At 61.1% G+C, this 51,932-nt stretch carries 67 protein-coding genes (1 of these 67 running past the window's edge); 45 read left to right on the forward strand and 22 right to left on the reverse strand.

What is annotated here, in order from left to right; all coding sequences use genetic code 11:
* Positions 1–247 precede the first annotated feature (247 nt).
* The 6 genes from ACI3KQ_RS14140 (at position 248) to ACI3KQ_RS14165 (ending at position 2,269) form a co-directional block, all read left to right on the forward strand.
* A complete protein-coding gene (locus ACI3KQ_RS14140; protein ID WP_404958680.1) occupies positions 248–790 on the forward strand; it encodes a hypothetical protein in 543 nt (180 codons plus the stop codon).
* A 118-nt stretch (positions 791–908) separates the two neighbouring features.
* Positions 909–1,055 (forward strand): hypothetical protein, encoded by a 147-nt coding sequence (locus ACI3KQ_RS14145; protein WP_404958682.1) that lies wholly within the window; start codon positions 909–911, stop codon positions 1,053–1,055.
* Between the two features lie 30 nt (positions 1,056–1,085).
* On the forward strand, positions 1,086–1,298 hold the full coding sequence (locus tag ACI3KQ_RS14150) for a hypothetical protein (RefSeq protein WP_404958684.1): 213 nt from the start codon (positions 1,086–1,088) through the stop codon (positions 1,296–1,298).
* Complete coding sequence (locus ACI3KQ_RS14155; RefSeq protein WP_404958686.1) at positions 1,282–1,548, forward strand: DUF2442 domain-containing protein; 267 nt, start codon at positions 1,282–1,284, stop codon at positions 1,546–1,548. The genes ACI3KQ_RS14150 and ACI3KQ_RS14155 overlap by 17 nt, the downstream gene beginning before the upstream one ends.
* Positions 1,545–1,772, forward strand: coding sequence for a hypothetical protein (locus ACI3KQ_RS14160; RefSeq protein WP_404958688.1), 228 nt, complete (start codon positions 1,545–1,547; stop codon positions 1,770–1,772). Before ACI3KQ_RS14155 ends, ACI3KQ_RS14160 begins: the two co-directional genes overlap by 4 nt.
* Complete coding sequence (locus ACI3KQ_RS14165) at positions 1,769–2,269, forward strand: terminase small subunit (RefSeq protein ID WP_404958690.1); 501 nt, start codon at positions 1,769–1,771, stop codon at positions 2,267–2,269. The genes ACI3KQ_RS14160 and ACI3KQ_RS14165 overlap by 4 nt, the downstream gene beginning before the upstream one ends.
* A gap of 5 nt (positions 2,270–2,274) precedes the next feature.
* On the opposite strand, the gene ACI3KQ_RS14170 is transcribed toward ACI3KQ_RS14165, so the two are convergent.
* Complete coding sequence (locus tag ACI3KQ_RS14170; RefSeq protein WP_404958692.1) at positions 2,275–2,640, reverse strand: Rap1a/Tai family immunity protein; 366 nt, start codon at positions 2,638–2,640, stop codon at positions 2,275–2,277.
* Between the two features lie 11 nt (positions 2,641–2,651).
* On the opposite strand from ACI3KQ_RS14170, the gene ACI3KQ_RS14175 reads away from it, so the two are divergent.
* Complete coding sequence (locus ACI3KQ_RS14175; RefSeq protein ID WP_404958694.1) at positions 2,652–3,983, forward strand: phage terminase large subunit; 1,332 nt, start codon at positions 2,652–2,654, stop codon at positions 3,981–3,983.
* Here ACI3KQ_RS14175 and ACI3KQ_RS14180 read toward each other — a convergent pair.
* Both ACI3KQ_RS14180 and ACI3KQ_RS14185 read right to left on the reverse strand, forming a co-directional pair.
* Positions 3,980–4,420, reverse strand: a complete 441-nt coding sequence (locus tag ACI3KQ_RS14180) for a hypothetical protein (protein WP_404958696.1) — start codon at positions 4,418–4,420, stop codon at positions 3,980–3,982. The two genes, ACI3KQ_RS14175 and ACI3KQ_RS14180, sit on opposite strands and share 4 nt — an antisense overlap.
* An 88-nt stretch (positions 4,421–4,508) precedes the next feature.
* Positions 4,509–5,063 (reverse strand): hypothetical protein, encoded by a 555-nt coding sequence (locus ACI3KQ_RS14185; RefSeq protein WP_404958698.1) that lies wholly within the window; start codon positions 5,061–5,063, stop codon positions 4,509–4,511.
* Positions 5,064–5,120: 57 nt separating this feature from the next.
* Here ACI3KQ_RS14185 and ACI3KQ_RS14190 point away from each other — a divergent pair, with 57 nt between their 5' ends.
* Genes ACI3KQ_RS14190 through ACI3KQ_RS14220 form a run of 7 tightly spaced genes read left to right on the forward strand, consistent with a single transcriptional unit; the run spans position 5,121 to position 11,084 of the window.
* On the forward strand, positions 5,121–6,620 hold the full coding sequence (locus tag ACI3KQ_RS14190) for a DUF1073 domain-containing protein (RefSeq protein WP_404958699.1): 1,500 nt from the start codon (positions 5,121–5,123) through the stop codon (positions 6,618–6,620).
* A complete protein-coding gene (locus tag ACI3KQ_RS14195; RefSeq protein WP_404958701.1) occupies positions 6,620–7,468 on the forward strand; it encodes a hypothetical protein in 849 nt (282 codons plus the stop codon). The genes ACI3KQ_RS14190 and ACI3KQ_RS14195 overlap by 1 nt, the downstream gene beginning before the upstream one ends.
* Positions 7,469–7,522: 54 nt before the next feature.
* Positions 7,523–7,762 (forward strand): DUF551 domain-containing protein, encoded by a 240-nt coding sequence (locus ACI3KQ_RS14200; RefSeq protein WP_404958703.1) that lies wholly within the window; start codon positions 7,523–7,525, stop codon positions 7,760–7,762.
* Between the two features lie 49 nt (positions 7,763–7,811).
* On the forward strand, positions 7,812–8,954 hold the full coding sequence (locus ACI3KQ_RS14205) for a DUF2213 domain-containing protein (RefSeq protein ID WP_404958705.1): 1,143 nt from the start codon (positions 7,812–7,814) through the stop codon (positions 8,952–8,954).
* 13 nt (positions 8,955–8,967) lie between these two features.
* Entirely contained in the window at positions 8,968–9,714 is a 747-nt protein-coding gene (locus tag ACI3KQ_RS14210; protein WP_404958707.1) for a hypothetical protein, read from the forward strand.
* Between the two features lie 15 nt (positions 9,715–9,729).
* Positions 9,730–10,680: a major capsid family protein gene (locus ACI3KQ_RS14215; protein WP_404958709.1), complete on the forward strand. Its 951-nt coding sequence runs from the start codon at positions 9,730–9,732 to the stop codon at positions 10,678–10,680.
* 11 nt (positions 10,681–10,691) lie between these two features.
* Positions 10,692–11,084: a hypothetical protein gene (locus tag ACI3KQ_RS14220; RefSeq protein WP_404958711.1), complete on the forward strand. Its 393-nt coding sequence runs from the start codon at positions 10,692–10,694 to the stop codon at positions 11,082–11,084.
* Between the two features lie 63 nt (positions 11,085–11,147).
* On the opposite strand, the gene ACI3KQ_RS14225 is transcribed toward ACI3KQ_RS14220, so the two are convergent.
* The gene (locus tag ACI3KQ_RS14225) at positions 11,148–11,375 is read right to left on the reverse strand and encodes a YHYH domain-containing protein (RefSeq protein ID WP_404958713.1); all 228 of its coding nucleotides are present in this window, start codon (positions 11,373–11,375) and stop codon (positions 11,148–11,150) included.
* Positions 11,376–11,514: 139 nt separating this feature from the next.
* Between ACI3KQ_RS14225 and ACI3KQ_RS14230 the strand changes: the two genes are divergently transcribed.
* From ACI3KQ_RS14230 to ACI3KQ_RS14250, 5 genes are read left to right on the forward strand one after another with little or no spacing between them, the layout of a single operon-like run.
* Complete coding sequence (locus ACI3KQ_RS14230) at positions 11,515–11,967, forward strand: DUF4054 domain-containing protein (RefSeq protein WP_404958715.1); 453 nt, start codon at positions 11,515–11,517, stop codon at positions 11,965–11,967.
* On the forward strand, positions 11,967–12,332 hold the full coding sequence (locus ACI3KQ_RS14235; protein WP_404958717.1) for a hypothetical protein: 366 nt from the start codon (positions 11,967–11,969) through the stop codon (positions 12,330–12,332). Before ACI3KQ_RS14230 ends, ACI3KQ_RS14235 begins: the two co-directional genes overlap by 1 nt.
* Entirely contained in the window at positions 12,329–12,742 is a 414-nt protein-coding gene (locus ACI3KQ_RS14240; RefSeq protein ID WP_404958719.1) for an HK97-gp10 family putative phage morphogenesis protein, read from the forward strand. Before ACI3KQ_RS14235 ends, ACI3KQ_RS14240 begins: the two co-directional genes overlap by 4 nt.
* Complete coding sequence (locus tag ACI3KQ_RS14245; RefSeq protein WP_404958721.1) at positions 12,739–13,020, forward strand: hypothetical protein; 282 nt, start codon at positions 12,739–12,741, stop codon at positions 13,018–13,020. The genes ACI3KQ_RS14240 and ACI3KQ_RS14245 overlap by 4 nt, the downstream gene beginning before the upstream one ends.
* Entirely contained in the window at positions 13,017–13,448 is a 432-nt protein-coding gene (locus ACI3KQ_RS14250; protein WP_404958723.1) for a DUF3168 domain-containing protein, read from the forward strand. Before ACI3KQ_RS14245 ends, ACI3KQ_RS14250 begins: the two co-directional genes overlap by 4 nt.
* Here the strand turns inward: ACI3KQ_RS14250 and ACI3KQ_RS14255 are convergent.
* Positions 13,445–13,687 (reverse strand): hypothetical protein, encoded by a 243-nt coding sequence (locus ACI3KQ_RS14255; RefSeq protein ID WP_404958725.1) that lies wholly within the window; start codon positions 13,685–13,687, stop codon positions 13,445–13,447. The genes ACI3KQ_RS14250 and ACI3KQ_RS14255 overlap by 4 nt on opposite strands.
* 77 nt (positions 13,688–13,764) lie before the next feature.
* Here ACI3KQ_RS14255 and ACI3KQ_RS14260 point away from each other — a divergent pair, with 77 nt between their 5' ends.
* Together ACI3KQ_RS14260 and ACI3KQ_RS14265 are read left to right on the forward strand one after the other, a co-directional pair.
* Complete coding sequence (locus ACI3KQ_RS14260) at positions 13,765–14,205, forward strand: phage tail tube protein (RefSeq protein WP_404958727.1); 441 nt, start codon at positions 13,765–13,767, stop codon at positions 14,203–14,205.
* A gap of 100 nt (positions 14,206–14,305) precedes the next feature.
* On the forward strand, positions 14,306–14,803 hold the full coding sequence (locus ACI3KQ_RS14265; protein WP_404958729.1) for a hypothetical protein: 498 nt from the start codon (positions 14,306–14,308) through the stop codon (positions 14,801–14,803).
* Positions 14,804–14,833: 30 nt separating this feature from the next.
* Here ACI3KQ_RS14265 and ACI3KQ_RS14270 read toward each other — a convergent pair whose 3' ends face one another.
* Positions 14,834–15,523 (reverse strand): hypothetical protein, encoded by a 690-nt coding sequence (locus ACI3KQ_RS14270; protein WP_404958833.1) that lies wholly within the window; start codon positions 15,521–15,523, stop codon positions 14,834–14,836.
* Here ACI3KQ_RS14270 and ACI3KQ_RS14275 point away from each other — a divergent pair.
* The 10 genes from ACI3KQ_RS14275 (at position 15,446) to ACI3KQ_RS14320 (ending at position 24,933) form a co-directional block, all read left to right on the forward strand.
* Positions 15,446–15,967: a GTA-gp10 family protein gene (locus ACI3KQ_RS14275; RefSeq protein WP_404958825.1), complete on the forward strand. Its 522-nt coding sequence runs from the start codon at positions 15,446–15,448 to the stop codon at positions 15,965–15,967. The genes ACI3KQ_RS14270 and ACI3KQ_RS14275 overlap by 78 nt on opposite strands.
* Complete coding sequence (locus ACI3KQ_RS14280; RefSeq protein WP_404958731.1) at positions 15,967–18,387, forward strand: tape measure protein; 2,421 nt, start codon at positions 15,967–15,969, stop codon at positions 18,385–18,387. Before ACI3KQ_RS14275 ends, ACI3KQ_RS14280 begins: the two co-directional genes overlap by 1 nt.
* On the forward strand, positions 18,387–18,944 hold the full coding sequence (locus tag ACI3KQ_RS14285; RefSeq protein WP_404958733.1) for a hypothetical protein: 558 nt from the start codon (positions 18,387–18,389) through the stop codon (positions 18,942–18,944). Before ACI3KQ_RS14280 ends, ACI3KQ_RS14285 begins: the two co-directional genes overlap by 1 nt.
* Positions 18,944–19,348 carry a DUF6950 family protein gene (locus ACI3KQ_RS14290; protein ID WP_404958735.1) on the forward strand — a complete coding sequence of 135 codons (405 nt, stop codon included), beginning with the start codon at positions 18,944–18,946 and terminating at the stop codon, positions 19,346–19,348. Before ACI3KQ_RS14285 ends, ACI3KQ_RS14290 begins: the two co-directional genes overlap by 1 nt.
* Positions 19,341–21,239, forward strand: a complete 1,899-nt coding sequence (locus ACI3KQ_RS14295; protein WP_404958737.1) for a hypothetical protein — start codon at positions 19,341–19,343, stop codon at positions 21,237–21,239. The genes ACI3KQ_RS14290 and ACI3KQ_RS14295 overlap by 8 nt, the downstream gene beginning before the upstream one ends.
* A gap of 3 nt (positions 21,240–21,242) precedes the next feature.
* Positions 21,243–22,145, forward strand: coding sequence for a hypothetical protein (locus tag ACI3KQ_RS14300; protein WP_404958738.1), 903 nt, complete (start codon positions 21,243–21,245; stop codon positions 22,143–22,145).
* A 119-nt stretch (positions 22,146–22,264) separates the two neighbouring features.
* A complete protein-coding gene (locus tag ACI3KQ_RS14305; RefSeq protein WP_404958740.1) occupies positions 22,265–22,903 on the forward strand; it encodes a hypothetical protein in 639 nt (212 codons plus the stop codon).
* Positions 22,893–23,240 (forward strand): hypothetical protein, encoded by a 348-nt coding sequence (locus ACI3KQ_RS14310; protein ID WP_404958742.1) that lies wholly within the window; start codon positions 22,893–22,895, stop codon positions 23,238–23,240. Before ACI3KQ_RS14305 ends, ACI3KQ_RS14310 begins: the two co-directional genes overlap by 11 nt.
* Positions 23,237–24,169: a glycerophosphodiester phosphodiesterase gene (locus ACI3KQ_RS14315; protein ID WP_404958744.1), complete on the forward strand. Its 933-nt coding sequence runs from the start codon at positions 23,237–23,239 to the stop codon at positions 24,167–24,169. The genes ACI3KQ_RS14310 and ACI3KQ_RS14315 overlap by 4 nt, the downstream gene beginning before the upstream one ends.
* Positions 24,169–24,933 carry a hypothetical protein gene (locus ACI3KQ_RS14320; protein WP_404958746.1) on the forward strand — a complete coding sequence of 255 codons (765 nt, stop codon included), beginning with the start codon at positions 24,169–24,171 and terminating at the stop codon, positions 24,931–24,933. The genes ACI3KQ_RS14315 and ACI3KQ_RS14320 overlap by 1 nt, the downstream gene beginning before the upstream one ends.
* 4 nt (positions 24,934–24,937) lie before the next feature.
* On the opposite strand, the gene ACI3KQ_RS14325 is transcribed toward ACI3KQ_RS14320, so the two are convergent.
* Positions 24,938–25,747 carry a CatB-related O-acetyltransferase gene (locus ACI3KQ_RS14325; RefSeq protein ID WP_404958748.1) on the reverse strand — a complete coding sequence of 270 codons (810 nt, stop codon included), beginning with the start codon at positions 25,745–25,747 and terminating at the stop codon, positions 24,938–24,940.
* A 109-nt stretch (positions 25,748–25,856) separates the two neighbouring features.
* Here ACI3KQ_RS14325 and ACI3KQ_RS14330 point away from each other — a divergent pair, with 109 nt between their 5' ends.
* From ACI3KQ_RS14330 to ACI3KQ_RS14345, 4 genes are read left to right on the forward strand one after another with little or no spacing between them, the layout of a single operon-like run.
* On the forward strand, positions 25,857–26,126 hold the full coding sequence (locus ACI3KQ_RS14330) for a hypothetical protein (RefSeq protein ID WP_404958750.1): 270 nt from the start codon (positions 25,857–25,859) through the stop codon (positions 26,124–26,126).
* Positions 26,123–26,329 (forward strand): hypothetical protein, encoded by a 207-nt coding sequence (locus ACI3KQ_RS14335; RefSeq protein ID WP_404958751.1) that lies wholly within the window; start codon positions 26,123–26,125, stop codon positions 26,327–26,329. Before ACI3KQ_RS14330 ends, ACI3KQ_RS14335 begins: the two co-directional genes overlap by 4 nt.
* The gene (locus tag ACI3KQ_RS14340; RefSeq protein WP_404958753.1) at positions 26,319–26,786 is read left to right on the forward strand and encodes a lysozyme; all 468 of its coding nucleotides are present in this window, start codon (positions 26,319–26,321) and stop codon (positions 26,784–26,786) included. Before ACI3KQ_RS14335 ends, ACI3KQ_RS14340 begins: the two co-directional genes overlap by 11 nt.
* The gene (locus tag ACI3KQ_RS14345) at positions 26,768–27,337 is read left to right on the forward strand and encodes a hypothetical protein (RefSeq protein ID WP_404958754.1); all 570 of its coding nucleotides are present in this window, start codon (positions 26,768–26,770) and stop codon (positions 27,335–27,337) included. The genes ACI3KQ_RS14340 and ACI3KQ_RS14345 overlap by 19 nt, the downstream gene beginning before the upstream one ends.
* A 40-nt stretch (positions 27,338–27,377) precedes the next feature.
* Here ACI3KQ_RS14345 and ACI3KQ_RS14350 read toward each other — a convergent pair whose 3' ends face one another.
* Positions 27,378–28,397: a family 43 glycosylhydrolase gene (locus ACI3KQ_RS14350; protein WP_404958756.1), complete on the reverse strand. Its 1,020-nt coding sequence runs from the start codon at positions 28,395–28,397 to the stop codon at positions 27,378–27,380.
* Between the two features lie 636 nt (positions 28,398–29,033).
* Between ACI3KQ_RS14350 and ACI3KQ_RS14355 the strand changes: the two genes are divergently transcribed.
* The gene (locus ACI3KQ_RS14355) at positions 29,034–29,603 is read left to right on the forward strand and encodes an SOS response-associated peptidase (RefSeq protein ID WP_404958758.1); all 570 of its coding nucleotides are present in this window, start codon (positions 29,034–29,036) and stop codon (positions 29,601–29,603) included.
* Between the two features lie 262 nt (positions 29,604–29,865).
* On the opposite strand, the gene ACI3KQ_RS14360 is transcribed toward ACI3KQ_RS14355, so the two are convergent.
* Both ACI3KQ_RS14360 and ACI3KQ_RS14365 read right to left on the reverse strand, forming a co-directional pair.
* Positions 29,866–30,033: a hypothetical protein gene (locus ACI3KQ_RS14360; RefSeq protein WP_404958759.1), complete on the reverse strand. Its 168-nt coding sequence runs from the start codon at positions 30,031–30,033 to the stop codon at positions 29,866–29,868.
* Positions 30,030–30,374: a thermonuclease family protein gene (locus tag ACI3KQ_RS14365; protein ID WP_404958827.1), complete on the reverse strand. Its 345-nt coding sequence runs from the start codon at positions 30,372–30,374 to the stop codon at positions 30,030–30,032. Before ACI3KQ_RS14365 ends, ACI3KQ_RS14360 begins: the two co-directional genes overlap by 4 nt.
* A gap of 196 nt (positions 30,375–30,570) precedes the next feature.
* On the opposite strand from ACI3KQ_RS14365, the gene ACI3KQ_RS14370 reads away from it, so the two are divergent.
* Positions 30,571–31,035, forward strand: a complete 465-nt coding sequence (locus ACI3KQ_RS14370; RefSeq protein ID WP_404958761.1) for a hypothetical protein — start codon at positions 30,571–30,573, stop codon at positions 31,033–31,035.
* A 263-nt stretch (positions 31,036–31,298) separates the two neighbouring features.
* On the opposite strand, the gene ACI3KQ_RS14375 is transcribed toward ACI3KQ_RS14370, so the two are convergent.
* The 9 genes from ACI3KQ_RS14375 to ACI3KQ_RS14415 form a co-directional block, all read right to left on the reverse strand.
* Entirely contained in the window at positions 31,299–31,832 is a 534-nt protein-coding gene (locus ACI3KQ_RS14375; protein ID WP_404958763.1) for a winged helix DNA-binding protein, read from the reverse strand.
* Between the two features lie 264 nt (positions 31,833–32,096).
* Positions 32,097–32,783 carry a DNA-methyltransferase gene (locus ACI3KQ_RS14380; protein WP_404958765.1) on the reverse strand — a complete coding sequence of 229 codons (687 nt, stop codon included), beginning with the start codon at positions 32,781–32,783 and terminating at the stop codon, positions 32,097–32,099.
* Positions 32,780–33,190, reverse strand: a complete 411-nt coding sequence (locus ACI3KQ_RS14385) for a hypothetical protein (protein WP_404958767.1) — start codon at positions 33,188–33,190, stop codon at positions 32,780–32,782. Before ACI3KQ_RS14385 ends, ACI3KQ_RS14380 begins: the two co-directional genes overlap by 4 nt.
* Positions 33,187–33,861 carry a hypothetical protein gene (locus tag ACI3KQ_RS14390; protein ID WP_404958769.1) on the reverse strand — a complete coding sequence of 225 codons (675 nt, stop codon included), beginning with the start codon at positions 33,859–33,861 and terminating at the stop codon, positions 33,187–33,189. The genes ACI3KQ_RS14385 and ACI3KQ_RS14390 overlap by 4 nt, the downstream gene beginning before the upstream one ends.
* Positions 33,861–34,985 (reverse strand): hypothetical protein, encoded by a 1,125-nt coding sequence (locus tag ACI3KQ_RS14395; RefSeq protein WP_404958771.1) that lies wholly within the window; start codon positions 34,983–34,985, stop codon positions 33,861–33,863. The genes ACI3KQ_RS14390 and ACI3KQ_RS14395 overlap by 1 nt, the downstream gene beginning before the upstream one ends.
* Positions 34,986–35,216: 231 nt before the next feature.
* Positions 35,217–35,945, reverse strand: a complete 729-nt coding sequence (locus tag ACI3KQ_RS14400; protein WP_404958773.1) for a hypothetical protein — start codon at positions 35,943–35,945, stop codon at positions 35,217–35,219.
* Between the two features lie 174 nt (positions 35,946–36,119).
* Positions 36,120–37,553, reverse strand: a complete 1,434-nt coding sequence (locus tag ACI3KQ_RS14405) for an efflux transporter outer membrane subunit (RefSeq protein ID WP_404958775.1) — start codon at positions 37,551–37,553, stop codon at positions 36,120–36,122.
* 5 nt (positions 37,554–37,558) lie between these two features.
* Complete coding sequence (locus tag ACI3KQ_RS14410) at positions 37,559–40,714, reverse strand: efflux RND transporter permease subunit (RefSeq protein WP_404958777.1); 3,156 nt, start codon at positions 40,712–40,714, stop codon at positions 37,559–37,561.
* 4 nt (positions 40,715–40,718) lie between these two features.
* Positions 40,719–41,867, reverse strand: coding sequence for an efflux RND transporter periplasmic adaptor subunit (locus ACI3KQ_RS14415; protein ID WP_404958779.1), 1,149 nt, complete (start codon positions 41,865–41,867; stop codon positions 40,719–40,721).
* A gap of 31 nt (positions 41,868–41,898) precedes the next feature.
* Here ACI3KQ_RS14415 and ACI3KQ_RS14420 point away from each other — a divergent pair, with 31 nt between their 5' ends.
* Positions 41,899–42,567: a TetR/AcrR family transcriptional regulator gene (locus ACI3KQ_RS14420; RefSeq protein ID WP_404958781.1), complete on the forward strand. Its 669-nt coding sequence runs from the start codon at positions 41,899–41,901 to the stop codon at positions 42,565–42,567.
* A 31-nt stretch (positions 42,568–42,598) separates the two neighbouring features.
* Here ACI3KQ_RS14420 and ACI3KQ_RS14425 read toward each other — a convergent pair whose 3' ends face one another.
* The 3 genes from ACI3KQ_RS14425 to ACI3KQ_RS14435 form a co-directional block, all read right to left on the reverse strand.
* On the reverse strand, positions 42,599–45,496 hold the full coding sequence (locus tag ACI3KQ_RS14425) for a M16 family metallopeptidase (RefSeq protein ID WP_404958783.1): 2,898 nt from the start codon (positions 45,494–45,496) through the stop codon (positions 42,599–42,601).
* Between the two features lie 91 nt (positions 45,497–45,587).
* Complete coding sequence (locus ACI3KQ_RS14430) at positions 45,588–46,961, reverse strand: DEAD/DEAH box helicase (protein ID WP_404958784.1); 1,374 nt, start codon at positions 46,959–46,961, stop codon at positions 45,588–45,590.
* Positions 46,962–47,254: 293 nt separating this feature from the next.
* On the reverse strand, positions 47,255–47,725 hold the full coding sequence (locus tag ACI3KQ_RS14435) for a pyridoxamine 5'-phosphate oxidase family protein (RefSeq protein WP_404958786.1): 471 nt from the start codon (positions 47,723–47,725) through the stop codon (positions 47,255–47,257).
* A 113-nt stretch (positions 47,726–47,838) separates the two neighbouring features.
* Between ACI3KQ_RS14435 and ACI3KQ_RS14440 the strand changes: the two genes are divergently transcribed.
* The 7 genes from ACI3KQ_RS14440 to miaB form a co-directional block, all read left to right on the forward strand.
* On the forward strand, positions 47,839–48,411 hold the full coding sequence (locus tag ACI3KQ_RS14440; RefSeq protein WP_404958788.1) for a NifU family protein: 573 nt from the start codon (positions 47,839–47,841) through the stop codon (positions 48,409–48,411).
* Positions 48,412–48,500: 89 nt separating this feature from the next.
* Entirely contained in the window at positions 48,501–49,127 is a 627-nt protein-coding gene (tsaB, locus tag ACI3KQ_RS14445) for a tRNA (adenosine(37)-N6)-threonylcarbamoyltransferase complex dimerization subunit type 1 TsaB (RefSeq protein ID WP_404958790.1), read from the forward strand.
* Complete coding sequence (rimI, locus tag ACI3KQ_RS14450) at positions 49,124–49,603, forward strand: ribosomal protein S18-alanine N-acetyltransferase (RefSeq protein ID WP_404958792.1); 480 nt, start codon at positions 49,124–49,126, stop codon at positions 49,601–49,603. Before tsaB ends, rimI begins: the two co-directional genes overlap by 4 nt.
* 113 nt (positions 49,604–49,716) lie before the next feature.
* Complete coding sequence (locus ACI3KQ_RS14455) at positions 49,717–50,139, forward strand: MucR family transcriptional regulator (RefSeq protein ID WP_404958794.1); 423 nt, start codon at positions 49,717–49,719, stop codon at positions 50,137–50,139.
* A gap of 120 nt (positions 50,140–50,259) precedes the next feature.
* Positions 50,260–50,682: a Fur family transcriptional regulator gene (locus ACI3KQ_RS14460; protein ID WP_167303471.1), complete on the forward strand. Its 423-nt coding sequence runs from the start codon at positions 50,260–50,262 to the stop codon at positions 50,680–50,682.
* A 5-nt stretch (positions 50,683–50,687) separates the two neighbouring features.
* Entirely contained in the window at positions 50,688–51,446 is a 759-nt protein-coding gene (locus ACI3KQ_RS14465) for a lysophospholipid acyltransferase family protein (protein ID WP_404958795.1), read from the forward strand.
* A gap of 9 nt (positions 51,447–51,455) precedes the next feature.
* Positions 51,456–51,932, forward strand: partial view of a tRNA (N6-isopentenyl adenosine(37)-C2)-methylthiotransferase MiaB gene (miaB, locus tag ACI3KQ_RS14470; RefSeq protein WP_404958796.1) — the beginning only. 873 nt of this gene lie beyond the right edge of the window; 477 of the gene's 1,350 nt are visible here — the first part of the coding sequence; it begins with the start codon at positions 51,456–51,458; its stop codon lies off the right edge, out of view.

The raw sequence follows: 51,932 nt of genomic DNA on the forward strand, positions 1-51,932 counted from the left end.
ACCCACACCCCCGCCCGAGAATCGCGCGCACGTGAAGGAACCCGGCTGCGGGAGGTTTGGAACCCGGCTCCATTGGGCGGGAAAGCGGCGGAAATGGTCGCTCTCTGGCCGCCTGGAGCGCTGGAGCGGGAACTGGCGAAGTTCCGAAACTACTGGCTCGCAAAGCCCGGGAAGGATGCCACGAAAGCCGACTGGCAGCGGACATGGATCAACTGGCTGATCTCAGCCGATGAAAGGATCGCAAAGCATGGAACAGGATCACGGTCAGTTCAGCCGACAGCCCCGGACGGACGGCCCATGGGACGAACCGAAGCCGCGGCCCGAGACGCACTTGCGCGCCTCTCTGGAGGCGGAGGTGGCCAAGTACGAGGCCTTCCTGATGCCGCCAACGCTGGAGCAGATCATGGGCGCGTTGTCGCGCTGCCTCACGCTCACCGCCCCCAGCGGCATGACCGCTGAAGACCGGACCGAATGGTTGACGATCGCCGCGCAGGAACTGGCCGGCACGCCCTCGGCTTATTTCGAGGATGCTTGTTCCGAAGCCCGGAAGACCTGCGACCACCCGGCGAAGATCGTTCCGGCGATCCTTGGCTTCAAGCCGCCGATGTGGATGTCGCGTTCGTTCCTGAGCGAGCGACTGCGCGAGAGCCGGATGAAGCTGGAGAACCTTACCGAGCCGAAGCTGGAGCGGAAAGCGGACGTCCAGGCCGATGAGCGCCGCGACGTCGCCGCATCGATGGGCGAACTGCTGAAGGAATTGCGCGCCGGACCCTTGCCGGAGGGGATTTGATGAGTCGCATCGTGGAAATCGCCTGCCTGTGCGGGGCGCGTGAGCCGGACACCGGCCAGCCCCGCCCGCGCCGGTGCTGGAACTGCAAGAAACCTGATGGAATGGGGGAATTTCCGAAGTGACCGAGCTGTTCTTCGCACTGAACGTGCTGCCAATCGCCGCCTGGGCAGCCTGGAAAGTAGGCACGCGCATCCGCCGCAACCGGACCCGCAAGCGCCACTTCGATCGCTGGCTGGAGGAAGCCGGCCGGGTCAAAGCGCGATAGCTCCACAAACGCCGAAGAGAGGGGGACCGCATGGCTGAAACATCATCACGCAGCAAACCGCCGCCGCCCGGCTTCGCGGAGGTCTTCATCCGTTGGGGATGGCGCGGCATCGAGACCGTCTTCGGCTCGCGCACCAACTGCAACAAGCGCTGGGTGGAGCAATGCGGAGGCGGCGAGCTGCTGCAGCGCCGACGGGAATATCGTTCGAGGCTCAGGGAGGTCATGCATGATCGTGCCGCTTGATCACACGATTTGCGAGGTGCGATTCGAGCGCCGGTCTCTTTGTGTCGAGTTCGGTGATGGACGCAGCCTCTGCGCGCCGCTCGAATGGTTCCCGATCCTCCATGCGGCCCGTGGCGCCCAGTTGGACGACTTCGTCATCGCGGATGATGGCATGTCGGTCGCCTGGCCGGCTCTCGGCGAGGTGGTGAGTTCCGATTTCCTGCTCGGGCGCAGGGTCGGCGGCAATGCGCGTGGGGAGAGGATGCTGTGACCGAGATCAGCGACCATGCCGTCTACCGGTATCTCCAGCGTGCGAAGGGGATCAACATGGAGGCGGTCCGCGCCGAGATGAACACGCCCGCGCTGGCGAAGGCCGACGAGTTCGGTGCGCCGGTGCTGATCGGCAGGAATGGCGAGAGGCTCGTGATCCGCAATGGCGTCGTCGTGACCGTGATCGCCAAGAGCCGGAATGTAGGGAGGACGATTGGACGATGACCCCGAAGCAACATCGCTTTGTTGAAGAATATCTGATCGACCTGAACGCGACCGCCGCATATCGGCGCGCTGGGTACGCCGCGAAGGGTAATGCAGCAGAGGTCAACGCTGCCCGCCTGCTCAGGAATGCTCAGGTGCAGGCCGCCATCGTGGAGGCCAAGGCGGCTCGGTCAGCAGAGACGGGCATCAATGCCGCGTGGGTGCTGAAGCGCCTTGCTGAAGAGGCGTTCGCGGACATGGCCGACCTGTATGACGAGATAGGCCGGGTGAAGCCGGTCAAAGACTGGCCGCTGGTTTGGCGGCAAGGGTTGGTCGCAGGTGTCGAAGTCGAGACGATCGGTGCTGGCGCCGGCCAGGTCACAAAGATCAAGGTCAGCGAACGGATCAAGCGAGTTGAACTGATCGGCAAGCACATCGACGTGCAGGCCTTCAAGGAGAAGGTCGAGCATAGTGGGGTAATGACGCTGACCGTCAGCCAAGAGGATGCTGGGTTGTGAGCTCCTCAATTATTAGGGCAGGGCCAGGCGTCCATAATACTCAGCAGAACAATCCCAGCTGCGCTAAGATTGCGATTTTCCGGATGGTCGCGCATATATTTCAAAGCCACATCACGCATCTGCCCGACGGTCAAACCATCAGGGGTGCAATCTGGCTTTCCATTAACCTGCCGCGCCAGGAGTATGGCGTCGAACGCACCCGAAACATACGCCATGCAAAAAGAGGACTTCTGATAATAGGCGTCGTCAGTTCGGTCGACCAAGCAATCTCTGTATATCTGGTTGCCTGTTTGAAACTGCGCATGCGCCGCCTGAGGCACACCCGCGGACAGACCCAGAGCCGCTGCGAAACCGATAAACTTCTGCATCATCCCCCCATGATATGACCGCAAATCTCACGCCCCGCCAACGCGAAGCCAACCGTCTACTCGCCTCTCCTGCCAGCCACATTATGCTGCGCGGCGGCTCCCGATCCGGTAAGACCTTCCTGCTAATACGCGCAATCTGCCAAAGAGCAGTTAACGCTCCCGGCGGACGACACGCGATATTCCGCTTCCGCTTCAACCACGCCAAGACAAGCATCTGGTCGGACACGCTGCCCAAGGTACTGAAACTGTGCTTCCCCGGCGTGTCCGTCTCCTGGAACAAGACCGACTTCTACGTCGAATTTCCTAATGGCTCGCAGGTCTGGATTGGCGGCCTGGACGATAAGGAGCGCGTCGAGAAGATCCTTGGCGCCGAATATGTGACCCTCTATTTCAACGAGAGCAGTCAGATCGCGTGGAGCAGCGTCGAAATGGCGATGTCCCGCTTGGCGCAAAACGTGCCGCTAGATCCTGTCATTGCTCAGGCGACCGGTCGCACGCATTTGCCGCTCAAAGCCTATTTCGACTGCAATCCGCCGTCGAAGCTGCACTGGTCCTATGTGCTGTTCCGGTCGAAGATGAAGCCGGGCACCAAGGAGAAGCTCACCGATCCGGACGACTATGCGGAAATGCTAGTGAACCCGTCCGACAATGCGGCGAACCTGCCCGCGAAGTATTTCGAGATCCTGGCCAACATGAGTGCGGCTCAGCGGCTGCGTTTCGAGAAGGGCGAATGGGCCAGCGAGGTCAACGGCGCGCTCTGGACCCTGGAGGACCGCGTAACGGAGGGCGGTGAGATACCGGGTATCGATCGCTTCCGCGTTTCGAGGGATCAGCTTCCGACCATGCGCCGTGTCGTGGTCGCCGTCGATCCATCGGGAACCAAGGGCGACGGTGGCGGCGATGACATTGGCATCGTTGTCGCTGGTCTCGGGATCGATGGACGCGGTTACGTCCTGGAGGATGCCACCTGCCAGCTATCGCCTGAAGGTTGGGGTCGGCGTGCCGTCGATATGTTCCGCCGCTGGGATGCCGACAGGATCGTTGCGGAAAAGAACTTCGGTGGCGACATGGTGCGGGCGATCGTCACGACGGCTGACCGCGGCGTGCCGTTCAAGGCGGTGGATGCCACGCGCGGCAAGGTTGTAAGGGCAGAGCCGATCGCCGCGCTCTATGAGCAGGGTAAGGTCAGCCATGCGGGCCACTTTCCCGACCTGGAGGATCAAATGTGCAACTTCACCGCATCAGGTTATGTCGGCGAGGGTTCGCCGGACAGGGCGGACGCAATGGTGTGGGCGCTGACCGAGTTGATGCTTGCTCACAAGGGCAGCGCCTTTGATGTGCTTTAAGATTTGGCGATGTTCTTCGCTATAATGTTGGGTTTCATAGCTCCCAAAACTTCGAACTCACAGATGGGGTCGTCCACCCTGCTTTCATCGTCAGACAAGTTAATCGTGTAGAGATGGCTGCATTCATAGGTGAAGAACCCATCCTTGATTGGAAGGAAGTTCACATCCGTTGACCCTACTGTCTTTTTCCCGATTTTTTGCTTAATGGAGACAAGGAGGATGTGGAACTGCTTGCCAACATCTCCATTCGCAACGATCCGGTAATTTTGCACACGTTCAAACATTTTTTGGTCGGTATATTCGAACTTCTCTTGATTTCTGGTCGTGACGCCGCCCTCTTCGCTGATCTTATAGGTAGCTTCGGACATCGTGGCACCTTCGATCTGGCTACATCCGGTCGTGAGCAGCGTCGCGACCATTGCGATGATAGGCTTCATACTTTCCCTCGTTTTCCTTCGCCAGCCCCCTGCTGGCGTCCGTAGCATCCCTGCCCGACTGATCGAGTCTCAACATGGGAACCATCGCTCACTTCGTGCCACGGCGCCCGAAAGCCGGCTTCATCTCAGCCCATAGCTGATCCTCCAGCGCGACCAGCATCTCGTCCGTTGTCTCGTCGCCGTAGCGGTGGACGCTGAGCAGAATATTACCTTCTAAGCCACGAGCCCACGCTGCGATGTGTAGAGCGTAGGTCTTTACCGGGCCGAAGCCTAAGTGCTGCCTGAGCCTGCTGACAGTGTTGCGGGAACTACCGACATAAAGCGCCGCGCATTCCGCATCATCGCCGTTCAGTCGAGCGTATGCCCTGCCCTCACACCTATTGCCGCGCGCTAGTTCGAAAGCTGAGCGCACCGCAGCCAGTTCGCCGTCAATAAGTTCAAAAGTGTAGAGTGATCTAGTGTTCTTCGGCAGCGCGATGGCTATTTCGTCGATCAGGGAATCCAAACGACCGTCGCTGACGCCCGAGAAGGCGATAGACCAAGATTGTGTAGCTGGAGGAGCCGCTTTCTCCACCCGGTCAGCCGCATCGCGCAGCTGTTTGGCCGCGCGATAATTGAGAGTCTCAAAGGATATATTGGCCATAGTTCCCCCATCTGGCGTCCGTAGCCCTCCTGCCCCAACCGCTTCACCGTCGCAAGCATGGGAAACGTCTCGCCACTCCGCCGCTTCGCCGATGGCCTGGCGAATGTCCTCACCGGTCGCGGCACCACCGTCGACCGCAGCGTCTACAACTTTTGGCAGCGCCGCTTCACCACGCCCGACCAGATCGAAGCCGCCTATCTTGGTAGCTGGTTGCACCGGAAGATCGTCGACATCCCCGCGCAAGACATGTGCCGCGCCGGACGCAATTGGGACGCAGAAGACGACCAGATCGCCGCGATCGAGAAGGAGGAAAAACGCCTCGGCTATTGGGCCAAGCTCTATGAGGCGCTGACACTGGGCCGTCTCGGAGGCGGAGCCATCCTGATCGGGCTGGGCGATGATCCGTCGCAGCCCCTGCCCTCGACCATTCGGCCGCAGCAGATCCAGTACCTAACCGTCCTGTCCCGCTGGCAATTGTCGATCGGCGAATGCGAGATGGACCCGGCCCTGCCCACCTTCGGCCAGCCCAAATATTTCGGCCTGTCCGGTTCTGCGCGCGACATCCGCATCCACCCGTCGCGCGTCGCCTGCTTCAAGGGCCTGCCCATCCCCGCAATCCGCATGGCAACGTGGGAAGAACGGTTCTGGGGCATGTCCGTCGTTGAAGCTGTCGATGAGGCGGTGCAGCACGCCACGACCGCCTGCGCCGGGTTCGCGTCGCTGATCGACGAGGCGAAGATCGATGTGTTCCGCTTCAGCGGTACGGTCGATCAGCTTTCCCAGCCAGGTGGCGAAGCGAAGCTGATGAAGCGCGTCGAACTGACCAACACCGGCAAGAGCGTCCACCGCGCCGTCATTCTCGACAAGGAGGATGAGTGGGAGCAGCGCCAGCTGACATTGGCAGGCGTGCGGGACGTGATCATTACCTATGATGCGCGTGTTGCCGGTGCGGCCGACATTCCGGCGACCCGGCTGTTCAGCAAGGCGCCAGACGGAATGAACGCGACGGGCGAAGGCGACCTCGCCAACTATTTCCAGTCGATCGGCGCGAAACAGGACATGCAACTGCGACCCGCGATGGAGCAGCTGGACGCGGTGATGCTGCCCTCTGCTGGCGTGAAGCCCGATCTGCCGTGGACCTTCTCGACGCTCATGGTGCTGACCGAGCAGCAGGCGGCGGAGATCGAGTTGAAGGAAGCGCAGGCGCTCGAAAAGATCGTCGGCCTCGCGTTGGTGCCGGAAACGGCCCTGGCGAAGACGGTGCAGAACCGCCTGATCGAGAGCGGGCGCTGGCCCGGCCTCAAGAAGCTGATCGAGGAAGCTGAGGCCGCTGGCGAGGAACTGCCGGGTGGCGAGGCTGATCTTGATATTGTCCCTATCCCCAACGGCGAGGAGGTGATCCCTTCATCTGCGGGTGCGGGCGGAGTGAATGGAAGCGCTCTGTCCCGCCGTGCTGCGAATGGTGCGGAGTGGAAGCGCATTCGTGACGCAGCTGAGGCCTCGGGAGCGGGTGAGCTATTCGATGAGTTGTTCGGCGCTCCCCCGAAGGGCGAGTGATGCCCTTCAATTTGCCCGCCATGGTGAAGCGCACAGGTCGCAGGCGCGATGTGACGTTGAGGCCGATCATTCCCCCGGCTGCGATGGCAACCGACCTAGCCACCATCTACGCCCCCGTCTGGCGCATCTGGGCGGACAACATCGACCGCATCCTCGCGGGCTATGATCCGCAGCCGCTGCCAACCGGCGACGCTTTGACCCTCGACACCGCCGACCAGGTGCAAGCCGCGATCAGCGGCGTGGCGAATGAGTTTCTGACGATCCTGACCGCACGGATCACGCCTGCCCTGCGGGACTGGATCGTGCGGGCTGAGCGGGTCCATCGCGACAAATGGTCGGCCGCCGTGCGTGCCGGCGTGGGCGTCGATCTCGACATGATGCTGGGCGCTGGCGAGGTGCAGGAGACGCTATCGACGTTCCTCCAGCGGAATGTCGCGCTATGTCGAAATGTGAGCGATCAGGCGCAGGGCCGCATCTCCGACGCCGTGTACCGCGGCTATGAGCGGCGCGCGCCTGTGGCAGAAGTGGCGAAGGAAATCCGGGAGGCAACCGGCATGGGTCGCGATCGTGCGGTCCGAATCGCCGCCGACCAGAACAGCAAGCTATCGTCCCAGCTCGACCGCGAGCGCCGGGCAGAGGCCGGGCTGACGCAGTTCAAATGGCGGCATTCCGGGAAGGCTCACCCGCGTTCATGGCACCGCGCGCGCGACGGCATCGTCTATGACAGCCGCACCGGCAAGCCCGTTGCTGGCGGCGAGGCCATCCCCAGCGATGATCGTGCGGGGATGGCGCCTTGGTGCGGGTGCCGGGAGCAAGCGTATATTCCGCTGATGGATGAGATCGACTAGCAGCGCCTCCGTTCTTCTGGCATCCACGATCAACCTTATCTCGGAGAAACGGATTTGACCTGGAAGCCGATCGACAGCGCGCCGAAGGATGGCAGCCCGATCCTCCTCTACGAACTTGCGGCAGTAGCTTCAGAGGTGACACCCGTGTTTGTCGGGAAATGGCGCGAAGGCCAGTGGCTCACCAATCCTGGCAACTACAAGAAGCAGCCGACGCATTGGCATCCGCTACCCGATAGGCCCGACGCCGACCACATCGCGTCCACCATCAAAGGGCGTTCAATCAACGACGCCTAACCTCTGGCGTCCGTAGAACCCCCTTCCCGCCATGGGGCAAACCAGCCCCATGCTTTTCGCCGACGCCCTGATGCTCGACGCCCCCCGCCGCACCAGCGACGGCTATATGGCCGTGCGGGCGAAAGCGGCGCGCACCGGCACCTATCAATATCTCGGCTCGGAGATCGACCCGCAGAACCAGCACGGCCTGCGCGACGCTGGCATGGTGAATGTCCTGCGCGACGATGCCGCCGTGTTCGACAACAAGTCGGCCCACAGCTTTATCGGCAAGCCGGTCACGGACAATCATCCGTCGGTCGCGGTCAACGCCGCCAACTGGCGCGACCACGCGCGCGGCGTCGTCATGGGCGCGATGCGCGATGGCGAATATCTCGCCTTCGACCTGCTGCTGACCGACGGCGACACGATCAACGCAGTCGACGCGGGCAAGCGCGAGCTGTCCAACGGCTATGCGGCCGATCTCCAGTTTGGAGATTTCACCGGCCCCGGCGGCGTGAAGTGCGTCGCCAAGCAGGTATCCATCACCGGCAACCATGTCGCGATCGTCGACAAGGGCCGCGCTGGTCCCTCCTGCGCCATCACTGATTCCGTTGCCGTGTGCGACGCGAACCCGGCGGCCGTCGCCGCCTTCACCCCTCCATCGGAGAAACCTGCAATGAAGATCAAGATCGGCGACGCTGATGTCGACCTGAGCGACGGCGCCGCTGTTGCTCTCGCTGTCGGCACTCTGAACGCAAATCTCGCGGACGCACAGGGCAAGGTCGGCGCGCTGACCGCTGAACTGGCAACGGCAACTACCAACCTCCAGGCGAAGGACGGCGAGATCGTCGCCCTGAATGCCAAGCTGGCCGACGCCGTCGTGACGCCCGAAAAGCTCCAGCAGCTTGCCGACGCCCGCGCTGACGTCATCGGTAAGGCGAAGGTGCTGGCGCCGTCCATCGTGACGGACGGCAAGACCGACGCGGAGATCCGCAAGGAAGCAGTGACCGCCAAGCTGGGCGACTCCGCAAAGGATATGGCTGACGCCGCAATCGAGGGCGCTTTCATCGCCTTCGCCAAGGACGTGAAGGCCGCCGATCCGCTGCGCGACACGCTGAAGGATGGTCTGAAAAATGTCGGTGACGCCGATCAGAACGTCGCTGATGCCCGCGCCGAAATGCTGGCCGATCTGACCGGCAAGAAGGCCGCCTGAGGGAGACACGGACATGGGAACGTATCAGACCGATTATTCGACCTCTCCCGCGAAGGGGCTGCCTGGCCAGATCGCCAATGAGGAAAAGTGCAACAAAGTCAGCCGCACGGTGGAATCCGCTGTGGGGATCGCCTTCGGACAGCCAGCCTTCCGGGGGGCAGGCGATCATGGCGTGGTTGTCGGTGCCGCCTTTGCGGCGACGGCGGTTGGTGCTGCGGATGCAGGCAACGCTGGCGCCGGTGCGATCACCGCGTCGCCAGCGGTTGCAGCCGGGGCCAAGCAGGGGGCCTACAAGGTTATCCAGATCGCTGGTGGCGCTACGGGCGCATTCAATGTCTATGATCCGGACGGTGTGTTCATCGGCAACGGCGCAGTCGGTACGGAGTTCGTCGGCGGAGGCTTGACCTTCACCGTCACCGATCCCGGCACCGATCCCGCGATTGGCGACAGCTATACCGTGACGGTCACCTACACTGCGAACGGCAAATTTGTCGGTCTTGCAGTCCTCAGTGAAGCGGTTCCGCCGAGCGCGTCTGCGCCGGATGCCTATCCGCAATACTTCACCGGCGCCTTCATGACGATGGGATCGATGTACGTCACGGCGGGCGCCGGGGGCGTGGTCGATGGCGGGGATGTCTACTGGCAGCCCGCAACTAGCCGATACAACTCGGTCGCCACCGGCGTTCGGATCCCCGACGCCGTTTTCGATACTACCGGAGCAGACGGCGACATTGTCGAAGTCTCGCTGAAGCTGCGCTGACAGGGAGGCAGATAGATGAACCAACCATTCGTGGACGCTCAGGCGGCCTTCCCCTTCGTTATCGCGCAGGGGCGCAACATCGAGACGCGCATCTACCGGAAGCGCTATCCGACCTATAATTACAATCAGGTTATCCCGGTCGTCACCGAGGGCAACCAGTGGTCCATCGGCACCACGTTCTTCAGCATCGACAGCGCGGGCGAGGCGAAGTTCCTGTCCGGTGCCGGCACCGACATGCCCTTCAACAAGTCGACCAAGGGCCAGGCCAGCCACGACTTCGCCATGATCGGCTCAGGCTGGGAATGGACGATCGAGGAGATCAACCAGGCAGTGCTCTATGGCATCGACCTTCTGGGGACCGACGCCATGTCGGCAACCGACAAGATCGAGCGCCTACTGAACAGCATCGCCTTCGTCGGCGCGACCGAGAAGAACTGGACAGGCTTCGCGAATAGCGCTGATGTACCGCGCGCCGACGTGGATACGCCCGGCACCTTCTGGCCCGCAAAGTCGGCGGATCAGATGCTTACCGACGTGAACGAGGTGATCGGTCGGGTCCGCACCCAGACCAACGAGATCGAGTGGGCCGATAGCCTTGCGCTTCCGCCTGCCGCATTCCGCGCCGCCGCCACAAAGCGTCTCGGATCGGGAGACGGCCTGATCACGGTGCTGGAATATATCCGCAAAAACAACATCTACACCGCCGAGACCGATCAGCCGCTCAACATCTATCCGGTGCGTGAACTGGCGACGGCCTCGCAGGATGGCGGCGGCCGCATGGTTGCATACCGCAAGGATGAGGAGGTTCTCCGCTTCCATCTTCCGATGCCGCGCACCGTTCTCCAGCCTCGCCAAAAGTCCATCATGGGCTTTGAGCAGGGCATCATCGCACGCACTGGCGGCACGGAATGGCGCCTGCCCAAGGCTGCGGCCTATGCGGACGAAGTGACCGCGCCGCCGGCCTGAGGAGAATTGCCATGAAGGCGACGATCACGAACAAGTCGAAAGCATTGCAGGGAGTTTGGACGGTCGATGGGCTTCAGTTCATCGAGCCGGGACAGTCCAAGACCTTGGAGATTCATGAGGATCATGTCGAAGCGACGAAGCGCCTCACCTCGCTTCTGTCCTTCGCCGATCCTCTCGATCACGACCAGAATGGCAAAAAAGGTGGCGCGGCAGAGCCGGTGGGCGAAGCGGCTACGGCTGACGAGATAATCTCAGCCCTAGCGCTGCTCGATGGCACCAATGATGATCACTGGACCGCTGCCGGGCTGCCGAAGGTCGAATCAGTCGCTGAACTGATCGGCAAGACCGTGACGCGCAAGGCGATCGAGGAAGCCGCACCGGACGCCAAGCGCCCGACCGAATAACCGGAACGCTCCGGGGGAGTTGGGCCGCCTCGTCACGTGACACGGCGGCCCTTTTTCATGTCATCACTTAGGATTGTGGCAGTGATAATCACCGGTCGAATGGTTGGTATGGCAGCCGTTCGAATCTGTGCCACCGCTGTGGGCCTTGGGCTTGCCCTCACCCTTGGCCGGCGCCTGCACCTTCGCCGCTTCTTCAGCCGGCTTCGGGCGATTGTTCTCCGTCGATTCATGAGCAAGCGCGCCGGTGGCTGCGAACGCGCAGAGAACCATGGTCGCAATCATCTTCTTCATTTTCATTCCCCTATTGGCTGATCGCGACCTTATGTTTTGGGAAGCATATGCGCAGAGAAGTTAAGGATCTTCAACGGTTCGTCGCAAATTCCGATCTGGCGTCCGTAGGGCCTGACCCACCCGGGGATTAGGATTGGGTATGGCCTACTCTGCTCCCGAAAAAGCCGCTTTCACCGCGATCTTTCCCGCCTTCGCGGCTGTCACCGACGAGGCCTATGTCTTCTGGTCTGCCCGCGCCGCGCGCATCGTCGATCCAATCCAATCCTGCCTCGCCGAAGATGCCGAGCTGGCCTGCATGCTGGCGACCGCGCACTACCTGTCACAATCTGGCATCGGCACCGGCGCGGAAAGCGAGATGGCGGCCCAGGGTGCGGGTGGGTTCAAGCGCCTCAAATCCGGCACCATCGAACTGGAGAAGGCCGACAACGCCCGCGCCGCTTCGATGGGTGATTGGGGATCGACCACCTATGGACAGCGCCTGTTTCCCATGCTGAAGGCCTGTTTTGCCGGGCCACGCATTACTGGCACCGGCTATGTCGGCGGCGGGTGCTTCAACGGCTTTGCGGGGCCGCTTCCTTGGGGCCGCTGCTGATGTCGTTGCTCAACGGCGGCATGGCGGCGATCTTCGGTGCGGCGTTCGGCGGACTATACCCGAATGGCGTCCTTCATCGCGACGGCACTGGGCCGATCTATGACGATGAAGGAAACATCGTTGGCTATGACGGCGGCGGCGATGTGCCAATCAAGGTCCAGCGTGACGCCTGCACCTATGCCATGCGCCAGAGCGAGGGCTATGCAGACGGGGATGTGATGTTGATCATCCTTACGTCCGGGCTGGCTCATATGCCGACGACCGACAGCCAGGTCACGGACGGGAACGGCGACAGGTGGATGGTGGCGAGTGTCGATAGGGACGCTGCGAACAGTCATTATGTGTGCCGGGGGCGGAAGGCGTGAAAATTACGGGAGCCAAAGCCCATGCCGCCCGCCTGAAGCGCATCCGTGGCCCTGCGATGGTTCGCGAGGTCGGCAAGGCTGTCGTCGCGGCGGCTGATCTTATCAAGGTGGACGCGCAGATCAGCATCACGGAAGGCGCAGTCAGCGGCAAGAACCATGTGCCCAGCGCCCCCGGCCTGCCGCCAAATCAAGACACGGGCCATCTCGCCAACAACATCACCGCCGCTCGCACCGGCCTGACCACGGCGGAAGTCAGCAGCAACGCGGAATACAGCGCACCGCTGGAGTTTGGCACTTCCAAAATGAGCGCCCGCCCCTTCATGCAGCCCGCCGCCGACAAGAACCGGAAGAAGGCGACCGCGTTGGTAATGGCCGCCGTCAAGCGCGTGGCAAACGGAGGAACGCTATGAAGGTCCGATTTACCGCCGATTATGACCACAAATGGCCCTCGCGCGCCATGACCGCCTTCAAGGCCGGATATGAAGGCACGGTAAAGCGCGAGGTGGGCGAGCGGGCTATCTCGAAAGGGAAAGCGACAGAGGTTCGTAATCCTGATACAGCAGCAGGCGATGCCGCAGCCTCCACAAATGCCGACATGGGAAGAAGTCGAGGAATGGCTGAACCTCACAATGTTGACCATGTGGGGACCAGCGTTCGGCGTGCGCAGTTGGATGGGGCCGGTCAATGACAACGATCGATCCGAGCCTGTCAGTCCGCGGCAAGATCATAGCGAGCCTGAAATCTGACGCCCAGCTAACCGCCATCGTCACCGCCGCCCGCATCTATCCCAGCAAGACGCCTGCCGATCCTGCATGGCCCTTCATCCGTGTTCCGATCCTCACCGGCACGGTCGCGGATTTAGACGGGGGCAGCGGGTCGGAGCAATCTGGCGTGCTGCATTGCTTCACGAAATTGTCCACCGGCAACCTGGACCCCGAAGCGCAGGCCGCGACTATCAACCGGCACATCGTCCGCATCGTCAGCCAGATTGACGACATCGACCTTGGCGACGGGGAATCGCTCGGCGTGCATGTCGTGCAGACGCAGGTGCTGATGGATCCAGCAGAAGCTGATGCGTTCCATGGGATCGTTCAGGTGCGGGCGACGGCGAGCTAGAATTTGCCCGGGAGCTCGTCCAAAAGCATCCTGGCCTGGGGCAACGTCAACGGCGGTTTTTCTCGCGCGAGTCGCCGCCACGCTTTCTCCAGCACATCGAGATCCGCCTCAAGCCGGGAAACTTCTGCCCGCCTTTGCGCTATGGCCAAGCCTGATCGTCTCTCGATGTAGATGATGCGCTCACGAACCTTGTTATGGCGTTCCACGACCATCCTGTATACTTGCTCGCCCAGTTCCATGATCTCTCCGCTGGCGTCCGTAGAGCGATCGCTATCTGATCCATACCGTCTCGGCAAATCCTCGCTGGAGTTGCGGAATGGCATATACGGACAAGCTGAAAAGCACGCAGATCGCAATTATGATGGGCGACGGTGCCGAACCTGAAGTATTTTCGCCCATGTGCGGGCTGAATCAAAAGCAATTCCAGCAAACCCGCGCGACCAGCGACACGGTTGATTGGGACTGCACTGACCCGGACGCTATACCTATCACTGTCCGTGACGTAGGCGCAGCAGACTGGAACCTTACCGGATCAGGCCTCCTGCACCGCCCTCTGCTGCCACTGGTGCAGGCTGCATTCGATAGCGCGGAGCCAACCAATTACCGCTGGGCGTATATGGACACGGTGATTGACGGATACCATCAAGGGCCTGGCATTATCACCGATTTCACAGAGGGCGCGACGAACGGCGAGTATGTGCAGATCAACCTGACGATCAGCGCGGCCGGGCCAAAGACGTTTGTTTCCAATCCCTGATCGCTATAGACGAATCCCGCGCCTTCATCCATCTAACCCCTTGCTATGATTAGCAGGGGGTTTTTCTATGAATAAAATTATGTGTTTGGCCGCAGTGACTATGGCTGTCGCGTTGAGCGGCTGCGCCACCGTGATGAATGGCACCAAGGTTGATTATTCCAGCGACACAAAGCCGGGTGGCGCAACGGTGACGTTCACCGATGGCTCGCAATGCACGACGCCTTGCACGCTGGAATTCAAGCGCAAGAACGATCAGCGCGCCGACATCACGCTTCCCGGTTACAAGCCGACCTATGTTCTGATCCAGTCCAAACTTGGCGGCGGGTCTTTCGGAAACATCCTGCTCGGCGGCGGCATTGGCGCGGTTGTGGATGGCACGAACGGGGCGAGCAATCGCCTCTATCCTCGCCCGCTGATCGTGCAGCTTGCGCCCGAAGGATCTGATCAGGAGCCGATGCTGCTGGACAAAAACGGCAAGGTCGTCATGCCCGTTCGCCAGCACAACGATTCCGTGCGGGTCGATGTGGCAAAGTCGATCGGTGCTGACCTGGCGGGCTTGAACCGGAGCGGTCAGGTTTCCGGCTCTCCTGCCCAGTGATGTAAAGGAAGGGGCGGCCTGCGGGTCGCCCTATCTACAAAGCGCATTCCAAGACTTCTGAAATTCGGCATCGTCCATATTTTCACCTTGGATCGCCACCGGCACTGCTTTGCTAGGGGATGCGATAAATCCCTTGAAGCCAGTCATGCCTCCAAAGCTATTCTTGGAGTTTACTTCGCCGCATAGGTAAGCCTTGCCATAGGGCACAACCTCGTTGCGCACCTTGATGCTGTCAGGGTCCTTTAACTCCCCCTTCAGTCGTCCGATTGAGGCAGCTTTAACCCTAAATGGGTCTGGGCCATTGTCAGCCGGTTTGACTTCCGCAGCATCATCTAGGGGCTTTTTACTGCCTCCTTTTCCAGTGACAGAACCAAAGATCACCAAGAAAAACACAACTCCCCCAATTATGAGGAAGGGGCTAGTGTTGCGAACCGATGGCCTTGGCTGTTCCGCACCGCAATATCTGCAAACCGCCGCTGCGATCTGTATTCTCTCAGCGCATTTTGGACAACGCTTCATCAATCCCCCATCTGGCGTCCGTAGAGCATAGCGCACCTTCCCACATAGCGTTGCCCCATGCAAACCGAGATCACTTTGCCGTTCGCAGATGGGCAATATGCCTTCAAGCTGCCCATCAAGCGCATAGTCGAGATCGAAACCAAATCCGGCCCCATTGACCTTGTAAAGCACCGCCTCATGAGCGGCGGCTGGTCGATCCATGATGTGGTCGAGACGATCCGCCAGGGCCTTATCGGCGGCGGCAAGGGCGAGGTAAACGGCCAGCCCGTCGAAGTCACCGCCCTGCGCGCGAACAGTTTGGTGGAGAACTATATCGACGGCCACGCCATCGCAGAACACCACCTGACCGCGCGCGCCATCATCGCCGCGCTCTATGTCGGTTACGCCCCGATGCAGGAGGCTAAAAAAAAAAGCCCCGGTGAAGCGGAGCCGGAAGCGATCGATTGGGGTGTCGTCCTCCACAACTGCCGAACCCTCGGCCTCAGCCTGAGCGATGCGGAGGCCATCACCATGCCGGAATATGCCGCGCTCCTTCACCATCACAATCTAGCGAACGAGGAAGGCGAGGAATCCCCGCCGTCTGCTGATGATGTGAGCGCCATGTTCCTGCGCATGGAGCGCGCTGGCATCGGGAAGATTCACTGATGGCCGTCACCGCTGATCGCGTCGTCGTTGAACTTGAGGCTCGGCTGGATCGCTACGAGGCCAATGTCGCGCGCGCTGAGAGCAAGTTCAGCAAGGCGATGGGTGGCATCCAGAAAAGCGCCGGGGCTACAGAGGCGATGGTCGCCCGTGCTGCTGGCGTCATGTCTGCCGCGCTGGCTGGCGTTTCGGTCGTCGCGCTGGCCCGGTCGTTCCTGACGCTTGCCGATGAGGCCAAGAAGCTGGACGCGCAGTTGCGGCTTGCGACGGCGGGCTTCGGTTCGTTCGGGCAGGCGCAGAAGGATGTGCAGCGCATTGCGGACGACACGCGTTCCGGGCTGTCTGAGACGGCCTCGCTTTATGGCAATTTCCTAAGAAATGCAAAAGAGATGGGAGCGACGCAAGCGCAAGCTGCCCGCGCCACCGAGACATTCTCCAAGACACTCAAAATCAGCGGCGCGGACGCCAACCAATCCGCAAACGCAATCTTGCAATTTGGGCAGGCTTTGGCGTCTGGAGCCTTCAGGGGCGATGAGTTCAATTCCGTCGCTGAGGCCAGCCCAAGGACATTGCGGCTTCTTGCGGACAGCCTCGGCGTTCCAATCGGCAAACTGCGCGAGATGGCTGCCGAAGGGGAGTTGACCGCCCAAAAGCTTCTTAAAGCCCTCACCGATACGAAATTCACTGCGGGCATAGACGCCGAGTTCAATCAGATGCCGGTCACGTTCGATGACGCGATGACGCGCGTTTACAATGCGGCGATGGTAACGTTTTCCGCCTTTGACCGTGGCGGTGAGTTTTCATCCATGCTGGCCGATTTCGTGGCTGGGGGGGCAGACGGCTTCTCCGACCTGGAGCAGTCGGCGGAACAGTTCGGTATCAATGTTCGTGGAACGCTGGAAGGCCTCGCATCCGCCTTCACACCGATGCTGGAAGCTGGGCAAGAGGCTTTCCGCCTGCTGGGCATCGACCTGAGCAACTTCAGCATGAATGGCCGAAAGGAGATCGCGGGCATTCTCGGCGCGCTGGATGATCTGCTGAATATCGGGCCATCTGTCGCAAACAGGTTTGGTGCTGGCGGCAAATTTGACAGCCGCCTGGCGCAAGACTTCCAGAACCGCTCCGCTGCCTCCGACCAACGGCTGCAAGGCCAAGCCAATGAACGCCGCTTCCGGTCCATGATCGGCGGCTATGACGTGATGGGCAATCCCCTGCCCGGCACGCCCGGTTCGTCTGGCGGATCGCGTCCGGCCGCCGCGTCGTCATCCGGTGGCAAGAAGGGCCGTGCCACCCGTTCGCCGCTCGATCCAGACGCATTCGCGCGCGAGGAAGCGGCGATCAATGACCGCATCCTGCGCCTGAAGAATGACGAGAGCCTGACCGCAGAACAGCGCGCGACCATCGAACTGGAGCGCGTGGAGGCTGCCCGCAATTCCGCCAATCAGGATGTTTCGACCGACAAGAAATATACCGATGCGCAAAAAGCTAAGATCATTGCACTCAACAATCAGGTATCGGCGCTGGAAGCCGCGTCCGTCATCTACGAGCGCGATGCCGAAATAGCCAAGCGCACCTATAAGCTGGAAACAGACGCGAACCAGGGCGCGCAGGATCTTCTCAAGAGCCAAGGCGATTTGGCCGAAACCCGCCGCCAGCAATATGAAGTCGAAAAGCGCATCCTCAAACTGCGTCAGTCGCAGGAGCGCGCAGACTATGAGTTGCTGCTGAAAAGCCGCGATCCCGACGATGTAGCGCGTGGCCGGGCTGGCCTGTCCCGATTGGACGCGCAGCAGCCCAATGAGCGCGCGGCATTGGATCGCCGGTTCGAAAGCCCACTGGAAGCATATTCCCGCAGGCTCGGCGCGGTCGATCCGCAGGACCAGGTTGAAGAACTGGTCACGCAGGAACTGGACCGGGTGCAGGACGGCATATCCAACGCCATCACCAAGCGCCTGGGCATCAAAGACCCCTTCCTTTCCGGCATTCTCGACCTGTTCATTCAGCAGAACATCATGAAGCCGTTGGCGGAAGCACTGGCGGGCGCGGGCGGGGGCGGCGGTGGAGTCATTGGCGCTATCGGCGGCATTCTCGGCTTTGCGTCTGGCGGCTCCATGACGCTGGGCGGGCGTGGCGGCACCGATACCAACCGCCTGAGCCTGAACGGTCGCCCGATCGCCAATGTCAGTCGTGGCGAGACGCTCAGCGTGGGCAGTAAAACGCTGGGCGGAAGGAATGGAGGCGGCTCAGTCGTCCAGCCCATCATCCAGGTCGATGCACGCGGCGCGGTCATGAATGACCAATTCGCGCAGATGATCCTCATGCAAGCCAACCGCACAGCCGGTCAGATGGTCGGCGCGGGGATGTCGGCAATCAACAAAGGCATTCCCTCCCGTATGGCGCAGTTCAGTAGGGATGGCACCTGATGGCCTATCGTGAAAGCGTCGTCGCCCGTATCGCCTGCGATCCGCCGTGCCTGCTCTGGTCGGGCGTCGGTCCCCTGCCACTGCCTTCCGATGCTGTTCTGTCTGAACCGGCGATCGCTTTGGGAGGCTCCGAACTGATCAGCATTCCAGACTTTCAAACCCTCATCAACGGCACCGCTGAACGCCTCGACTTCACCCTCTCCGGTGTGTCGGAAGAGACGGTCCGCCTCGCGCTTGAAGATGCGCCGAGTGTGCGCGGCGCGCGCGTCGATATCGGCATCGTGCAGTTCGATCACGCTTGGCAAGTCGAGGCCGTAGAATGGGAAGGCGTGTTTGAGGCCCGGTCCCTGTCGGTCAGCCGCCCCGCTGAGCAAGGCGGGCAAATCACGCGGTCGATCACGCTGACCATCGTTCAGGGCGATACCACGCGGGCGCGGGCACCACTGGCATTTTTTACGGACGCAGATCAGCGCCGACGCTCACCGGATGACGCGATTTTCTCGCACGTAGCGGGAATCAACGCGGGCACATCGAGAAGATTTGGACCCAAGGGCTGATGGCGGACCTTGGCGAATATCTCCGCAGCCTTGGCGGGCGGAAGCGCGAACCCGGCACCTTCGATTGCGTCACCATCGTAGCTGATTGGGCGATGGTGAACGGCTACCCCGATCCCATGGCGCACAGGCGCGGCGCTTATGACAGCGAGGAAGCGGCGCTGGACCTGATCACTGAAGCGGGCGGGCTGGTTGTACTCTTCGACCAGTTCCTTGGCGCGGTTGGGATCATGGAGCGCGAAGGCAGCCCGCAGCCCGGCGACATCGGTGCGGCCTCGATCCGGGGCGAGGAAGCGGGCGCGATATTCACTGGCCGGCGCTGGGCGCTAGTCGGCGAGCGCGGGCTGATCTTCATCACCCTGCCCGCGGAAAACGTCTTGAAGGCGTGGGCGGTGCACCATGGGTAAGGCGGTCGGCCAAATCCTCACCATCGGCCTTGCTGTCGCTGTCAATGTGGTGCCCGGCATCGGTCAGGCAATCAGCGGCGCTATCGTTGGGCTGGGCGGCGGCACGTTCGCGGCCCTTGGCGTGGCGCAGGCAGTCGTCGGCGCTCTGTCGTTGGGTGCAACCGTCGCGGGCTTGCAGGCGGCGTCTGGCTTGCTCGGCCTTGGCCCCAACATCCCGAAGCCCGAAGCCGCATCCGTAGCGATCAAAACCCCCCGCCCTGTCCGGGTCTCAGCCTACGGGGAAATGCGCCTCTACGGGGCCTACATCCTGTTTGAAAACGCTGACGGCAAGGCGGTGGACGTGTGGGCGGTCCATGACGGCCAACTAACCCAGATCGTCCAGTTCTTCCTTAACGATGACAAGGTGACCGTCGCGCTCGATGGCGACGTGAACCTGTTGTCTGGCGGGGATGGTCGCTACACTGTGGATGGCGAATCCAAGGTCCGCCTCTATTGGACCGATGGCTCACCAACCGGCACGGCAATCAGTGCAGTTGTCAGCGCCCTCCCTGGCATCTGGACGAACGGTCATCGCGGCGACGGCCTTGTCCAGCTTGCCCAAATCGCCCGCCCGGTTGCGGCCGAAAACTTCCTTGAGACCTTCCCCAACGGCGCGCCCATGCCTTCGATGGCGGCCAAATGGCAGAAATGCCCCGACCTTCACGCATCTGACCCAACTGATGAAGGTGAATGGACGTGGACGGAAAACCCGATCCGCCAGCTTGCCCATTACATGCTGGTCCGCGAGCGCGTGGACTATGCGACCAAGATCGCCCCTGCCATCGCTATGTGGCGGGACGCGCAGGACGTTTGCGACGAGCCAGTATCGCTGAAAGCTGGCGGCACGGAAGCCCGCTACCGCTCCTGCCTCGCCCACAAGCACACCGACAGCCACGGCACGGTCAAAGCGGCCCTGCTGTCCCTATGCGATGGCTGGATGGCCACCCGTTCGGATGGGGCATATGCGATCTATGCGGGCAAGTTTGAAACGCCCACAGTCTCCATCGATTCGGAGCATATCGTCTCCTACGACTGGCAGGGTGTCGGCGTCGATGATGACAGCGCGGTCAATGAGATCGTCTGTTCCTACGTCTCGACCAACCACGATTATAATAGCGTCGAGTGCAATGCCTGGCGCGACGAGGACGACATATCCGAGCGCGGAAGCATCCTGTCCGATGTGCTGGACATGCAAACCCCGTCATGGGGACAGGTCCGTCGTCTCGCGAAGCGGAAGATGAGCCGCACGAACGCGCCCTATCGCGGGACGATCACGACCAACATCAAGGGCCGGATCGCGCGGGGGCAGCGGTACATCAACCTGACGCTGGAAGAAGCTGGCTCGACCTTCTTTGACGGCGTGGCCGAAATCACCTCTGTCACCCGCAACATGGCGACGGGCGGGATCACTTTCTCCTGGGTCGCGGCCAATCCGAATATCGATGATTGGAATGCGGCCACGGAGGAAGGTGAACCGGCGGCCAAGGGTGATAGGGTGGCGCTGACGCCGCTCGATGCGCCGACGATCAATACCGCCAACGCTGTGGCCTATGATTATGGCGCGCAGATTGCGCTCGACGTGACCGGCCCGGATCGTGAGGACTTGACCTGGTACACGCGCTGGAAGGTCAGCACGGACACCACATGGTCAGAGCAGCAAACCACGGACACGGACCCCGGCACTCCGGTTGCGCTCATCACCCCTGTTGTCCCGGTGAATGCAGAGATCGACGTGCAGGTGGCATATGGCGTTGGCGACGGACGGACTTCAAGCTGGTCGACCACCGAGACCGTAGACACGACCGGGATTGAGATTGTTTATGACGGCGGCAACGCCTCGACGGAGGCCTAGCCCATGCCGACGGTGAAATTTCAGCTTCGACGGGACACGGCGGCAAACTGGGCCAGCGTCAATCCGACGCTTGGACCGGGTGAACCCGCGCTGGAGACCGACACCGGCAAGGTGAAGTATGGCAATGGGGCCACGGCGTGGAACAGCCTGCCTTACTTCGCTGGGGATCTGGGCACGGCGCTCATGGCGATCAAGGCCCTCACACCGGCTGCTGATCGCTACGTCTATTTCACCTCTGGATCGGCGGCGGCGCTTGGCACAATCACAGCGTTCGGGCGATCACTGCTGGATGACGCGGATGCGGCAACGGCGCGGGGAACGCTGGGCCTCGGCACTATCACCACGCAGGCCGCCAATAATGTCGCGATCACGGGTGGTTCAGCATCGGGCCTGACCGCACTCGGCATTGTGGAGAGCGGCGACAATTTTACGGTCGATCAGTATAGCAACACGTCCGCCGTGGGCGCGAATATGCTGGCGCGTCGTGCGCGGGGCACGTCCGGCTCCCCGACCGGCGTTCTGTCGGGCAATGTCCTGGGCGGCATATATGGCGCAGGCTGGCGCGATACGGCGGTATGGTCGAACTTCACCGCTTCCGTTCGCGCGGTCGCAGCAGAGGATTTTGTCGGCACGGCCAATGGCACGCAACTGGAGTTCGCTACCACCAGCATAGGAGCGTCGTCGCGTTCTACCCGGTTCACCATTTCGCCTGCAGGCAGCCTCTACAGCAACGTCACGCCATCAACCACGATGACGACGGGGTTTGTCTACATTCCTGCGGGCGCTGGCGTTCCTACTGGGGTTCCTGAGGGGGTGGGCACCAATCAGGTCGCGATGTATTATGACCGCACCAACAACCATTTTTATATCTACAACGGCGCGTGGAAGAAGGTGGCGCTGGCATAATGCCTCTGGTGCGACCCCTTGCGCTGGCGTCCGTAGAGTGACGGCACCCTGACAGCCATCGTCCGGGCATGTTCGTGTTCCCAGCGCACCTCTTCAACCCAAGCGGAATCAAAGCCGATGTGGTGCCCAGTGTCATATCCGGCGGCACCGCGCTGGATGGCGAGGAAACGATAATCCAGACCGATGGCGGTGGACGATGGGAAATCAGCCTGTCTGGCATTGCTCTTCGCACGCCGCAGCTAATCAGGAAGTGGGATGCTTGGACGGGGTATATGGCGGGCGGCGGTCAGCCCTTCCTTGTCCCGCTCGTTTCGGTTCAGACAGCGCCGCGCCCCATTGCTGGGGGCGTTCTGGCGCGCCCATCGTCAATCTCCGCCGATGACGAATTTTTCCCGGAGTCAGTTCGCTATGCCGCGCCCTATATTGTCGCAGAGTGCGTCAGCGGCGCGCTCCTGCGCTCCACGTCGATCATTATCAAGGTAACGCAGGGCGCGCGCCTCGAAGGCGGGGAAAAGTTCAGCATCAATGGACGAGCGCACAAGATCGTGCGGGTGACCGCGCGCGACGGCCAGGAGGTGGATTGCGTCATCACGCCACCGACCCGCGAAGCTGTTCCCATTGGCGCTGCCGTGAATTTCGAATGGCCCGTTGTCCAGTGCCGGGCTGCTATCGGCCAGGATTTAGCCGCTAACCTGGCCTTCGGCCGCCGCGCCGAAGTGTCCGTCAGCTTCGTGGAGGACTTCTCCAATGACGGCTAGGATGGACATCGAGGTTCCGCGCAACGGCGACTATTTCATGGGCTGGCAGTTACGCGACTCCGCTGGCGATCCTTTAGACCTGACTGGCGTCGCCTTGGCGCTCCATGTCCGCGCCGTCGCAGGGCAAGGCATCGTCATAGCCGATGCGACAATATCCGACCGGGTGGACAATCAAGGATCGTTCAACGTCCGCATCGCTGGAAGCGACTTCCGATTCATTCCCGGAGACAGCGAGATTGTGCGCCTCGCCTATGATTTTCTCGCCACCGCATCGGACGACATCAAGATCGTTGAAGTCAGGGGCCAAATCATTCTTATGCCTGGGGTAACAACATGACGACCGTTTCATCCAGCGGTGGCGTGTCCATCATTATTTCCGGCGCTCGCGGCCCCAAAGGCGACCAAGGCGAAGCGTCAGGCCCACTTGTCGCGTCCAGTGTTGGTGAGGATGAGATCAACGCCACTGAGGGCGCGGGCATCCGCGACAAGATCGGCGCGGTCGGCTTGCAGGACGTTAATATGCTCCTGCCCCCTTCGCAACCTATCACTATCATCGCCCACAGGGGGTTCGCGCGCCAATACCCGCAGAACACCACGCTTGCATTTACCGGCGCGGCGCAGAGTGGCGCGGACGCGCTCGAAACCGATCTTTCGGTCAGTAGCGACGGTGAGCTTTACTGCTTCCACGACGCTACGGTTGACGCACGGACGGACGGAACGGGCACGTTCACCGCGCTTTCCTCCGCGACGATAGACGGGCTTGTATTCGATGCCACAGTTGGCACCGCCTACGCAAACCTTCGTATCCCGAAATTCTCAGCATTCCTCCAGATTGCCCGCAGGTTCGGCCTCTATGCCTATCCTGAGATCAAGAATTATCGCACCCAGGCGGACATAGACCTGATCATCGCTGCCATCGAGGCAGAGGGCATGGAAAGCCAATGCACGCTTTCCTCCTTTTCGTTCAGCGATCTGGATTACGTGCGCGCGGCGAACAGTGAGATCGGCGTGATGTTCCAGTCGAGCAACATTGCGGCCGCGCCGGGGGATATTGATTATCTCGCGGATTACGGCGGACGGACGGCCTTGCTGATGGAGCCTGCATCCATGTTTGCCGACTTCACAGGGGCCGCGTCGGTGGCAGCTTATGCCCGCTCCAAGAACGTAGATTTCATCAGTTCGACAATCGTGTCGCAGACCTCGCAACAAGTGCTGAGCCAGTGCGGTGTGGCAAAGTTTTTCTCTGACGTTCGGATGGTGAAGTAATGGCAAGCTCGCTCATCAGTGATTGGGAAAGCTGGGCCGACGATTTGAGCGGCGACGGCGCGATGTCCGTTAGTTCCGGCGTTCTCACCGCATCGTCGGCGGCTGGGGCGGGCAGCGCGTATAAGACGCGCCGCTTGACTGTAGAGCCGGGTGATATCGTAACACTGCGCTGCATGGCTCGGCTCGTCTCTACGGCGGGAATTTCCGTTCCGGGCGGCCCGCGCGTAGGGTTCAATATCAACACGACCGGATCTTCCTTCATCAGCCACAGCGAGGTGATAACCGAAGATTGGGCGATGTATGAGTGCAGCGCCCAAATACCATTGCACGCCCCATCACCGAGCTACGCCCGTCCCGCGATCGGCGTTTACACGGATCAAGGTGGAGAGGCGGAGTTCACCAAACCGAGCATCGAGATCAGCAAAGGCCAGTATGGCACGCCGCGCGTCATGGCGTGGGGTCTGCTCAAGTTCGACGCGGGTGTTCCCACGGTTCAAACTGATTACGTGCGCGGCGGGAATATCGCGGGCACTTACAATTCCGGCACCAAAAAAGGTGTGCTGACGGTCCCCAAGTCCGAAGGCTTCGCGCAACCGCTTTTCTTTGAACATCAATACGCGGAATCTGGCAAAAACCTGCGCTTCATGCTGGACGATTACGAGCCGACCGGCACTATCAACTATGGCTTTTACGACAAGGATGGCGCGCTAGTGGACGTTTCCGCCATCAACAGCATCTATGTCGGCCTGATGATGGTGTGCTGATATGTCAGCCGCCCTGCATCCTCTCCACGCTATCATTCTTCCCGATGATCCAAGTCGTCGGGCGGTATGGCTGAATCGTGCCGTCCTTGATGCACTCGGAGAGTGTGGCGGCGAAAGCGACGGGATCGTGCATTCCAATGGCGACCAGGTCGGCGGGGGCATAGTCCCACCATTCAAGCGCCAGCAGGCCGGTGGCTATTTCTTCGGGGAATCGCTGCCGGATATGTTTGGCCGGGTTCCCTCCAACGATGGAATAGGGTGCGACATCCTTGGTCACGACGCTCCCGGCAGCAATGACGGACCCGGTGCCGATGTTGACGCCCAGCGCGATCGTGACATCGCGACCGATCCAGACATCATGCCCGATCGTGGGCCACGGCTTGTTATTGCGCACATGCCAGCCCGACGCCTTGACCATATCCTTGGTGACCAGATCGCGGCTCAAATGGTTGAAGGTGGCGAAGGAGAGCAGCGACGTGCTGACCGTGGTCATCGGGTGGAAGCTGTCGATGAACGCGATTCCGCTCGAAATGGAGCAGTATCGCCCGACCTTCAAAGGCTCCGGCAGCGGCGACCAACTATAAGACATGACGCCCATGGAGCACAGGCCACTATATTTCGTGCCGCCGATGCTGGGCTTGTAGGGGAACTTGTAAAGCCCCGTCCGCTCCTCGATCCGCACAGCCTCCTTCGGCTTGAAGTCGTGGCCGATTTTTACCGTGCCGTATTTCTCGTCGGTCGGCGGCTTGGAGTTCACCTCGAAAAATATCTTGTCGGCGTGAAGCGCTTCGGCGCGTTCTTTCGTGAGGATCATTACGCTCCGCTATCGAGCGCCACGGCTAAGGTCAACAAAACAACGGCGAAAACGCCAAGGGTCGGGGCAACCCGCGATGAATAGCACAACAACAGCGGGAACGAACGGCATGGATCTATTGGGTGCGGACGGGGGGAGCCTCGCCGCTGCCTTCGGGTCGGGGTGTGTGGCGACATGGGGTTTTGTTCAGATGATCCTTATCGGGCCGTTGAAGAAGCAGATGAGCGAACTGAAGGATGAGTGCGAGAAGCGCGACGGACGGCAGGCCCATCGCATCAACCAGCTTGAGACGCTGCTGCTGGTCCATGGGTCAGGCCCGCTGCGGCAGCAGTTGCAGGCGGCGCTTTCTGAGGATCGGGTGATGGGGGACAGGGCGTGAAACTGATCGATGAATGGTGGACCGTCGCCCGTAGATGGTCGGCGCAGATCGTGGCGCTAGGCGTCGTGGCACAGACCGTATGGGCGACCATGCCCGGCGAGGCGCGGCAACTGTTTCCCGCCCCGGAATATATCGGCATCGGCCTGGGCATTTCCGCGCTGATAGCCATGATCCTGAAGCAAGGAAAAGACGATGGCGAGTAAGGCGCAGAAGGTTGCCGGGGGCGGCATCGCGGCTGCTATGCTGCTGGCCGTCCCGTTGATCGCGAAGTGGGAAGGTAAGCGGAACGATCCCTACCGCGATATCGTCGGCGTCAAGACAGTCTGCTACGGCGAAACCCGCGTTCAGATGCGCCGCTATTCCGACGCCGAATGCACGGCCATGCTGCATGAGGCGGTGAAGGGGTTTGCCGAGCCGGTGGCGCGCTGCACGCCGATGATCGCGGACAGGCCCTATCAACTGGCTGCTGCGACCAGCCTCGCCTACAATATCGGCATCAACGCCTATTGCCGGTCCACCGCTGATCGCCGCTTTGATGCGGGCGACTTCAAGGGTGGATGCAAAGCCATCACCCGCTGGACAATGGCAGGCGGGCGCGTCGTGCAGGGATTGGTCAACAGGCGGGCGGATGAATACCGCCTGTGCGTGACCGGGCTATGATCGCCTTCGCCACCCTCCGCGCCCACTGGAAGCTGATCGGCCTCGCCCTGCTGCTCGCGGTGGTCGGCACCCTGCTGCTCAAACTGGAGGCCCGCACCGCTGACCGGGACAAATGGCAGACCCGCGCCATTGCGGAAGAGCAGGCGCATAAGCAGACGGTCGCCAATTACCGCGCCGCCAGTGAAGAAGCTCAGCGCCAGGCACAAGCCAATGTCGCCCGCGTAAAGGCCGATCAGGCTGCAATCACCGAAAGGACCGTGAATGACTACCAGGCTCGCCTTGCCGCTGTTGATGCTCGCTATGACATCGTGCGGCGACAGATCGCCACCCAAGCCCATCTCAGCAGTTCCGACCCGGCTCCAATGTCCATCGCCGCCGACGCCACCTGCCGAGCTTATGCAGGGACAGATTGTGACGGGCTTCTTGCCAAGCTCGCAATAGCTGAGCGGCAGGCGTGGAACCTGGTGGCGCTGCGGGAATGGGTCGAGGATCAGGGGATGGTGAAGGTTGAGCCGGAGCAAACAAGGCTCCAGCCCAGCGGGGGACGCTGACAGGGGCTATCCTTTCCGCGCCCTAGTTCGCGCCACCCGGTTATTGCCCGAACATTCTCTGAAAGAAATCGCTGGATGAGGGCTTCTCGCGCTTTTCCTTCTGCTGCACGACAGGCGCAGAGTCGGAATCTCCATCGGTCATTCTGATGCTATTGATCCGACCATCCGACCCGTAGGTGACGCGTTCTATCGCGATGTTTCGTCTTCCCGCGAAGGTCGACTTGTCATTGGGCCCCTCCCACCGGTGATAGACGATGAGCCATTCGCCCGATCGCGGATCCCTGACGAAACTGTGATGTCCGGGCCCTTGGCGGGTCCCATCGCTGACCAAGACCGCGCCTCGATAGCGCCAGGGCCCAGTCGGGCTTTGCGAGGTGGCATAGTGCACCGAATAGGATGAGCTCTTCCAGCGGCCGTGACTGTACGAGAGATAGTATGTTCCATTGCGTTCATGCATGAACGGCGCCTCTGTAAACGCAGGCAACTGCTTTACGGGCACCTCACGCTTGATTGACACCATGTCTGGGTTCATTTCGAAAATGCGCAGTCGCGCTCCGGCGCTTCCCCCAGCATAGAGATAAGTTCTTTTGGATCGCGGATCCTTGAACACCATCGGGTCGATCGCTTCGAATCCCTTGCCGCCGGTTAGCAGAGGTTTGCCAGTATCGACATATGGACCACCCGGAGCTCTTGCAATCGCAACACCTATGCGGCTGGGGGTCGGATTTTGAGGGCCTACCGAATAATATAAATACCAGCGAGCGCGCGACTGAACGACACTGGGAGCCCACAAAAAATGCCGTTTGGACCCGTCGGCCTCAAACCATTTTACCTGACTACGATTGATGACTTCCCCTCTGCTTTTCCAATTCTGCAGATCGCTAGAGGACCAAGCACCCAACCGATTGCCGCCCCACTGCTTGCCCGGGCCGCCAGTAGGAAACACCCACAATTCGTCACCGATGAAAACAGCGTGAGGATCCGCGCCCTGAAATCCCGTGGCCCGCGCATCTGCGGCGATGCTCATGAGGCTTGCCGCAATCAGGAAACCAAAGCTCACAAGGGGCTTTATCGCCGTTCCTCGTGCCGAACCGCAGATTGAGCGAGGCGTGGGATTAGATTTCTCCGTAGACATTCTCGAAACAGGCTCCCTGAGGCGGGTCGAAACAAACTTGTCCCCCCTTCTGCCGTCGGAACTGTGTCTCTTTGCTTAACCGCCCAATGGTGCCCGCAATCGCGATGCCGGGCCAACGCGATCAGAAACAGGACCGAAGAGCGTAGCCGCACCACCATTGTTCCCTCTATGTTCTCCAGATGGGATCAAAGCGCTTCGATTCGCTGATAGACTGCTGGCGGCACGGCACCGGTGCTTGCATCACATGCAGGCAGTGCGGCCACTTTCAGGTGGTCCGCGGTTTGTTCGAATGGACAATCATGACCAGGCACGTTCGCGGCGAGCGGTTGAACGGCTTTGCGCAGGCCGCACGTAAATGCAAATGTAGTCGCTGCGGCGCCAAGGATGCGGTGATTACGCCGGGGGATACCCCCACTGTCTGGCGTGGGAACAGGTGACATTGACTCTCGTCCCGCTGCTGCTCACCATCCGCCCATGTGCAATCGGGCAGAACGCGGCGACACGCATATGGTGCTGAACCTGTTCAAGGCTCGCCCGGGAGCTCGCTTCAATGAGGGACCATTGCAAACGCACCCCGCCCAGCCCGGCACGGTCATTCGCCTGGAAGATGGCGAGCGCGTGCTGGAGCAAATGACCTGGGGCTTTCCGCTGGCGCAGAAGAGCAAAAAGACGGGTCTACCGCTGAAGCCAAAGCCGGTGAACAACGCTCGGTTTGACAAGCTCGACACATTCTTCTGGAAATGGACGGCAGCCGATCCGAAGCATCGCTGCCTGATCCCGACTGCGCGCTATGCCGAAGCGGTGGGTGAACCGGGGCGCATGACGGAGACCTGGTTGTCGGTGAAGGATCAGCCGATCTTTGCCTGGGCGGGGTTGTGGTCACATTCCGTCGAATGGGGCGACGTCTATACCGGCGTGATGACCGACAATGCGCCAGAGCTGATCGAAATTCACGATCGCTCGCCTGTGATACTTGATCCTGAGCATTGGGACACATGGCTGCATGCGCCGCTGGAAGAGTTGTATCAATTCGATCGGGCCTATCCCGCTGACCGGATGATCGTTGAGCGTACGTCGACGCTATGGTTCCAGCGAAAGGCGTCCGACAGTGTCGATCGGGCTCTACTCTGAGCGGACACAATCGCCAGTCCGGGACGTTCCCTCATCGACTTACCGGAGGTTACCATGCAGAATAACGGAAATCGTGGAGAGTCCACCCAAGAGCCAGCAGAAGGCAGCGACGACATTCCGCCGCCCGAACGCGGTTCGCCAGGTGGCAACGAGAAGCCGACACATGATAAGGCTGCCGAGCGTATCCAAAAGGGGGAGGACACAGACCCCAATCCCCTGGCGCCGCCCGTGAATACTCAGGCTGGCAGTTGAGCCGCATCTATCACCGCCGCCGGAACAGCACCGATCCTAATTTCGCAAATACACCGCAAATCAGCACCGCAATCAGGAAATGCACGGCGATGAAGGGCCAGCCATATCCCTGATCACCTGCGAAAACAGCCACGGCAGCGGCTACGATCGGGATCAGAATGTGGGACGGGCGCATCAACGGCATTCCTTCGCCAATCTGCCGCCGTTGTCCCACTTGGCGACATACTGGGCCTGCCCGCGCCTCAGCTGCTCACAGGCGACATTCCGCTCGCCGACATAGACCTGCGCCAGTGTACGCCCATAGCGGTCCTGCCCGACGCGCTGCACGCTGATCCGACCGCCCATCATGCCCTGAAGGCTGCGCTTGCTGGCATTGCCATCGCCGGGGACGCACACCCTACCCGGTCGGCAACCGTGAATCTCTGGCGCGTCGATACCGAGCAGGCGGATGCGTTCGCCGTCGATGCGGAGGGTGTCGCCGTCAACCACGGTGACGGCTGCTAGGGCAAGTGCAAAAATCACAGCTGTCTTCGATCCTGATCAATCCGCGGCTAAGATAAGGCGGACCCTCATTACCGCACCCGAAATGATTCGACAGCATTTTTGAATCTCCCCAACATGTCTGCATGGCAACGAGATCACGGTCTGCATCGAAGAAGGAGGCGATTTCGGGTGAAAGACGGCCAATAGCGTAATTGCTCCGGGTTGTACGATCATGCTCGCGATTATGGATGCCTTCGCCTATGGGCTGGCGGATCCCGAATGGTTCAATTTCATGGATGCATGCATGATGCAGGCTCGCGAACTTCTTGACCGATTGATCGCTGCGCGAGGTGAGACATATGCACAGCTGTCGTCAGTGCTCGGCAGAAACACCGCTTACGTTCAACAATTCGTGAAGCGTGGCACGCCCCGCACGCTCAGCCGCGGAGAGGCGCACCTACTGGCGCAGCATTTCGATGTGCCTCCCAATTTTCTGCACGCTGCGGAAAAGTGCCCCGACTATGGACCAGCGCTGCTTGCTGCAGTGAAAATTCGGGGAGCGCTCGCCGCTTGTGAGGGCCTGGGGTTGCATCTTGCAGCTTCTCACATTCAGCATGCCCTTGATATCGTGCAGGTAGAGGTCGCGACGCGATCGGAAAGCGGTACTCAGCGCGGCTCGGACATCGCAGCTGCTTGATCCGATTTAGACACAATTCTCTGGACCTGTTCGATATTCCATTAATATTCACCGCATAGTAAGGCTATCTCACATATCTGGGAGCAGGATATAGGGAGAGCGCTGCAATGACTCGCAATGAGGATGGGCCCGTCTCAGAGGCCGAATGCAGCCTGATGCTACAGAAGGTCCTCTCCAGTCTCGACCGGCTTTCTGAAACGGCACCCACAGCCGACGCGCAACGCTATAATTTAGTCTGCTCCCATCTGCAGCATGGGCTCGACTTACTCAATGAGGGACATTCGGCCTAGGCCGATCTTTGTGTCGCTCTCTGCCACCCGATCCAGCACTAGCTCAAGCCTTTCCAGACCCAATGCCGTGAGGCGCAGAAACACCCGCCTCCCATCCTTCCGATCGTCCTGACGATAAATATATCCTCGATCTTCGAGAACCCTGACCCATCGCAAGCCGGTTGTCGATGGAACCCGAGCAGCATGGCCCGCATCGCTGATCGTCACCGGCCTGCCGTCCACTTGGCTGATGTAAAGGTCGATGAGCATTGCCCATGCGGGCGCGCCGGTCAGCCCGGAGCCAAATTCTCGATCCGTCGCGAGCATGGCCGTAGCCCAAGCACGCGCCATTGTGATTCTGAGTGACCGTTTGTCCTCAGGCTCTGCCGACCGGATGGGTGGTTGGGCAGAGATCCTTAACCTATGCCCGCTCTCGAGCCTTAAACCCAATGCCTTTGCCAGGTCGAGCGTTGCCGCCTTGATCGCGGCGAGCTTATTCACTTCCTGGTCGCTCTCCATTTCGGCCATGAGACTCTCCATTCCCTTACGGAAGGCATAGCTTCACGAACCTAACCATCAACGAGAAAAATGTCAGGAAGGGGTAAATTTCTTCATATTTGCAAAACATTGCCTACGAGAGTGCGCGCGCCTTGCAATTTCGGTCCGGCCTCGTAACATTCGAAAGAATCTCGTCCATTTGGCGCACGACTTCCACTGTGACGCTGCGCATCTTTTCCAAGTTGAGATGCACCGGGATGTGAGCGATCTTGCTGATTATGTCCAGCGAGGCGGTCAAGCCGCCATCTCCAGCCCCTGCGCCGCCGCCAACCGCGCGCAAGCCGTAGAAAAATGCGCCGGGTTCTTCTCGATCCCAATAAACTGCCGCCCGGCCTTCACAGCTGCAACGCCGGTCGATCCGGTTCCCATGAAGGGGTCAGCGATCACGCCCGGCGCGACGTTCCTGATGATCTTGTCCATCACCTCGTCGGGCTTCACGGTGGCATGCCCGAACTTCGCTTCCCCGCGCGGCGACATGGCGACGATCATGCGATCGAGGTCATCCAGCGTCCCGCGCGGATGGTGCCCGCGATTCCAGGCGTGGACATAGAATTCCAACACCGGGCGGTAATGCTTGTTCGCCACCGGCTGCGCGTTCTTCTTCCGCCAGATGCAGACCGCCTGCCGCTCGAAGCTGCCGTCCAGATAGGGCAGCAGCTTGGGCAGCTGGTCGTTATGGCAGAAGACCACGACTGATCCGCAGAGCAGCGGGTTGATGATGCTGTGGTCGAAGCCGTCCGCCAGCCCTTCGTCGAGGATCTGATCCATGCCCTGCCGCGCAGCGCGGTACATGCCGCCGCCCTCGGCCCGGAACTCATAGGGCGGGTCCGTGACGATCGCGTCGATCCAGCCCAGCGTCGGCAGGATGTGGTAGCTGTCGCCGCAGTAGAGGGTGGCGTTGCCGATGGTGATTGGGGTCATAAGATCGCCCATCTCTCGGGATCGATCGTCGGCTTCTGATATCCAACGATGCCGCCGCCGATCGCCACGCTCATGATGATGTAATCGCCAAAGCCTTCGCTACCATGGCACAGGAATTTGTCGGGGACATAATGTCCCTTCCACTTCGCCAGGCGCTTGCCGCTGTCGTCGGTCAGCCAATATTCCCCGGCATCGCAGACCTTGTAGTGGATGTCGGCTTCCATGCCTTCGGGCCAGCCCTCGACGATGCCGTCCAAAAGCTCGATCCGGACTTTCCACAGGTCGCCCTCGCGGCCGAAGATCAGCGTGCCGTCTGTGTCTTCCACGCCGTTGACGGCAGCGTCTTCCCAATAGCGGACCTCCGCTTCCACCTCGATGTGCGTTGCTTGCTCGATGATGTTGGTCACGCTGCAATCCTTTCGAACATATCATATTGCGGGTCCGGCAGCAGACGGTGCCACTGGTCGGCCATGGCCTCCGCGATGTTGGGATAGGTCTCCGACCGGCGCCGCGCCCGATCAGGCCCCGGTGGTTCCCGGTGGCAGCGCGACCATGCCTTATGCTCATCCGTGCCGGGCTTCGGCGGGGTCAGCATGTTGGTCGGCTTCAGCTCCGGCAAACCGATCAGCTCCAGCCTGGTATTCTTGAAGAACGGCTCTCCGAAGAAATAGGGATGGACGAACTGCGTCCGACCGCGCCGGGTCAGTTGGATCGCATAGCGGTGCATGACCGGATTCTCGACCACACGGCGCGGGATCTGCTCGGCATCGCGGAGCGCGCGGTAGAAGGCGGCGGCCTGCTCTAGCTCGGCCCAGCGCCGCTCGTTGCGCCCATTCTCTTTCCGGCCGCCGATATAGAGATGCTTCACCCCGCTATTGCAGAGGATCGTGCAAGGCGGATGCATGACGGCGAGCAAGTCCCAGCCCTCGTCCAGATAGTCGAGGACGTTGCCGCGAATGTGGCGGTTGCTGCCATCGTCGGCGGCCTCGATGTCGCACGACCAGGCATCATGCCCGCGCGCTTCGAAGGCCCTGCGGACAACGCCGCTGCGCTCGCAGGCGACTAGGACGCGGCCCATCAGGCCATCTCCTCGAAGAGGTCGCCGATCGCCGGCTCAATGACCATGGCTGGGGTGAGCTTGGGCGCCCCTTCTCGCCACAGACGCTCCATGTAGCTGAGCAGCCATGCCATGGCTTCGTCGTCAGGTTCGGGCTCATCGCTGTCATCAACCGCGCAGGCGGATGTGCAATCGCCGACCGGACGAAGGGAATCGATGTCGGCGATCGGCGGCGTGCGGCTGGCGATGTCGCCTAGCTGGGCATAGCTATATTCCGTAACGAAGCGCGCGCCACTTGCCTTCGCCTTCAGCAGTGTAACCTCTGCCTCTGCCTCTGCCCACCATCCCAACACGCCCGGCTGCTCGCGCTCGGACTGGCACAGGATGTCGTATCCCTTCAGGAAACAACCGTCGCAATTGCCCTCATAACGGCGAAGCCCCAGATCGAAGCCTTGGGGCAGATAATATTCGATCCTGCGCGGGTCGTTGTTGCGGCCCAGCCAGAACCGCCAGACGATCCGCTCCACGACGCCGCACAGGGCGAGCGGGCAATAGCTATTCCACCGCTCCTTGCCGGACTGGTTGCGGAGAACCTGCTTCATGACGCGCTTCCGCTCGTCTGCGCGCAGGCCGACCATGTTGATCCAGGTCTCGAAGCCCATCGACAGCATGAACTGCTTCATCGTGTCGATCTTCAGTTCCGCCGTGCAAAAGCGGGTGACGGCGTTGGGCAGGTAGCCCTTACGGCGGACCAGCGCCAAGAACGGCTCGCCATTGCGCGCTGCCTGGTTGAAGCCGACCACCTCGAAACGATCTCCGGGCTTTACGGCGCTGCTGGCCCGATCGCGCCATTCCAGCCACCAGATGTGAACGCCCCATCGATTTCCGCAATCATAGACGAAGCGCAGCGTCTCGATCCGCTCTTTGCCGGTGTTGCAGAAGACGACGAACACATAGGGCGGAAGAGCGCCGCCGTGTGCGCAAAGCACCTTCCACAGCATATAGGCGCTCGTCCGACCGCCGCTGAACGAGATGAGCGTGGGACCGTGACAGAAGTAGGGATCGTCGGGGTTGGGCGCTGGCCAATAGCCGGTGAGCCCCGGCACGTCGGCCTCCTCCATCGGCGTAGGCGACGGCCGGATCATGCCCGGCCACCTTGGGACCGCACCGGGTCCGCAAACTGCTCGATGTTCGCATAGTGTTCCTGCCGGATGGGCGAGGAAGACCGAGGATTTAGTGCGAAATAATGGGGCTGCGTTGCCCTCCGAAGGCAAAGGCCAGTGGTTCGAATCCACTTGGGTGCACCATTTTCCGTGTAAGATGAACGTTGGGGCCGTCGGTTCAGGCTTTCGCCTTTGCCGAAGCGACCCTTCTCTTCAGATGGACTGAATATTCGCCGCGACAACGTCGCTATTTGGCCGCATGGCCGCGCCTGTCCTGGCCAGACAAATACAGGTTAGCAGCAGGATCGAAATGCTGACCAGTTCGCCCCCGTCTTCGACGAATCCGATGACATTGTCCGACGCTGGAACGAATCTGATCATGAATTCGTGAAACGCGTCCACGATGCTTCCAAACACACCCAGCAGGAGGATCGGCAACAGCACGGCGATGATCTGCACCCGCACGAAGCGTTGGGACAGCATGCATCCAGTGGCAGCCAGCGCCAACGTAGCGCCTCCGACGAGCATCGTGAACAAAGCTTGCCCCGCATTGTCGTGAGCAGGCACAAGGATATCACCCATATATTCGTGGATACGCATATAATCATCGAGGAAGAGGTATAATATCACCAACGCCATGGGCATGATCTGATATATTTTTCGGCGGATCGAGAGATGAAATATCAGAACAGACGACATCAATAGACAAGCATATTCGAAATATTCAGACAGGCTTCTGTCCTTATCAACCCGAAATGGGCGGTCATTTCCTCCGACAATCCCGTTCACAGCGGCAATATGCAGCAGAATGAAAAACAGATTGGCAAGGAAGATGGCAAGCGCCAGCCTTGTGCCCAGCGCACGCCAAATTATGCCTAGGGCCTCCCTGACTTCGCCGGGAAAATCCCATCTCGTTACCAGCCACCTGATAATGTTTACCACCGGCCAATCCCTCCCACCCGCCAAGGGGTGAAGAAAGATATCAGTGATCAGTCTGACCGGTCAGGGCCACGGCGGTTAGAGACACACTATTTCGAGGGTGTCGCTTATCCAAATATGAAAAGTCCAAGCGTCATCTATAACGAAGGATAACTACTCTTCGTTATAACCAGTCCGCTATTTCAGCCCTCCGCCCATCGCGCGGTATAGTTCGATCATGTTGGCGGCACGGGCCAGACGGGTGGCGAGCATGTTGCGTTCGGCGTTATACAGGGTGCGCTGGGCATCCAGCGTGGTCAGGAACGGGTCGACACCGGCGCGGAAACGCGCTTCGGACAGGCGGTAGCCGACGCGGGCAGCGTCCCTTAGCGAGCTTTGCGCTTCCAGCTGCGCGGTCATGGTGCCGCGACGGGCGAGGGCGTCGGCGACTTCGCGAAAGCCTGTCTGGACACTCTTTTCATAGGTGGCGAGCATGGCGTCATAGGTCGCCCGGCTGTAGCGCAGATTGCCCTGATTCCTGCCGAAGTCGAAGATGGGCAAGCCGACCGAAGGCGCCGCCGACCAATAATCGCTGCCGGGCGCGAACAGGTTGGACAGTCCGGCGCTCAAGGTCCCGAACGCCGCCGTCAGAGAAATTTTCGGGAAGAAGGCAGCCCTGGCTGCGCCGATGTCGGCATTGGCGGCGCGCAATTGATGCTCCGCCGACAGGATGTCGGGCCGTTGCAGCAGGATAGATGAAGGCAGGTCCGTGGGAAGGTTCGCCAGCGTGACGTCCTCCTGCGGCATGGCGGACGGAAGATCATCCTGCGCCACAGTCGATCCCGCGAGCAGGTTGAGGGCGTTCTGATCCTGCGCGACCAGCGTGGTGACCTCTGCAATGTCGGCGCGCGCCTGATCATGGCTGGTCTGCGCCTGGCGAACTTCCAGTTCCGACGCGATCCCCTTGGCAAAGCGGGCGCGGGTCAGTTCCAGCGTCTTGCCGAATGCCGCCTCCAGGTCGCGCGCGATCCGCAGCCGTTCCTGGTTTGCGGCCATCGAAAGCCATGCGGACGCCGTTTCGGCGATCAATGCGACCTGCGCCGCGTTGCGGCTTTCGACGCGTGCGAAATATTGTTCCTGCGCGGCCTTGCTCAGGTTGCGGACGCGACCGAACAGGTCGATCTCCCACGCGGAAATGCCGACGGACGCCGAATAAATGTCGGTGCGGCCAGAAGCGCCGGCTCCCGCGCCCGCGCCCGGCCCCTGCTGAGCAAAGGGCGTGTCCTGATAGGTCGCGCTGCCATTGGCGGCAATCGTCGGGAACAGGCCAGCGCGCTGGACGCGATATTGGGCACGCGCCTGCTCCACATTGGCGACGGCAATGCGCAGGTCGCGGTTATGGGTGAGCGCATTTTCGATGACGCGTGCGAGTCGCGGATCGGTGAAAAAGTCCCTCCAGCCGGTGTCGGTCGGTTGGATCGCGGCCTGCCCGGATATATCTGCCTGGTAGGCTGGCCCCAAAGGACTTTCCACCGGCACCGGCAGCGCGGGCCGCACATATTTGGGAGCCATGTCGCAAGCGCCCAGAGCGAGGGCCAGAGCGGTTGCTGAAACGAGCCTGATCTTGTGCATCTGCCTCATGCCTCCTGCGGTGTGGCGGCAGGGACGCGCCGGTCGGACGCCTGCTCTTCGCCATGATGCTGGCGGAACAGCCGTTTGACGACGGTGAAGAATATCGGAACGAAGAAGATGGCGAGCACGGTTGCCGACAACATGCCGCCCACAACCGCGGAGCCGATGGCGCGCTGCCCCCCCGCCCCTGCGCCCTTGGCGAGCGCAAGCGGAAGAACCCCGAAGATGAACGCGAAGCTGGTCATCAGGATGGGCCGCAGGCGCAGCTTGCCCGCTTCCAGGGCCGCGCGAGCTGGCGACAGGCCCTCACGCATCTTTTCTTCCGCGAACTCGACGATCAGGATCGCATTCTTGGCCGACACGCCGATAGTGGTGATCAGGCCGACCTGAAGATAGATGTCGTTGTTAAGGCCCACCAGCGCAGCGGCGATGACCGCGCCCAGCACGCCCAGTGGCACGACCAGCATCACCGCTATGGGCACCGACCAGCTTTCATAAAGCGCGGCGAGGCAGAGGAATACGATCAGCATCGAGAGGGCATATAGCGCGGGCGCCTGCCCCCCTGAGGTCCGCTCCTCATAGGAAATGCCGTTCCATTCATAGCCAAGGCCGGGCGGCAGCTTGGCGGCATGTTCCTCCATCGCCTTCATGGCTTCGCCCGTGCTCACACCGGGCGCTGGCGAACCCATGACCTGCATCGAGGGAACGCCATTGAACCGTTCCAGCTTGGCCGGACCTTTTATCCATTCCGTGCCGGCGAAGGACGCGATTGGCGTCATGACCCCCGACGCGCCGCGCACGTGCAGCGCGCCGATGGAGTCAGGGGTGGACCGGAACGGGGCGTCCGCCTGAACATAGACCCGCTTCACCCGGTCGCGGTCGATGAAGTCGTTGACGTAAGCGCCGCCCATGGCCGTCGCGATCGTGTCGTTGATGTCGGCCTGCGCGACCCCAAATGCTCCGGCGGCGGCCTGGTCCACATTGAGTTTCAACTGGGCGGTATCTTCCAAGCCGTTGGGACGCACCTGCGCCAGCCGCTCATCCGAGCCAGCCATCCCCAGCAACTGATTGCGCGCGGCCAGAAGCTGGTCGTGCCCCAGATTGCCACGGTCGACGAGCTGAAAATCGAAGCCCGACGCATTGCCCAGTTCGGCAACAGCGGGGGGGACGATGGCAATCGCCTGCCCCAAAGGAAATTGGCTGAAGGCGGCATTGGCGCGCTGGGCAATGGCCTGCACACCGTTTTCTGCGCCTTTGCGTTCTTCCCAATCCTTCATGCGGACGAAGGCGATGCCGACATTCTGCCCCTGCCCCACCAGGCCGAAGCCCGCGATGGTGAAGACGGCTGCTGCGTTTTTCTCTTCATCCTTCAGATAATGGTCGCGCACCCGGTTGAGCGTCCGTTCGGTTTCGTCAATGCCCGATCCGGCAGGCAGCGCCACCTGGTTGATCAAGCGCCCCTGATCTTCGTTCGGCAGAAATCCGCCGGGCAGGCGCATGAAGATGACCGCCATGCCGATCGCGATCAGACCATAGACCAGCATGGTCCGGGTCCGGCTTTTCTCCAGCTTTTTAACGGCAACGCCATAGCGGACAACATTCCTGTCGAAGGTGCGGTTGAACCAGCCGAAAAACCCCTTCTGATGGCCATGGCCTTCGCGTTGCGGTTTCAGGATGGTGGCGCACAAAGCCGGGGTCAGGATCAACGCCACCAGCACCGACAAGATCATGGCGGACACGATGGTGATCGAAAATTGGCGAAATATGACGCCCGTGGACCCTCCGAAAAAGGCCATGGGCAGGAATACCGCCGACAGAACAAGGCCGATGCCGATCAGCGCGCCGCTGATTTCGTCCATCGATTTCTTTGCCGCTTCCCTGGGCGACAGTCCTTCCTCCTGAATGATGCGTTCGACATTTTCCACAACGACGATCGCGTCATCGACCAGCAAACCGATGGCCAGCACCATGCCGAACAGCGTCAATGTGTTGATGGTAAAGCCCGCCGCATGCAGGATCGCCAACGACCCAAGCAGGACCACGGGAACCGCAATCGTCGGTATCAAAGTGGCGCGCCAGTTCTGAAGGAACAGGAACATCACGACGAAGACGAGCAGGATTGCCTCTATGAGGGTGTGAAAAACCTGTTCAACCGACAATTTGACATAGGTCGAATTATCGACGGGGAAGTCATATTTTACCCATGACGGGAAGCTGCCCGACAGTTCTTCGACCCGCTTCTTCACGCCTTCGACCGTGTCGAGCGCATTGGCTCCCGGCGCGAGCTTGATGCCGAAACCGGCGGCAGGATGGCCGTTGAAACGCGCGCGAAAGCCGTAGCTGTCCGCGCCCAGTTCGACGCGGGCGACATCCTGCAGCATTACGGTGGAGCCGTCTGGATTGCTGCGCAGAATGATCTTGCGGAACTGTTCCGGCGTGCTGAGACGGGACTGCGCGGTCACGGTGGCGTTGAGCGCCTGCCCTTCCGGCGAAGGGGTGCCGCCGATCTGTCCAGCCGAAACCTGCGCATTTTGCGCCCGGATCGCCGCCTTCACGTCACCGGTCGTAACCTTCAGATTCGCCATCTTATAGGGGTCGACCCAGATGCGCATCGCATAGGACGCGCCCAGCATCTGGGTGTCGCCAACGCCGCTCAGACGGCTGATCGGGTCCTGCAACGTCGAAGCCACGAAGTCGCCCGCGTCATATTGATCATGGATGCCGTCATCGGCGTAGACCGCCATCACCATCAGGAAGGCCGATGTCGATTTGGTGACCCGCAGGCCCTGTTGCTGCACTTCCTGGGGAAGCAACGGCGTCGCCTGCGCCAGCTTGTTCTGCACCTGCACCTGCGCGATGTCGGCGTCGGTCCCCTGCTCGAAAGTCAGGGTGATCGTCAGCACACCCGCAGAATCGCTGCTCGACGAAAAATAGCGGAGATTATCGATGCCCTTGAGCTGCTGTTCAATGATCTGGGTCGTCGTGCTTTCCAGCGTTCGCGCGTTCGCGCCGGGATAGGCCGTGCTGATCGTCACGGTGGGCGGCGCGATTTCAGGGAATTGCGCGACGGGAAGCTGGCGGAGCGCCAGAAGTCCTGCGAGCATGAGGGCGACGGCCAGGACCCATGCAAAGATGGGCCGGTCGATAAAATAACGCGCCATGATCTTACTGTGCCTCGCCCGATACCGGCTTTATCTGTTCAGGCGCGCGCGGCTTGACGACCGCACCAGGCTTAAGATTGGTCGGCCCTTCGACGATCAGGCGATCACCCGCCTTTAGCCCCTTGGTGACGATCCACTTGTTACCCAGGGCCTGTTTGGTTTCCACCTGGCGAACTTCGGTCTTGTTCTGGGAATTGACGACCATCGCGGTTGCACGCCCGCGCGCGTCGCGGCTGATACCCTGCTGCGGCGCGAGGATGGCGTTGGTCTGACGCCCGGCAACGACCCGCGCGCGGACATACATGCCCGGCAACAGCAGACCGTCAGGATTGGGGAAAGTCGCGCGCAACGTAACCGCGCCCGAACTGGGGTCGACCGTCACTTCCGAAAACTGCAGCCGCCCTTCCAACGCGTAGGTGCTGCCATTGGGGAGCAGAAGCTGGACGCGCGCGCCATCCGCTTCGCTGACACCGCCATCGCGCAGAGCCTGCCTGAAATTGATGATGTCGGCCGCCGACTGCGTAACATCGACATAGACGCTGTCTATCCGCTGGATTGTGGCGAGCGGGTCGGCCTGCCCCGCCTGCACCAGCGCGCCGGGCGTGAACAGCGACCTGCCGATCCGGCCCGAAATGGGCGCGCGAATGCGGGTGAAATTCTGGTTTACCTGCGCCGCCTGGACAGCCGCCCGCTGGGCAGCGACATCGGCGCGGGCCTGTTGGGCGGTGGCCGCCGCATTGTCCGCTTCCTGACGGCTGACGGCGTTGATGCCGACCAGTTCCTGATAGCGCCGGGCCTGAAGGGACGTTGCGTTGATCGACGCCTGAGCGCGCGCCAGATTGCCCCGCGCCTGCGCCAGGGCGGCCTGATAAGGCGCGTCCTCAATGTCGTACAACAGTTGGCCGGCCTTTACATAAGCCCCTTCTGCAAACAGGCGCTTACGAATGATACCGTTGATCTGCGGGCGCACCTCAGCCGTTTCAGCGGCGCTGATACGTCCGGGAAGCTCACTGATCAGCGGTGCCGATTCCACCTTGAGAGACACGACCCCCACCGATGGCGGCGGCGGCGCGGCAGGTGCTTCCTTGCCGCACCCGCCGAGGGCCAGCGTGGAGACACAGGCGAACAATCCGACAATCAATCCCTTTTGCACCAGGCGATGCTCCGCTTTTTCTGACCCCGGAGTGAACGTTCATTCCGCTTGCCCGACAGGTAGGAAGATGGCAAGGGGAGTTCAAGGACAAAAGTTACCGAGGAGCGGAATTTTGGTTGCATTGCAACATGAGCCGGGAGGCAAGGAGCGCATATTGGCGACGGCCCGCACCCTGTTCAACCTTCGGGGGTTCCATCAGACGTCAATGGCCGAACTGGCCAGCAGTGCACAGGTATCCGTGGGCCAGATTTACCGGCTGTTCAAAAGCAAGGAAGACATTATCAGCGCCATCGTCGAGGTGGACTCGATCGAGCGGCGGAATGAAATTGCGGCACTGCGCAATAGTTTATGCATAGGCGAAATCGGAGCTGAGCAGGCGTTTGAGCACCTGTTTAGAGGCGCTCTGGCCGATCATGAAGAAGCTCTGTCCTTCGACATATTGGCCGAAGGATTTCGCAGCGAGCGCGTTGGCGAAACGATAGCCGCGTTGTGCAGCGACCTGCGCCCGTGGCTGCGCGATTTTGCCTGCGCGGCCAATCCTCAACTTGGCGAAGACAGTCTGGGCGATGCCGAAGAGCTGATCCTTGCCTGTATGTTCGGTTTTGGCCACCGCAGCCTTGCCCGCCCAAAGCTGAGCGCCGAGGCGACTGCCAAGGGCGCGGCGCGTATGATCGTCGCGGCGCTGCGCGAGATAGACTGACCGCCCCCTCTACGGCGGAAGCGCGCCGCTGTCAGCGCGCTTCCACGCCTTCGGGCAGGACGACGGCGGACCAGCTTTTACCGGGCTTCAGATAGCGGGCGGCCAGCGCCTGAATCTGCGCCGGAGTGACGGTCAGCATGTCCCGCGCCATGGTCTGCATCGCCTGGACGTATCGGGCGTCATGCGCCGCCCCTTCCATCTGATTCATCCAGAAGGCGTTGCCTGTTCCCGCCCGCATCAGCAACTGCCGCATCGGCGCGACCGCACGCTGCAATTCATCATCGCTGACCGGATTTTGAGCCAGGTCGGCGGCGGTGTCTTTTACGACGCCATAGAAATATTCGATGCGATCCGGCCTCACCTGGCTGGTGACCAGTATGTAGCCGCCATTATCATATGAAAACGGCCAGTTATTCTGCACGCTGGGGGAATAAGCGGCCCCCTCGGTCGAGCGCAGCTTGTCGAAAAGCCGATCATTGAAGATCTGCGTCAATATCTCCAGCTGCCGGGCCTCCGTTTGGAGCGAAAAGCCACCTGCGGTCGGCCAAGCCATGACAGCTGCCGCCTGATCCTTGCTGCCCTTGTGGCGCAGGATGACGGGCGTCGCCACCGGAGCCGGGAAGCGCATCACCTTGTTCGCGACCGGAACCGGGGCATTCGGACGCGCAGGAAGAGCGCCGAAGGTCGCTGCCACCGCCTGGATTGCATCGTCGGGATTTACCTGCCCGAATATCTGCACTTCGATAGGGCCGGACGCGAGCAGCGGCTCCCAGGTCTGGCGAAACGCCTGTGGGGTAAGCGCCTCTATTTCCGCGCGTGACGGCGTGCGGAACCGCACATCCTTGTCATGCAACAGCCAGTTGAGGTCGCGCGCCAGCACCGAATCGGGCGCGCGCGCCATCGCGTCATAGGCGACCGCCGCCCCCGTCTTGACGCGGGCAATCGGCGCTGGGTCCCAGCCCGGTGCGAACAATTTGGCAGCGAAAAGCTGAAGCTGATCCTTGTAATCGGCGGGCCGGGTGACAGCCTGAAGCTCAAAAGCATCATCGTCGATGGAAAAATCCATGCCCATCCGGCGACCGTTGGTCAGCTCATCCAGCTCGCGCTGGCCCAGCTTGCCGATGCCACCCGCCACCAGAGCATAGTTGCCCGCCCAACCGGGCGCGGGCTTCGTCGGAGAAAAGGCCTGCTGGCCATGGCCGAAACGGACGTTGATGCGCACCTTTTCAGTTTCGGCATCATTGGCGAACAGCGTCAGCTTGACCCCATTGGCGAAGGTGATGCTATCCATGCCCGGTAGACCGACCGATGTGCGGGACACGACCTTTCCGGGCGGGCCGATTTTGGGCAGGTCGGCCATGGTCACCGGCTTGGCGGACAGGCGCACGTTGGTCGCAGCCTTTACCGGGGTCGCCACAGCCGTCGCCAACCGGGCGTCCACGCCGGGCTGAACCTTGCCCGTCACCAGCATGGCGCGAAACACGCCCGCCGAAAACAGCCGCCGCGTCGAATCCAGTATCTTTTGCGGCGTCATCGCAGGCTTGCCCGACCGAAAGATGTCGAGCGCCGCCTGCGGGCTGACCGTGGTTTCCCGGATGTCGACGGCGCTTACAAGGTCGCTTGCCTGCTTGGCACCGGCTTCGGTGTCGGCATTTTCGACCTGGATGGCGAGCGCGGTGTCCAGCTGCGCATATTCGCGGTCTATTTCCTGCTGGCTGGGCGCGCTGGCCTTTGCATCCTCAATGATCGCGCGCACGTCGTGCAGCGATTTTTCCCAATTTTCCTCGGTGGGCAGGATGGTGACGAAGGTGCCATCGGCAGACCGGCTGACATCCTGTTGATCGACGCTGGCCTGGAGGAAGCTGCCGCCAGCGCGCGCGGCCTGCTCCAGCCGCCGACTGATGATCTGCAACGCGAGCATGTCGGTCAGCTTGTCCTGATTATAGACGATCGTGTCGGCGCGGGGCTTCCACGGACGCAACCAGGCCATGGTCAGTCCGGTAGGCGCGCCCGGTTCCACTATGACTTTCGTAGCTGGGGCCTTGGGATCGGGTTCGCCAAAGTCCGGCAGCGGTGCACCCTTCCCTTCCACCGACCAGCCGGAAAACTGATCCTTGATCAGCTGTTCCGCAACCGCCGGGTCCATGTCGCCTGCAATGGAGATGACGGCATTTTCGGGGCGATACCAGCGGTCGTGGAATGCCTCCATCCGGGCGGCAGTGACGGCGGTCAGCGTTTCGACGGAGCCGATCGGACTTCGGCTGGCGAGCGGTTGGCCTGCGAAAAAATGCTCTCGGCTTGCGTCGGAAATGCGCATCTGCGGGCCGACGCCCTCACGCCGTTCGGCCAGCACCACCGCGCGTTCAGCATCGACGGCGGGGTCGACAATGTTTGGATCGGCCATCATCCCCGCCAGGATTTTCAGGCTTTCGCCCAGGCTTTCCTGGGTCGCCTGCGGCAGGTCGAGCGCATAAGTCGTGCCGGTAGGCGTCGTCTGCGCGTTGCTGTCGCTGCCGAACGTCACGCCCAGCCGCTGCCAGATGCGCTTGGATTCACCGTCCGGCACATGACGCGAGCCGCGAAAGGTCAGATGCTCCATGAAATGAGCGTAGCCAAGCTCGTCGGCCTGCTCCATCAGCGATCCGGCATCGATCCGCAGGCGGACAGCCACCTGGCCGGGCGGCACGCCATTGCGGCGAATGGCGTAGCGCAGGCCGTTGGGCAATTGGCCAAAGCGCCATGCCGCGTCGATGGGAACATCGCTATTTTCATATAACCACGGTCGCAGCTCCGGCGCGGTCGTGCCGGGCCTTGCCGGCGAAGACGCAGTGACCGGCTCCGTCCGCGCCGACAGCGGGACGGGCGATCCTGAAATCAGCAGACCAAGGACGATTAGCGAAACGGCGGGGCGCCGGAAGGATTGGCTCATGGCGTTGCAGCCTAAAGCCAATTTCCTGAATAGCTACTGACGAAACTGAACTACAGCTTGCCAGCGCGGCGCTTCGCCGTCCCGTGACCGATCAGCGAACGGTGCGCTGCACCGCACCCTTATGCGCGCCAACGCCGCTGCGACGACGACGCGAAGGCTTTTTAACCACGGTTTCACCATCGGGGCGATGTGCCCGTTCGGCTGTCCCGCGCGGCTGCCGCTGCTGCTGATCCTGGTAGCGGCGCTGACCATCGGCGCGCCGTGCCTTCTGCTCAGACGTCTGCTCCCGCACCTTCTTGGGTGGTGCGGCCTTGGGAAGGTTGCGCACGGCCTCGACGAAATTCTCAGGCAGCGGGACGATGTCCAGCTTTACGCGCGTCGTCCGTTCGATCGCCTTGAGGTAGGGACGTTCATCCTCCGCCACGAAGCTGATCGCGACGCCGTCAGCCCCTGCACGCGCGGTGCGGCCGATGCGGTGGACATATTGTTCGGGCACGTTGGGCAGTTCGAAGTTGATGACATGGCTGACGCCCGACACGTCGATGCCGCGCGCCGCAATGTCGGTGGCGACCAGCAGCTTCACATTGCCGTGACGGAATGCCTGGAGCGCGGTGGTGCGCTGGGCCTGGCTTTTGTTGCCATGGATGGCGACGGCGGGGATACCCGCGCCTTCCAGAAAGCGCACGACCCGGTCCGCGCCATGCTTGGTACGGGTGAAGATCAACGCCCGGTCGATATCCTCATCCTTGACGGTGAGGGTCAGCAGCGCCTGCTTTTCCATCTGATTGACGAAGGTCGCCTGCTGGCGGACCCTTTCAGCGGTCGTGGATTGCGGCGCAACGCTCACCTTTACCGGATTGTGCAGGAACTGGGCGGCGAGCGCCTCGATCTCTCCGGGCATGGTTGCCGAAAAGAACAGGTTCTGCCGTTCCTTGGGCAGCAGCTTTGCGATCCGCTTGAGCGGATGGATAAAGCCCATGTCCATCATCTGGTCGGCTTCATCCAGGACGAAGATTTCCGTGTCCTTCAAGGTGAAGGCGCGCTGGTCGATCAGGTCGAGGAGGCGCCCTGGGGTCGCGACGACGACATCGACGCCCCGGCCAAGCGCCCGGATCTGACGGTTGATGGGGACGCCGCCGAAAACGACTTCGACCGACAATTTGAGGAAGCGGCCATAGTCGCGAAAGCTCTGCGCGATCTGGGCAGCCAGCTCACGGGTCGGCGACAACACCAGCATACGGCAGCCCTGAAGCGGCGTCGGCTTGGGATTGCGCGCGAAATGGTCCAGGCTGGGCAGCGCGAAGGCCGCGGTCTTGCCGGTGCCGGTCTGGGCGATGCCGCACAGGTCCTTGCCTTCCAGCAGAACGGGAATGGCCTGCGCCTGAATGGGCGTGGGCGAACCATATTTCTTGGCGGCGAGCGCCCGGAGGATCGGCTCGGCGAGGCCAAGGTCGGTAAATTGCATAGGGTAAAACTCACAAGTCGAGCGATGCGTCGACGCGGCTGCACATGCAACCAGCGCGCAAGGCGGGTTACGAAACGACCCGCGTGAAAAGGGAAGCCTCAAGCTTGGCGCAGACTTTCATTGGCCGGTTCCGTCACCCCTGCGGGTCGGAACGATCACGCTGCCAATCGCTGTCGGACGGTGACGTCCCCGCTGCGCTGTGGGCCATATGCCCCTGATCCATATAAATAGCAAGCGGTCCCCGCATCTTGCCGGAACCGCTCATCATCCTTCGTAACGCGTGACGTGCTGTACTACAGCGGAATTTCCACATGCTTGTCGCGCATCTCGGCACGAACATCGCCGCCGAACATCTGTTTGAACATGCCGCCCAGCGACATATCGGCAATCCAGACTTCAGCATGACCAAGGTCAAAGCGCAACATAAGCAAGTTGGGATCTTCGCGACCGCCCGGATACCAGCTGGCGACGTCATGCGTCCAATAACGGTCGATGACGGCAGGATCGGTTTCCGTCGTCAATGTTCCATCGATGCACGCGAACAGATGATGACCCTTGCCGGAAAATTGCGCCATTGCAGACCCACCCGCCGCCAGCCGGTTGTCCTTTGTCGTGTAGAACCAGAAACAATGGTTTGCGCCGGGATCCAGTTGCGCGGTCATCGGCAGGCTATGTTCGTGCGAACCTTGAAGGCCGACCATCAGAAAGGGGCTTTGCGCGAGTTCCGTCCAAAAACGATGACGGATGTCGACCTCGTTGCTCATCTTTCTTTCTCCTGTAGCTGAACAATGGATTTAATCGACGAACGGGCCGCGAAGTTCCCTTTCATCTAACCCAAAAGCTTGATCTGAGGCAGTCTTGTCGCCACATAGCGGCCATGCTGATCGAGACAGAACTCACGCCTAATCCGGCGACCATCAAATTCATTCCCGGCCGTGTCGTCATGGGCATGGGAACGCGGGACTTCATCACGCCAGAGGAAGCGGAAGCGTCGCCCCTCGCGTCGGCGCTGTTCGGGCTGGGCGATGTTACGGGCGTTTTCTTTGGCGGCGACTTCCTTTCGGTGACCATCGCGCCCGGCGCGCAGTGGAGCGACGTGAAGCCTGACGTCCTGTCGATCCTGCTTGAGCATTTTTCCGCCAATATGCCCCTGTTTGCGCCCGGATCGGCCGACGCGATCGTCGTGCCTGCGGAAGAGGAATTTTCCGACGATCCCGCCGATGCTGAGATTGTCGCCCAGATCAGGGAATTGATCGATACGCGCGTGCGCCCAGCGGTCGCCAATGACGGGGGCGACATCGTCTATCGCGGATTTGATCGTGGCACGGTGTTTTTGCGGATGCAGGGAGCCTGTTCGGGCTGCCCATCCTCCACCGCCACGCTGAAAAACGGCATTGAACAATTGCTGAAACATTATGTCCCGGAAGTAACCGAAGTGCGCGCCGTTTGACGTCCTGCGGGACGCTCATTGGCAAATAGAGGCGGATGGACTAACCGCTGAACCGATCCAATCCATCCGGCTTCTCACAGGGGACTTTCTTGCGCACTCTGGTCATCGACACCGCTACACAGGCACTGTCCGTGGCGCTGCTCGAAAATGGCCAGCCAGTGGGTCGTTTCCACGAAATTGTGGGACGGGGCCATGCCGAAGCGTTGATCCCGGCCCTTGCCGCCCTGCCCGATGGCGGGCGCGCCGATGCAGTCGCCGTGGATGTGGGTCCCGGCAGCTTTACTGGCGTTCGGATCGGCATAGCGGCAGCGCGCGCGCTGGCACTGGCCTGGTCGTTGCCCCTGCGCGGCTATGGAGCATTGTCCCTGATTGCGGCCAAGGCGGCACTGAACCATGATGGCGGACCCATCGCCGTCACCATAACCGGTGGACATGGCGAATTATTCTGGCAATGTTTTGAACGAGATGGCCTGACCGCCCTCACCGCTCCCGCTTCGACGCCCATTGCCACCCTGGCGGCCCAGATGGACCAGCCGATCATCTATGGCACGGGGGCCGAGGCATTGGTGACGGCCCGTGGCCATGGCCTGGCGATCAACCTTTATCCTGACTCGGTCGATTATCCTTTGATCGCGAACCTTCCCGCGCTGACGCCTTCCCCCATTTACTGCCGTGATGCCGATGCCCGGCCGATGGCAGCCCCTGCGCCTTCATGATCCCCGGCCTGACCCTGGACATCCATGAGGATGCGGAGCGCAATGCCATGGCCGACGCCATGGACGTGATGTCGCAGGCGTTCGACCCGGCTTATGGCGAAGCATGGACATTGTCCCAGCTGGCGGGCGTCATGGTGATGCCGGGAACATGGCTGACCATAGCGCGAGTCGATGCGGCGGTGCTGGGTTTTGCCCTGGTCCGGTCGGTGCTGGACGAATGCGAATTGCTGCTGCTGGCCGTTCACCCCCTTTGGCGCGGGCGCGGCGTGGGAGGCGCGCTGCTGGCCGACAGCCTGGCGACAGCACGACGACGCGGGATCAAGTCGATGAACCTGGAAGTGCGTTCATCGAATAATGCGATAAAATTATATGAAAATGTGGGCTTTGAATATGTACATCGTCGGCCGGGTTATTACCGCGGCCAGGATGGGCAACTTCACGATGCGCTTAGCTTACGTATAGAAATATTAGAATAGCCTGCATCATTCCTTGCTAAAGGAATGACCAAGGTATAACCCAACGATACCGCTCCTGAAATGATTTCGTTGGGCGGGTCGCAAATCAAATCAGACTTCGCAGGATAAAGAAAATGGAAACCGAATCGGCGCAGAGCGAACTGCTCATTACTTTGACGTCCGACATTGTGGCGGCACATGTCTCCAATAACAGCGTTGCGGTCTCTGATGTCGCTACCCTCATTCAAAATGTACACGCCGCTCTTTCAGGCCTGGCGACGCCCAGCGTCGCGCCGGAAGTAAAGCAGGAGCCTGCGGTCTCCGTCCGTTCATCGATCAAGCCGGATTACATCGTCTGCCTGGAAGATGGGAAGAAGCTGAAGATGCTCAAGCGGCATCTGATGACCCACTACCAGATGACGCCGGACGATTACCGGGCGAAATGGGGCCTGCCAGCGGACTATCCGATGGTGGCGCCGAATTACGCCGAACAGCGGCGCACACTGGCGAAAAAAATCGGGCTTGGCACCAAACGGCGCCGTACCCGCGCGAAATAAGCGCGCTACAGCCCTGATCCATTCTGATGAAGGGGCGCATCGACCATGCGCCCCTTTCATGCTGTGGGAAAAGCGGCTAGCCTTCCCCGATTATAGAATTAACGAAATGAGCCAATCTTCATGAACCGCAAGATCGACGTGGAAGCGCTTTGCCATGAAAAGGGCCTGCGTATCACCGAACAGCGCCGCGTCATCGCTCAGGTTTTGAGTGACGCGTCCGACCACCCGGATGTGGAGGAACTGCACAAACGATCGTCCACCATAGATCCGGGCATATCGATCGCCACGGTGTACCGCACTGTGCGCCTGTTCGAGGAAGCAGGAATTCTGGAACGCCATGATTTCGGCGATGGCCGGGCGCGCTACGAAGCCGCGCCGGAATCGCATCATGACCATTTGATCGATGTCGAAACCGGCAATGTCATCGAATTTGTCGATCCCGAACTGGAGCAGCTGCAAAAGCTGATCGCGGAAAGGCTGGGCTTTCGCCTGGTCGATCACCGCATGGAGCTTTACGGCGTTTCGCTCGACCGAAAGAACTGATCGGCTTGCCCAGGCTGCGCCGTCTGCTGCGAATTGGGGCGCTGGCGGGCAGCCTGATCCTCTGCCTTGTCCCGCATCTGGTCTGGCGCGCCTTTGGCAGGCGATCTCCCTGGCCGCCACGTTTCCTGGCGATGGCGGCGCGGTCAATAGGCACGCGGGTCCGTGTCGAGGGGCATGCGTTTCACGGCGACAATTTCATTATCGCCAATCATGTAAGCTGGGTCGATATATTGGCGCTGGGCGGTGCGACGGGCGCTGCCTTCGTCGCGCATGACGGAATCGCCGCGTGGCCCGTGATCGGCTGGCTGGCGGCACAGAACAACACCCTGTTCGTGGCGCGCAACCGGCGCGGCGCTATCGCAGGCCAGATCGATGGCCTGCGCGCAGCCCTGGCCGGTCACCAGCCGGTGGCGCTGTTCCCCGAAGGCACGACCAGCGATGGCCGCGCGCTGCTGCCTTTCAAGCCTTCACTGCTCGCGGTCCTGATGCCGCCGCCTCGCGCCGTCATGATCCAGCCCGTCCATATCGATTATGGCGACGCCACCGACGCCGTCGCATGGCACAGTGAAGAACCGGCGGGCGCGAACGCGCAACGGATATTGGAGCGCAAGGGTCGGCTGGACGTCACGCTGCGTTTTCTGGAGCCTTTGGACCCCACCCAATATCCCGACCGCAAGCAATTGGCGGCGGTGGTGAGCGAAAGAATAGCTTCCAGCATCGCGTGTCACCTGCCGCCTTTCACTTGTGCGACGCGCCCTGTATAGCTGGACCGCATGAATCGTAACGACGCTCCCAAGACTCCGGCCACCTTCCACGTCAAATCCTTCGGCTGCCAGATGAACGTCTATGATGGCGAGCGCATGGCCGAGATGCTGGGCGAGCGCGGCATGACGGCCGCCGACGAAGGCGTGCAGGCGGATCTAGTCATCCTGAACACCTGCCACATTCGCGAAAAGGCGGTGGACAAGGTCTATTCGGACATTGGTCGTCTGACGCGGGAGGATGGCACCCGCCCGATGATCGCGGTGGCTGGCTGCGTCGCCCAGGCGGAGGGCAGCGAAATCAGCCGACGCGCCAGAACTGTGGACATCGTGGTCGGCCCGCAGGCCTATCATAACCTGCCCGAATTGATCGAAAAAGCGGGTCGTGGCGAGGAAGCGGTGGACACCGACATGCCGCTTGCTTCCAAGTTCGGCGCGCTGCCCGCGCGCACGAAGCAGGCTCGCCCCACGGCATTTCTGACCATCATG

Origin of the sequence: Sphingobium sp. ZW T5_29, from assembly GCF_044987515.1 — a bacterium.
Lineage (GTDB): Bacteria > Pseudomonadota > Alphaproteobacteria > Sphingomonadales > Sphingomonadaceae > Sphingobium.

Excerpts from the sequence above, each read along its gene's own strand:
- ACI3KQ_RS14235 (WP_404958717.1), top strand. The coding sequence starts at position 11,967 with ATGTCGTTGCTCAACGGCGGCATGGCGGCGATCTTCGGTGCGGCGTTC.
- ACI3KQ_RS14325 (WP_404958748.1), bottom strand. The coding sequence starts at position 25,747 with ATGATCCTCACGAAAGAACGCGCCGAAGCGCTTCACGCCGACAAGATA.
- ACI3KQ_RS14410 (WP_404958777.1), bottom strand. The coding sequence starts at position 40,714 with ATGGCGCGTTATTTTATCGACCGGCCCATCTTTGCATGGGTCCTGGCC.
- ACI3KQ_RS14175 (WP_404958694.1), top strand. The coding sequence starts at position 2,652 with ATGACCGCAAATCTCACGCCCCGCCAACGCGAAGCCAACCGTCTACTC.
- ACI3KQ_RS14285 (WP_404958733.1), top strand. The coding sequence starts at position 18,387 with ATGGCCTATCGTGAAAGCGTCGTCGCCCGTATCGCCTGCGATCCGCCG.
- ACI3KQ_RS14250 (WP_404958723.1), top strand. The coding sequence starts at position 13,017 with ATGACAACGATCGATCCGAGCCTGTCAGTCCGCGGCAAGATCATAGCG.
- ACI3KQ_RS14230 (WP_404958715.1), top strand. The coding sequence starts at position 11,515 with ATGGCCTACTCTGCTCCCGAAAAAGCCGCTTTCACCGCGATCTTTCCC.
- rimI (WP_404958792.1), top strand. The coding sequence starts at position 49,124 with ATGATCCCCGGCCTGACCCTGGACATCCATGAGGATGCGGAGCGCAAT.
- ACI3KQ_RS14340 (WP_404958753.1), top strand. The coding sequence starts at position 26,319 with ATGGCGAGTAAGGCGCAGAAGGTTGCCGGGGGCGGCATCGCGGCTGCT.
- ACI3KQ_RS14310 (WP_404958742.1), top strand. The coding sequence starts at position 22,893 with ATGACGGCTAGGATGGACATCGAGGTTCCGCGCAACGGCGACTATTTC.
- ACI3KQ_RS14295 (WP_404958737.1), top strand. The coding sequence starts at position 19,341 with ATGGGTAAGGCGGTCGGCCAAATCCTCACCATCGGCCTTGCTGTCGCT.
- ACI3KQ_RS14300 (WP_404958738.1), top strand. The coding sequence starts at position 21,243 with ATGCCGACGGTGAAATTTCAGCTTCGACGGGACACGGCGGCAAACTGG.
- ACI3KQ_RS14330 (WP_404958750.1), top strand. The coding sequence starts at position 25,857 with ATGGATCTATTGGGTGCGGACGGGGGGAGCCTCGCCGCTGCCTTCGGG.
- ACI3KQ_RS14245 (WP_404958721.1), top strand. The coding sequence starts at position 12,739 with ATGAAGGTCCGATTTACCGCCGATTATGACCACAAATGGCCCTCGCGC.
- ACI3KQ_RS14390 (WP_404958769.1), bottom strand. The coding sequence starts at position 33,861 with ATGGGCCGCGTCCTAGTCGCCTGCGAGCGCAGCGGCGTTGTCCGCAGG.
- ACI3KQ_RS14150 (WP_404958684.1), top strand. The coding sequence starts at position 1,086 with ATGGCTGAAACATCATCACGCAGCAAACCGCCGCCGCCCGGCTTCGCG.
- ACI3KQ_RS14185 (WP_404958698.1), bottom strand. The coding sequence starts at position 5,063 with ATGGCCAATATATCCTTTGAGACTCTCAATTATCGCGCGGCCAAACAG.
- ACI3KQ_RS14375 (WP_404958763.1), bottom strand. The coding sequence starts at position 31,832 with ATGGCCGAAATGGAGAGCGACCAGGAAGTGAATAAGCTCGCCGCGATC.
- ACI3KQ_RS14280 (WP_404958731.1), top strand. The coding sequence starts at position 15,967 with ATGGCCGTCACCGCTGATCGCGTCGTCGTTGAACTTGAGGCTCGGCTG.
- ACI3KQ_RS14220 (WP_404958711.1), top strand. The coding sequence starts at position 10,692 with ATGAAGGCGACGATCACGAACAAGTCGAAAGCATTGCAGGGAGTTTGG.
- ACI3KQ_RS14255 (WP_404958725.1), bottom strand. The coding sequence starts at position 13,687 with ATGGAACTGGGCGAGCAAGTATACAGGATGGTCGTGGAACGCCATAAC.
- ACI3KQ_RS14170 (WP_404958692.1), bottom strand. The coding sequence starts at position 2,640 with ATGATGCAGAAGTTTATCGGTTTCGCAGCGGCTCTGGGTCTGTCCGCG.
- ACI3KQ_RS14380 (WP_404958765.1), bottom strand. The coding sequence starts at position 32,783 with ATGACCCCAATCACCATCGGCAACGCCACCCTCTACTGCGGCGACAGC.
- ACI3KQ_RS14155 (WP_404958686.1), top strand. The coding sequence starts at position 1,282 with ATGATCGTGCCGCTTGATCACACGATTTGCGAGGTGCGATTCGAGCGC.
- ACI3KQ_RS14320 (WP_404958746.1), top strand. The coding sequence starts at position 24,169 with ATGGCAAGCTCGCTCATCAGTGATTGGGAAAGCTGGGCCGACGATTTG.
- ACI3KQ_RS14195 (WP_404958701.1), top strand. The coding sequence starts at position 6,620 with ATGCCCTTCAATTTGCCCGCCATGGTGAAGCGCACAGGTCGCAGGCGC.
- ACI3KQ_RS14270 (WP_404958833.1), bottom strand. The coding sequence starts at position 15,523 with ATGGATCGACCAGCCGCCGCTCATGAGGCGGTGCTTTACAAGGTCAAT.
- ACI3KQ_RS14215 (WP_404958709.1), top strand. The coding sequence starts at position 9,730 with ATGAACCAACCATTCGTGGACGCTCAGGCGGCCTTCCCCTTCGTTATC.
- ACI3KQ_RS14265 (WP_404958729.1), top strand. The coding sequence starts at position 14,306 with ATGGCTGTCGCGTTGAGCGGCTGCGCCACCGTGATGAATGGCACCAAG.
- ACI3KQ_RS14210 (WP_404958707.1), top strand. The coding sequence starts at position 8,968 with ATGGGAACGTATCAGACCGATTATTCGACCTCTCCCGCGAAGGGGCTG.
- ACI3KQ_RS14435 (WP_404958786.1), bottom strand. The coding sequence starts at position 47,725 with ATGAGCAACGAGGTCGACATCCGTCATCGTTTTTGGACGGAACTCGCG.
- ACI3KQ_RS14260 (WP_404958727.1), top strand. The coding sequence starts at position 13,765 with ATGGCATATACGGACAAGCTGAAAAGCACGCAGATCGCAATTATGATG.
- ACI3KQ_RS14315 (WP_404958744.1), top strand. The coding sequence starts at position 23,237 with ATGACGACCGTTTCATCCAGCGGTGGCGTGTCCATCATTATTTCCGGC.
- ACI3KQ_RS14460 (WP_167303471.1), top strand. The coding sequence starts at position 50,260 with ATGAACCGCAAGATCGACGTGGAAGCGCTTTGCCATGAAAAGGGCCTG.
- ACI3KQ_RS14430 (WP_404958784.1), bottom strand. The coding sequence starts at position 46,961 with ATGCAATTTACCGACCTTGGCCTCGCCGAGCCGATCCTCCGGGCGCTC.
- ACI3KQ_RS14425 (WP_404958783.1), bottom strand. The coding sequence starts at position 45,496 with ATGAGCCAATCCTTCCGGCGCCCCGCCGTTTCGCTAATCGTCCTTGGT.
- ACI3KQ_RS14190 (WP_404958699.1), top strand. The coding sequence starts at position 5,121 with ATGGGAAACGTCTCGCCACTCCGCCGCTTCGCCGATGGCCTGGCGAAT.
- ACI3KQ_RS14180 (WP_404958696.1), bottom strand. The coding sequence starts at position 4,420 with ATGAAGCCTATCATCGCAATGGTCGCGACGCTGCTCACGACCGGATGT.
- ACI3KQ_RS14405 (WP_404958775.1), bottom strand. The coding sequence starts at position 37,553 with ATGCACAAGATCAGGCTCGTTTCAGCAACCGCTCTGGCCCTCGCTCTG.
- ACI3KQ_RS14455 (WP_404958794.1), top strand. The coding sequence starts at position 49,717 with ATGGAAACCGAATCGGCGCAGAGCGAACTGCTCATTACTTTGACGTCC.
- ACI3KQ_RS14290 (WP_404958735.1), top strand. The coding sequence starts at position 18,944 with ATGGCGGACCTTGGCGAATATCTCCGCAGCCTTGGCGGGCGGAAGCGC.
- ACI3KQ_RS14140 (WP_404958680.1), top strand. The coding sequence starts at position 248 with ATGGAACAGGATCACGGTCAGTTCAGCCGACAGCCCCGGACGGACGGC.
- ACI3KQ_RS14225 (WP_404958713.1), bottom strand. The coding sequence starts at position 11,375 with ATGAAGAAGATGATTGCGACCATGGTTCTCTGCGCGTTCGCAGCCACC.
- ACI3KQ_RS14370 (WP_404958761.1), top strand. The coding sequence starts at position 30,571 with ATGCTCGCGATTATGGATGCCTTCGCCTATGGGCTGGCGGATCCCGAA.
- ACI3KQ_RS14440 (WP_404958788.1), top strand. The coding sequence starts at position 47,839 with ATGCTGATCGAGACAGAACTCACGCCTAATCCGGCGACCATCAAATTC.
- ACI3KQ_RS14395 (WP_404958771.1), bottom strand. The coding sequence starts at position 34,985 with ATGATCCGGCCGTCGCCTACGCCGATGGAGGAGGCCGACGTGCCGGGG.
- ACI3KQ_RS14205 (WP_404958705.1), top strand. The coding sequence starts at position 7,812 with ATGCTTTTCGCCGACGCCCTGATGCTCGACGCCCCCCGCCGCACCAGC.
- ACI3KQ_RS14165 (WP_404958690.1), top strand. The coding sequence starts at position 1,769 with ATGACCCCGAAGCAACATCGCTTTGTTGAAGAATATCTGATCGACCTG.